This window comes from Bacillus sp. TL12, assembly GCF_022625245.1.
Classification (GTDB): domain Bacteria; phylum Bacillota; class Bacilli; order Bacillales; family Bacillaceae_G; genus Bacillus_A.
Genome location: NZ_JAJJBY010000024.1, coordinates 1 through 57,671, shown reverse-complemented (window position 1 = coordinate 57,671; position 57,671 = coordinate 1). Strand labels below are relative to the sequence as shown.

The window sequence follows — 57,671 nt, the reverse complement described above, 5'->3', positions numbered from 1 at the left end:
TGAGCGTGTATTCACACTTATTAAAGAAACAGGCTCACAAAAAGAAGGACTATCTAATATGCAAACGAGAAGTGAATTATATGAAACAATTTCGTATCATGATTTTGAAGAATTAGATAACGGAATTGCAAAAACAGTTTTATCTGAAGATCAATAAAACAAAGGGAAAAGGCGATGATGATACATCTTTGGCAAAAACAACTGCTTGATGTGAAGAGTCATCGCCTTTTCATATTTCCTAATTGCTTGCAAAAGAGGTGGAAACATATGAACTCTATAGAAGATTACTCTGTAGGAAGATGGCTGAATAAAGAGTTTCAGTTTGTGAAAATGAGTAATACGGTTGCAGAGGCAATCAATCTACTAATCGCAACAAAAACTGATGAACTGCCTGTACTAGAGGAAGAAAGAATGATAGGTATTGTGAAATTACTAGATTGTGTGCAGTGGGTGAAAGAAAATAGTGATGAAAGTACATTAGTTCATATGATTATAGATAAATCTTTTCACAAGGGAACAAGAGTGAATGCAATGGAAGTGGTTCAACATGTACCGTTTTATGTGATAAATGAAAAAAGCGGGGTGCTAGAAGGGGTTATTGGTCAAAATGAGCTTTTCGCTTTTCAGAAACATATAAAACAACAATTGGAAGAAGCAGGGCGTGTGATTGAATGGCTACGACTTTCTTTTGATACTGCATATGAAGGCATTGCAATTGTGGATGAAAACGGCGTTATTCAAATGTTTAATGACACGTATAGTCGCTTTGTTGGTGTGACGAAAGAAGAGGCAATTGGACAGCTTGCTGAAAATATAATTGAGAATACGCGCCTGCCAGTTGTATTAAAAACGGGAGTACCAGAAAGAAATCAAGTGCATCGTCTGCAAGGGCAGAATTTAGTTGTACACCGCATGCCAATTTGGAAGCAGGGAAGAGTAATTGGTGCAGTAGGGATGCTGATTCATGAAGGGATTTCAGATATTTACAAAATACTAGAGCGATTTGATCAAAAGGATAGGAAAATCCAACCAACGTTTTCTAAACCGAAAAAGAAGCAGATTCGATTTGAAGATATTCTTGGAGAAAGCCAAACAATTTCTGAAACGAAAAAAATGGCCCGAAAAGCAGCTGAATCGAAAGCATCGGTGTTAATTACTGGGGAAAGTGGTGTTGGTAAGGAGCAATTTGCAAGAGCTATACATGATGCAGGTATAACGAAAAATGGTCCATTTATTAGCGTGAACTGTGCTGCCATTCCTGATAATTTACTAGAATCTGAATTGTTTGGTTATGCAGAAGGGGCTTTTACGGGTGCGAAAAAGAACGGGAAGGCAGGAAAGTTTGAGCTTGCAAATCATGGAACGTTATTTTTAGACGAGATTGGCGATATGTCTCTATTAACGCAAGTGAAAATTTTACGCGTTTTGCAAGAAAGGGAAATAGAAAGAATAGGTGGTACACATCCAATACCTGTTGATTTCAGGCTGATCGCAGCGACAAATAAAGATTTAAAACAAATGGTTAGAGAAGGAACCTTTAGAGAGGATTTATATCATCGTCTTCATGTTATTCCGATTCATATTCCGCCGCTTCGCTTTCGAAAACAAGATATACCACTCATTGTCGAAGAACATTTACAAAAGTTATGTCAAATATACGGTGCCGAAGAAAAGACACTTGATAAAGAAGTATTGCGTCGTATGTTCCATTATAACTGGCCAGGTAATGTCAGGGAATTAATCAATGTGTTAGAAAGGCTATTCGCACTATCAGATGATGCACATATACGAGCGAAGGATTTACCAGAAGAATTTTATTATCGGGATATGGAGCAAAAGAAACTAGTACCTATGATTCAGTCCTTACCTGCAAAACAAGAAGCGATGAAAGTTGTGTGTGAAGAGGAAGAGAGAGGATTAATTGAACGCGTTTTAAAAGAAGCAAAAGGAAATAAGTCAAAAGCAGCGGCGTTGTTAGGGATTTCTAGGGCGACCCTGTATAACAAATTGTCCCGATTCAAAATCTAGACAATTTGTTATATCAAGTGTAAAACTGTCTAGACAGTTTTACGTTTTCTTGTCATTTCGCCCTTGTTCTATCAAGTTTTTAGTTTGGCATAGATTTTGCATATAAATAAAATGAAGACCGAAATGATAGGGGGATACAGATGGAGAAAACAAAGTTGCAATGGGACGAATTTTTTTCGCTGAATCAGGAGCTTCATACAACCTTTTTTACACCTGAGGATTTTTCAGGTGATGAAGATTTAATCGCAAAAACAACAGAACAATTTGTGAAGCAAGAAATTGTTCCGCAAATTGAACATATTGAGCAGCACAATTATCAAGTTTCTCGCCAGTTGTTTGAAAAAGCTGGAGAACTTGGATTACTAAGTATAGAAGTTCCAGAAGAATATGGAGGGTTTGAATTAGGAAAAGCAGTTTCTGGCTTGGTGGCAGAAAAGATGGGATATGCAGGCGCGTTTAGTGTTTCCTTTAACATTCATGCCGGAGTAGGAACACTGCCATATATATACTACGGAACTAAAGAGCAGAAGGAAAAGTATTTACCTAAAATTGCATCAGGCGAATGGATTGGAGCTTATGCATTAACAGAGCCAAATGCTGGATCTGATGCGTTAAGTGCAAAAACAAGTGCGGTCTTAAGTGAAGATGGCACAACATGGACATTAAACGGTGAAAAGCAGTGGATTACGAATGCTCATATGGCTGATGTATATGTTGTTTTTGCGAAGACAAATAAAGGAATGACAGCATTTATTGTCGAAAGAACATGTGAAGGCGTTTCTATTGGCCTAGAAGAAAAGAAGATGGGTATTAAGGGTTCTTCTACTGCAACGTTGATATTAGAGGATGTTGTAATTCCAGCTGAAAATGTATTAGGGGAAGTTGGAAAAGGGCATCATGTGGCTCTTAATATTCTCAATTTTGCGAGATTGAAACTTGCTTTCGGAAATATTGGGACAGCAAAGCAAGCAATTGGTCTATCTGTTCAATACGGAAAAGAACGAAAACAGTTTCAAACAGAATTAGTTGATTTCACGATGATCCAAGAGAAAATTGCAAATATGATTATTGATACATATGGTGCAGAGAGCGCAGCTTATCGAACAGCAGGCGTAATTGATGACGCGATTCATGAGAGTGATGAAAGCATTATGCAGAAAATGTCACAATTTGCAATGGAGTGTGCGATTAATAAAGTGAACGCTTCAGAAACACTTGGAAATATTGTAGATGAGGCGGTACAAATTCACGGTGGTTATGGTTATATGCAAGAATATGAAGTAGAAAGATTATATCGTGATGCTAGAATTAGCCGTATATTTGAAGGGACAAATGAAATTAATCGCTTAACAGTTGCGAAAATGTTAATGAAACAAACGAAGCTACTAGGGGACCAAGTAGATGAAGGCACATTTGAAAATGTGGAACGAAATCATCGCTATATTTTATTATCGAAACAATTATTGAAGCAATCTTTGAAAACGCTATCTCAAACTCCTGAACTAAAAATTGAACAAGAACAAGAATATTCACGCGTGCTAGCAGACATGTTGAAAGATGTGTATGTAATGGAATCAGCATTTTTACGTACAAAGAAAGCGGTAAGTAAAAATGGTGAAGAAAAAGAACGTACAAAACAGTCTATAACAGATGTTCTTTGTGAAGAAGGATATCGAAAAGTAGAATCATCGGCAATTGTTCTTCTTTCTGCAGCAGTACAAGAAGAGCAAAATAGAAATGCTATTCTAGATGAAATTCGTCAACTGTCAGTACCTCTATATACGAACGTATTTACGAAGAAGAGAGAAATCGCAAAAGCGATTATAAATCGCGGGAAATATATTGTTTAAATAGGAGGAGAACAGTATGAAAAAGATTGGTTTTATTGGTTTAGGTAATATGGGTCTTCCGATGTCTAAAAATTTAGTTGAATCAAATTACACAGTATATGGATTCGACTTAAATAAAGATGCGGAAGCTTCTTTTGAGAAAGAAGGAGGAATCATTGGCTTATCAATTGCAAATTTGGCAGAAACATGTGATTTGATTTTTACAAGTTTACCATCACCTCGAGCTGTTGAAGCTGTTTACTTTGGTGAAGAAGGTTTAATTGAGAATAGCCATTCGAATGTTGTTCTAATTGATACAAGCACAGTAGCACCAGAGCTAAATAAAAGATTGGCAGATGCTGCGAACGATAAAAAGGTAGACTTCTTAGCAGGGCCAGTTAGTGGTGGAGTGATTGGAGCGGAAAACCGCACATTAACTTTTATGGTTGGTGGATCAAAAGAAGTGTACGAAAAGGGCTTACCAGTGATGGAAGTATTAGGGGCAAATATTTTTCATGTGAGTGAGCGAATTGATAGTGGTACAACTGTAAAGCTTATTAATAACTTATTAATTGGTTTTTATACTGCAGGTGTTAGTGAAGCTTTGACTTTAGCAAAGAAAAACAATATGGATTTGGATAAAATGTTTGATATTTTAAATGTGAGTTATGGACAAAGTAGAATTTACGAGCGTAATTATAAAAGCTTTATTGCGCCGGAAAACTATGAACCAGGATTTACTGTAAATCTACTAAAGAAAGACTTAGGATTTGCAGTTGATCTAGCGAAAGAAAGCGAGCTTCACTTACCAGTAAGTGAAATGCTATTGAACTTGTATGATGAAGCTGGGAAAGCAGGATATGGTGAAAAAGACATGGCTGCTTTATATCAAAAGGTAAGTGAACAATTAATCTCTAATCAAAAATAATAATGATACTAGCAAATATAAAAAATAAAAAGGAGCGAATACAATGATTACAACAGAAATTAAACGCGTGAAAAATCATATTAATGGTGAATGGGTAGAATCTACTGGAACAGAAGTGGAAGCTGTTCCGAATCCTGCGACTGGGAAAATAATTGCTTATGTTCCGCTTTCTCCAAAAGAAGATGTGGATCGTGCTGTTGAAGCTGCAAAAGCTGCTTATGAAACATGGTCTAAAGTACCAGTTCCAAATCGCTCAAGACAGCTATATAAATATCTACAACTCTTACAAGAAAACAAGGATGAACTTGCAAAAATCATTACATTAGAAAATGGTAAAACGTTAAAAGATGCAACTGGCGAAGTTCAGCGCGGGATTGAAGCTGTAGAACTAGCAACATCAACACCAAATTTAATGATGGGGCAGGCACTTCCAAATATTGCGGGTGGGATTGATGGCTCGATTTGGCGTTACCCAATTGGAGTTGTTTCTGGAATTACACCATTTAACTTCCCAATGATGATTCCTTTATGGATGTTCCCACTTGCAATTGCTTGTGGTAATACATTCGTATTAAAAACGTCTGAAAGAACGCCACTTTTAGCTGAAAGACTAGTAGAATTATTCTATGAAGCAGGTTTTCCAAGAGGTGTCTTAAACTTAGTACAAGGCGGAAAAGATGTTGTAAATAGTATTCTAGAAAATAAAGATATTCAAGCTGTTTCATTTGTTGGATCTGAACCAGTTGCACGTTATGTGTATGAAACAGGAACAAAATATGGAAAACGCGTACAAGCACTTGCAGGAGCAAAAAACCATGCGATTGTTATGCCAGATTGCAACATGGAAAAGACGGTACAGGGTGTGATTGGATCGGCGTTTGCGAGTAGTGGAGAGCGCTGCATGGCATGTTCTGTTGTAGCTGTTGTGGATGAAATCGCTGATGAATTTATTGATGTTCTAGTAGCGGAAACACGTAAATTAAAAGTAGGTGATGGTTTCCACGAAGATAATTATGTAGGACCATTAATTCGTGAATCTCATAAAGAACGTGTACTAGGTTATATTAATAGCGGTGTAGCAGATGGAGCTACTTTATTAGTAGATGGTCGTAAAGTGAATGAAGAAGCTGGCGAAGGGTATTTTGTTGGGGCAACCATTTTTGATGGTGTAAACCAAGATATGAAAATTTGGCAAGATGAAATCTTTGCTCCAGTACTGAGCATTGTGAGAGTAAAAGATTTAGAAGAAGGAATTAAGCTGACAAACCAATCAAAATTTGCAAATGGAGCTGTTATTTATACATCTAGTGGTAAACATGCACAAACATTCCGTGATAATATCGATGCTGGAATGATTGGTGTAAACGTTAACGTTCCAGCTCCAATGGCATTCTTCGCATTTGCAGGAAATAAAGCGTCCTTCTACGGTGATCTTGGAACAAATGGAACAGATGGTGTTCAATTCTACACACGTAAAAAAGTGGTAACAGAGCGCTGGTTTTAATAGAGAGAACACGTATGTAACTTGTTACATGTACGAAAAATCCACCCCTCATTCATGAGCGGTGGATTTTTATTGTTAACTGTTTTTTTCGAACGCTAATTTTATACCAAATCCAATTAATATAATACCAGTAAGCCCTTGAATATATCTTTGTGTAGCAGGCTTTTTCATAAAGACACTTATTTTATCAATTAAAAATATATAAAAAGCAAACCATATTACAGTTAAAACAAGATAGGTAAGCGCCATAATCAAAAACTGAATAAGTGTATTATGATTAGGATTTAAAAATTGCGGTAAAAAGGTCAAAAAGAAAACAGCAACTTTAGGATTTAAAAGGTTAGTAAGAAAACCTTGGCGAAAACAAGAAGTGTTTCCATCAGTGTGTTTCATAGGCAAGTCATTCATATTTATGTTGTTTTTGTTTTTTAAGGATAAAAGTGCTTTTATGCCTAAATAGACGAGATAAAGTGCACCAACATATTTAAAAATAGAAAATAAGAAAGCTGATTTAACAATAATAGCAGAAAGACCAATTACAGCTGCTAAAGTATGAATTAAGAGTGCGATACATGTACCGAAAACCGTTTTCACACCTCCGATTTTCCCAGCAGTAAGAGTGTTTTTCGTAGCCATTGCAGTGTCAGGGCCCGGTAAAATGATAAGACAAATCGACATGATAATAAAAAGAAGATAGTTCTCCATAATCACTCCGCCTTTCTTTAATTATATTTTGAAAATTTAATTAAAATAAGTTTAACACAATTTAAGTTGTATGTTAAACTAAATTTAAGTATGTTAAAATATATTTAATTAAAGTCGTTAAAAGGGGTATAAAATGTGGAGAATATAAATATAGGGAAAAAGGTGGAAGAGCTACGAAAACAAAAAAATTTAAGTATGAGGGAGCTAGCAAAGTAAGCAGAAATAACACCCTCTATGCTAAGTCAAATTGAGAGGGGATTAGCCAACCCTTCTATTCAAACGTTGAAACTATTAGCGGGAGCATTAGAGGTTCCAACTTTTAGCTTTTTAATGGAAGATACGAATACGAATGACTTAGTTGTAAGAGCGAATGAACGTAAGAAAATGATTGTAGGAAATTTATCATATGAATTATTATCACCAGATTTAACGGGTTCTTTGGCTGTATCTTTAATGACCTTACCACCTAATGCTATTTCCTCAGAAAAACTTTTGGAACATAAAGGAGAAGAAATTGCACATGTTTTAGAAGGAGAGGTTGTTTTTCATTTACAACAAAATATATACACTTTACATCCAGGTGATAGCGTGAAAATTCCTTCGTACATGAAACATAAATGGGAAAATCCATTTGATCAGGATGCCATTATTTTATTCGCTGTAACACCTCCGTCATTTTAATCGTACGGTAATAAACTAGGCTAGATAGAGCAGAAAATAAACTGCTTTTATCTAGCCTGGTTGCTATTATGCATTAAGAAGGTTAAAGAAGCGATTTACCTCTTCATCTGAAACATCACTTAATTGTTTATATTTGTATTGTGGGTTTTGATCCTTATCGACTACGACAGAACGGACTCCTTCAAAGAAATCTTCGTGTCTCATGAAATTTTTAGCGAGTATGAGATCCGTTGCAAAGCATTCTTCTATCGATTTTTCTTTCCCATCAATCAGTTGCTTTAATGTTACTTTTAATGAGAATGGAGATTTTGAGAGTAACTTTTCTTTTGTTTTTAAAGCGAAAGAACTGTCAGTATTCTCTAATGAATGGATGATATCCTCGACTGTTTGGAATGAAAAGTGCTTATCAATTTCTTCTTGCACGGAAGCAAGTTCACCTTCTACACTAGGTGTTGTTTCATATTTATTTATGAGTTCTTTTAAAGTTATATGTACATTTTGATTGTGCCAATTTACTTTTTCGATTGCATCAAGAAAAGTAGGTAACGTTTCAGATGGCATATAATGATCGGCAGCATTTATATATAACACATCAGCAGCTTGTAAGACAGATGCTGATAATGCGACATAACGGCCAGCTTGTCCAGGAGCTTTATTTAAGAAATAAGCAGCGCCGACATCTGGGAAAAAACCAATGTTCATTTCAGGCATTGCCCATTTTGTACGCTCTGTGACAATTCTATGTTTGGCGCCATTCGTAAGGCCGACGCCACCACCCATTACAATTCCATCTAAACAAGCGATAATTGGCTTTGGATAATGATATAAATAAGTATCTATTTCATACTCTTCTTCAAAAAACTGTTCTGCATGTTGTAATGCAACTTCACTTGAACGCGCTTCATATAATGTTTTAATATCACCGCCAGCACAAAAGCCTTTTGTACCAGCGCCTTTTAAGACGATCATGGCGATGCGATCATCCTTTTCCCATTCTTTTAGTTTTTGCCCAATTGGTTGTAACATATCATAAGATAAAGAGTTAAGTGCTTTTGGACGGTTTAAAGTAATCGATGCAACACCATTTTCACTAATGGAAAATAAAACATTTTCAGTCATTTTAAATCCTCCTCTTATATATTTTCTCGTTCTTATTTCTCGATACAATCTGAAATGTCCTTTATAATTTACTTAATAAGCAAGTAACGTGCCAGTTTTAATGCCTTTCATAAAGAAGAAATACTAGCTAAAAAGTGTCTAACTGTCTAAACAAATAAACAATTAGACATAATATTAGACTTGTTGTAGAAAATTGCATATTTTGACGAGTTCTATTTGCAGGATTTCCACGGATGAAAAGGAATATTACAACAATCATGATTGATTATAGGTTAAAAATGGAGGATATACTATATATATGACTCTTATGCTTGGAAGGAAAGGGTTGAATATAGATAAGAATCATATTTTGTTATATTCGCTGAATTGTCAAACTTTTAACGAAGCTTGAGTTTGTATATAATAAGGAATAGAGAAAGGGGAGATCGGAATGCCAGGGCCTTTGCTATTATCGGTTATTATTTTGTCTTCTCTCATGATAGGAATTACACAGTATTTTCATCATACAGATACGACAGAAGAAGTGAAAGATAAAGTACGTCTCGTGTTTCCGGTTTTTATCATATCTATTTCACTTTGTTTTATATTAAATAAAGATGGGTATATCGTGGCCTTATTTTCATTTTTTATAGCGATTATTTTAATTACTGTATTGTACTATGTAATGAAAGATTATTTGCAAAAATAAAATTTGATTAAAGGTACCTCCACAAATTAGATTATTGCACATTATAAAAAAGAAACTGTTTTGAAAAAAGATGGATCAAAATGGTTTCTTTTCTTTTGGAAAGAACAAGCTCTGCATGCAAAATAATTGCGCAATGAAGCAATAGACATCATCATAGTATTTTCTAATTATAAAATTTCACATACTGTATTATAAAATGAAAAATAAACAAATCTGTAAGTAAATTCTTCATCATCTATTCACTTGTCAATCATGAGTAGCCACTATACTATTAAAGTATAGTGAATAGTAAAAGGAGTTGTGTTTATATGAAATTTGAGATGCACACAAAGATTATTTCAAATGAAAAAGAAACGAGATTACATATAGAAGAAAATGTATTTCAATTAATGTTAGATGGTCATCATTTATTTGCTATGAATGAAATGTTACCTTTATATAAATCAGATCAAGAAAGAATTGGTAGTGCAATTGTTCAAAAGATAGAGTGGGAAAATGGAAAGACCACACTTAAGTATCAACTTGTTTCATTACAATCAGTAAATTAAAAGAGAGAAAGGAAGGGAAAGATGAAGCTTTTTCATACAGCAGATTGGCATTTAGGAAAACTTGTTCACGGTGTATATATGACCGAAGATCAACGAACTGTTTTAGAGCAGTTCGTTCGAGCTGTACAAGAAGAAAAACCAGATGCCGTAATCATTGCAGGTGATTTATACGACCGAGCAATTCCACCGACAGAAGCAGTAGACTTATTAAATGAGGTATTACAAAAAATAGTGATTGATTTACAAACACCGGTAATCGCGGTAGCAGGGAATCATGATAGTCCAGACCGTATTCATTTTGGCAGTAGTTTAATGAAAAAACAAGGGTTACATATTGTGGGACAATTTCAATTTCCTTATGAACCAGTTGTTTTACATGATGCGTATGGAGAAGTCCATTTTCATTTAGTACCATATGCTGACCCAAGTATTGTTAGACATGTGATGCAAAATGAAGATATTCGCTCGCATGATGATGCGATGCGTATTTTTATGAATGAACTTTCGGAAACAATGAATCAAGAAGCAAGACATGTATTTGTGGGACATGCATTTGTTACTTCTTCAGGTGAAGCAGAAGAAAATACGAGTGATGCAGAACGTCCTCTTTCAATTGGTGGTGCTGAATATGTTAATAGTCACTATTTTGACAAGTTTCATTACACAGCGCTTGGTCATTTACATCAAGCGCATTTTGTACGTAATGAAACAATTCGATATTCAGGGTCACCACTTGCGTATTCCATTTCTGAAGAGCGACATAAAAAAGGGTATTATATTGTTGAATTAGATGAAACGGGACAAACGACAATAGAGAAGCGTTTATTTACACCTCGACGCCAAATGCGAACAGTAGAAACGAAAATAGATGATTTATTAAAGCATCCGACAAGTGAAGATTACGTTTTCGTCAAATTATTAGATGAAAATCCTGTACTGCAGCCAATGGAGAAAGTTCGTTCTGTCTATCCAAATGCAATGCATGTTGAACGTTCTATGAAAAGAAGAGAATTTACAGAAGCAGATGAAATTGTTGTTTCTAGGCATAAAATGGATGACGTATCTCTTTTAAAAGCTTTTTATAAAGAAATGAAGGGGTCAGATTTATCAGAAGAGAAAGAACGTCTTTTCTTAGAAGTATTACAAACAGTGCAGGAACGGGAAGGTGAACGAAGATGAGGCCACTGCAACTTATGATGACGGCGTTTGGTCCTTATAAACAGCGAGAGATTATTGATTTCAGTGATTTAGGGGATCATCGCATTTTTGCAATTTCAGGAAATACAGGAGCAGGAAAAACAACGATATTCGATGCGATTTGTTATGTGTTATATGGAGAAGCGAGCGGAGAGGAACGAAGTGATACGAGTATGCTTCGTAGCCAATTTGCTGATGATAATGTATATACGAGTGTAGAATTAACCTTTCAACTGAAAGGGAAACAATATGAAATAAAAAGGCAGCTTGGCCATAAAAAGCAAGGGAATAAAACCGTTACTGGGCATGCTGTTGAATTATATGAAGTAATAGGTGATGAGAAGATTCCATGTGTAGATCGTTTTCATGTGACAGATGTGAACAAAAAGGTTGAAGATTTAATTGGACTTAGTAAACATCAATTTAGTCAAATTGTCATGCTTCCGCAAGGAGAATTTCGAAAACTACTAACATCTGAAACAGAAAATAAAGAAGAAATTTTACGTCGCATTTTTAAAACAGATCGTTATAAATTAATGCGCGAATTACTAGATCAAAAACGGAAACAGTGGAAAGACGTTTTGCAAGAAAAGCAAAAAGAAAGAGAACTGTACTTCCGTAATGTTTTTAAGTTACCAGTTCGAGATGGTTCGTTGTTAGAAACATTGGTGCAGCAGGAACATGTTAATACGCATCAAGTAGTCGAAGCACTGGAACAAGAAACGGGTTATTATGAAGCAGAAGTTGAACAATTGCAAATGCAGCAAATAGGACAAGCGCAGCAATTAAAAGAAGTAGAAGTTCGTTTTCATGTAGCAAAATCTGTTAATGAAAAGTTCAAAGATTTTGAGCGGAAACAAGAGCAACAAGCAGCTTTACAAGCAAATCGTGAACAAATCGAAATAGAAGAAAAACGCTTTAAACTGGCGGAACAAGCAAAACGATTAGTACCATTTGAACAATGGTATGAAGAAGCAAAGCAAAGTGAACAGAACGCTGAACAATTACTGAAGCAAATGTTTGCTAAGAAAGAAAAGACTGTTGAATCTTTCCGATTGGCACAGGAGAAATATGAAGAATTAAAAGGTAAGGAATCTGTACGTGAAGAAGCTAAAAAAGACGTACAGAGACTAGAGGAATTAGAGTCGATTATTGCTTCATTAGCAGAGAAAAAATCCAATTTGCAAAAGGTAGAGATTCAGAGAGAGAAATTGAACGAAGGTATTCATAAGTTTGAGCACCAGCTAGAAGGGCAAACTTCTCAAAAACAACAATTAGCTGGAGAATTACAACAGTTAGAAGCAGCGCTTGAGCAATACGTAACAAAAGTGGAAGAACTGGCAAATATGCGAGAAGATGCAAAAATATTAAAGCAAGCATATGACGTTTGGAACGAAAAGCAAAAATATGAAAAAGAAAAAGAATCATCTTCTCAAAAAGTAGAAATAGTTGTGAAAGCGTATGAAGAGATGGAACAACGCTGGTTAAATGAACAAGCTGGGATGTTAGCACAGCATCTTCATGACGGAGAATCGTGTCCAGTATGCGGTAGCACGACGCATCCTAACAAAGCTACAGAGCGAGGAGATTCCATTGATGAGCAACAATTAAATGAACTGCGTGAAAAGAAAACAGTTGCCGAAAAACTACACATGCAAGTAGCTGAGAAATGGAATTTCTACAGAGCACAGTATGAGCAAGTAATAGAAGAAGTAGCCAACCGTGGATATCGTTCGGAAGAATTAGCAGAAACGTATCGCACATTGGTGCAAAAAGGAAAACAACTAGTTGCTGAAGTGAATGCATTAAAAGAGAGTGAAGAAAAGCGTAAACAATTAGCTTCCAGTCTAAAAGGGTTAGATCAGCAAGTAGAAGAGTTACAAAAACAAAAACGTGAAGCGGAAGCAATGCTGCATCGCACTGAGTTAGAGTGTATAGAACTGCGAACGTCTTATGAACATAATCAACAAAAAATCCCTGAAAGCTTACAAACGTTAGAAGCATGGAAACAGCAATTTGACAATGCTATTAAAGAACTTCGTTTGATGGAAGATGAGTGGAAGAAAGTACAAGAAGCTTATCAACATTGGCAAAATGAAAATATACGTGTACAAGCTGAATACGATGGGGCTATAAAGCAAGTAACCCAGACAAAAGAAAAGAAAGAAGAAACTTTACTTCGTTTTACGACAGAGCTACAGCAAGGTGGATTTATCGATCAACAAGCTTATAAAGAAGCAAAATTATCAGATATAGAAATGAAACATCTGCAAGATCAAATTCAAAAATACTATTCATCCCTTGAAGTATTAGCGAAACAAATTGAAGAACTAACAAATGAATTAGTCGGGAAAGAATGGACGGATATTACAGTTTTAGAAGAGCAAATGAAAGAACTAGAAATTCAGCTTGATATTACAAAAGAAAAGCGCCAGCGTGCTCAAAGTGCAGTTGCATACATTTCTGATTTACATGAAAATATTAGACGAATTGATGAACAAATTCATGAAGAAGAAAAAGCTTTCCAAGAACTTGTCGATTTATATGAAGTCATGAAAGGAGATAACGAGAGTCGTATTTCCTTTGAACGATACATTTTAATTGAGTATCTAGAACAAATCGTTCAAATTGCTAACGAAAGACTTCGTAAACTATCAAACGGACAATTTTACTTAAAACGAAGTGAACGAGTTGAAAAACGCAATCGTCAAAGTGGACTAGGATTAGATGTATATGACGCATACACTGGCCAAACACGTGATGTAAAAACATTATCCGGCGGTGAGAAATTTAATGCATCGCTGTGTCTAGCGCTTGGTATGGCAGATGTCATCCAAGCCTATGAAGGCGGTATTTCTATCGAAACAATGTTTATCGATGAAGGATTTGGTTCGCTAGATGAAGAGTCACTAACAAAAGCCGTTGATGCATTAATAGATTTGCAAAAATCCGGACGATTTATCGGTGTGATTTCGCACGTGCAAGAGTTAAAGAATGCTATGCCAGCAGTACTTGAAGTAACGAAGCAGAAGGATGGTTGTAGTCAGACTAGGTTTGTGGTGAAGTAAAGATTTTAACCTATCTGATTTGTCCATCGTTTCCAACGCTTTTTAGGTGAAGTCACACTAACGGTCACATTTTTCGAATACTTCGTCGAGCTTTTCAGCTACCGAATGTTGCGTATCGGATAATACGTGACTGTACGTGTTTAACATCGTATCAATAGCAGCATGACAACAAAGTAGCATGCGTATGTCGTAAATCATGGAATCAAATCTTCGATAATCCGAGTTTGTTGATTACATTATAAAACGACCTACGTATGCTGTGAAAATCCAATATTCTCTCCTAAATCACACCCACAGAACTAATTACAATGTGTTTACCTTAATTGGCGAATGCGTGTCTCGTGGATAGAAAGGGTTGATTGGTTGAGTAGGTTCTTGTATGGAAGTAATGTTTTTAGATTTATTAATGTAATCATAAAAGATGAATTAATCATCTTACAGTTTTTTGTGGATTTTAAGAACCACAGGGAGACGTTAAATTAAAAACCAAGTGAAATAAAATACGCTAGCCAAATGACTTCTTGTGGGGAAATTTGGTTGGTAGACTATGTACATGATAGCAGAAACGAATCTAAAAGTAGTATGTGAAGAAGAATTTTTAGATAGAGAGCCTAAAATATTAGAAACTTGTATTACAACTTTATTAGGACACTCCAACGCTTTTGCTACAAAAGAGGGGATGTTTATCAATCCTTTAGATAAAGATTCTAATGTGCTGTATTATAAAAACTTTGTTTTTGTAAAATCATTAGAGAAACCAAAATGTGCTTAATTAAAAGAAGTACTCATAAGACGGATTAAAAGTTCCTTTGATATGATGGAACTTTCAAAACCAACAAATACATTTGAAGAAACGGTTGTAAGAGTGTAAGAAAAAAGTCAGCGTAGGCTGGCTCTTTTTTTATACTTAGAAATGTAATGCTTTCTCGTATAAAGGGAAAGTATGTGAATGAAACTGATTATAAATGCATCTAATTCCAAAAAATTATAACAGAATAATATACATGACGTATAAATTTGCGAATGAAATGATATGATTTAGAAAAAAAGTAAGATTGTCATAAGTTAATAAAAAATAAAAGTATAATTTTTAGGGATTTTTCAGAAATTTATTGAGAAAAATACCATCTTATAAAATGGTATTTTTTGCATTAAAGGTTTATTTATAGAATGAACGTAAAAGTTTGGATGGTGTATAGAAAGTTTTAACATTTTATTTTAAACTTTTTTGAATTGTAATTTTTAAAGAGAAAACATTGAAAATACATTTTTTTAGGGATATTAGTATAGAGAAATAGTAAAAAAATTATCTGAAAAATAAAAAAAGATTGACAAGTTTATTGAGAAACATTATCATTTCGTTGTAACAAAAGAAAATGAAAATCATTATCAATTAATCGATTGTGATTATTATCTAGGATAGTGTGTAAAAAATTAAGATTTAAATACTCTTGACTGATAAGTTTACTAAGTGTATTATTTTTTGTGAAAACATCAATCGATAATGATTATCAGTATCGATTGATGTTTTCGATATAGGGTTCGTCTTTTGCAAGACAGAAGTATATAAGAATCTAATCGATTCTTGCAAAGAAAGGAATTGAGAATATGGACCTTAGAGAGTTTGATGGAAAAGTTGCTTTAGTTACTGGTGCAGCACAAGGAATTGGGGAGACTGTAGCAAATATGCTTGCGGAAAGAGGAGCAAAGGTTGCAGCGGTTGATAAAAATATTTTAGGTCTCAATAAACTTTCCGATTATCATGCAACAAGAGGCAGCTTGTTGAAAACATTCGCTTTAGACGTGAGTGATAGTTCCGCGGTGGAAGATACAGTAAATCAGATCGAGGATGCATTGGGACCGATTGATATATTAGTTAACGTTGCGGGTGTTTTGAAGATGAATGCAATTCACTCTTTAAGTGATGAAGATTGGGACAAGACTTTTTCTGTAAATGCTACAGGAGTATTTTATGTATCCAGATTGGTAAGTAAACGTATGATGTCACGTAAATCTGGTGCGATTGTAACTGTAGGATCAAACGCAGCAAGTGTTCCTAGGATGGAGATGGCTGCGTATGTAGCGTCGAAAGCTGCTGCAACGATGTTTACGAAATGTCTTGGTCTTGAACTTGCAGAATATAATATTCGCTGTAATTTAGTTTCTCCTGGTTCAACTGAGACAGAAATGCAGCGCCTACTTTGGAAAGATGGAAATGGAGCTGGAAAAATTATTGCAGGCTCACAAGATACGTATAGATTAGGAATTCCATTGAAAAAGATAGCAACGCCTTCTGAGATTGCTGAAGCAGTTTTATTTTTAGCCTCAGATAAAGCAAGTCATATTACAATGCATAATCTATGCATTGATGGCGGTGCTACTTTAGGAATCTAAATGAGATATAGGAGGTTTAAAAAATGAATCATACAACTGCTTTAAAGGAGTTAGCAACAAAATTACTAGATGACTATAAAGCTGGATCTTCATTCTTTTTTGCTTCACCGTACCGCACAATACTTGCCGAGGGAATATTCGCTACGGTGAAACATAGTCAGGCAGAAAATTTTCCTGAGCTGGTTCATGCGGTACTAAATAATGCGAAGCAAGCTGGGCATCATAATCCCATTGTTGTAGGGGCGCTACCTTTTGATCCCACCAAAGCGGTACAGCTCGTTGTACCTCAAGAGAGCAGGCTAGCAGAGCGTCTACAATTTGATTTTACAGATCGAATGCAGCAATCACCTGCACTTACATATGAAATGAATCCTATCCCGGCACCTGCAGAATATATGCGCGGTGTAGAGCAAGGAGTAGCGAAAATAAAGAGCGGTGACCTAAAGAAAATCGTTCTATCTAGATCACTGGATTTAAAATCTCTAGAAAAGGTTGATATTCAAAAACTGCTTCGTGATTTAGCACAGCACAATAAACACGGGTATACGTTTGCAGTAGATTTACCGAAGAGTGAAGAAGGAGAGAATTGTGATGTTTCATCAAAGCGTAGTCGTACACTTATAGGAGCGAGTCCAGAGTTACTTGTTTCACGGAGTGGAATGCAGGTCATTTCTAATCCGCTTGCAGGATCTAGGCCTCGTAGTGAAGATCCTGTAGAAGATAAAAGACGAGCAGATGAGTTGCTTTCTTCTGCTAAAGATTTACATGAACATGCTGTTGTTGTTGAAGCAGTAGCTGCGGCGCTTCGTCCGTACTGCCGTACATTACATGTTCCGGAAAAGCCATCATTAATAAATAGTGAAGCAATGTGGCATTTATCTACAGAGATAATAGGAGAATTACTTGATACATCAGTGTCTGCGTTAGAATTGGCACTTGCACTTCATCCTACACCAGCAGTTTGTGGAACTCCGACAGAAGAAGCTCGTGAAGCTATTAACGAAATTGAACCGTTTGATCGCGAGTTTTTCACGGGAATGCTTGGTTGGAGCGATCTGAATGGTGACGGTGAATGGATTGTGACGATTCGTTGTGCGGAAGTTGAAGAGAATTCTCTTCGCTTATTCGCAGGAGCTGGTATTGTTGCGGAGTCAAAACCTGAAGATGAGTTAGCTGAAACAGCAGCAAAGTTTCGTACGATGCTTCGTGCTATGGGATTAAATGATGAATCTTTGAAATAGAAGCTAGGGGGATAAATGATGTTAACAGGATGCCGGGAGTGGCCTAAGGAATTTGCAGATCGGTATAAAGAAGAAGGATGCTGGCGCGGAGAGACCTTTGGAGAGATGCTTCGAGAACGCGCGATGAAACATGGCGACCAGATTGCGGTGACAAGTGGTAAAAATCACTTGAGCTATAGTGAACTAGATAGAAGAGTGGATCGTTTAGCTGCAGGATTTCTAAGTTTGGGAATTAAACAAACGGATCGAGTGGTTCTTCAGTTACCAAATATTACGGAATTTTTCGAGGTCTGCTTTGCGCTTTTTCGAATTGGTGCACTTCCAGTTTTTGCTTTGCCGTCACACCGAAGTAGTGAAATAAGCTATTTTTGTGAATTTGCTGAAGCAACTGCTTATATTATTTCTGATAAACAGCTTGGATTCGACTATCGAAAGCTTGCAAGAGAAGTAAAAGGAAAAGTTTCAACGCTGCAACATGTCATTGTTGTAGGAGAGGAAGAAGAATTTGTAGGGATTCACGATCTTTACTTGGAGCCAGTTGATTTACCAGAGGTGAAATCTAGCGATGTAGCTTTCTTACAATTATCAGGCGGAACAACAGGGTTATCTAAATTAATCCCAAGAACACATGATGACTATATGTATAGTTTAAGAGTAAGTGCTAAAATTTGTAAATTGGATCAAGATAGTGTATATCTTGCTGTTCTTCCGGTTGCACATAACTATCCTCTTAGTTCGCCAGGGACACTTGGAACGTTATATGCCGGAGGACGAACTGTTCTCGCTTCTGGAGGAAGTCCGGATGAAGCGTTCTCTCTTATTGAGAAGGAACGTGTCACAATTACAGCGCTTGTGCCACCCCTTGCAATGGTATGGCTTGATGCAATAGCCTCACGTAATAATGATTTATCTAGCCTGCAAGTTTTACAGGTGGGCGGCGCAAAATTTAGCGCGGAAGTGGCGAAACGCATACGTCCAGCATTCGGTTGTACATTGCAACAAGTATTTGGTATGGCAGAAGGACTAGTAAATTACACAAGACTTGATGATCCAGAAGAAATCATTATTCATACGCAAGGAAGACCAATGTCAGAGTTTGATGAAATTCGTGTAGTTGATGAAGGTGATAATGATGTGGAGCCAGGACAAGTTGGAAGTTTATTAACTCGTGGGCCATATACAATCCGTGGATATTATAAAGCTGAAGAACATAATGCGAAATCTTTTACTTCGGATGGTTTTTACCGTACAGGTGATCTTGTCAAAATAAATGGGCAAGGATATTTAGTAGTTGAAGGACGCGATAAGGATCAGATTAATCGTGGTGGAGAGAAAGTTGCAGCTGAAGAAGTTGAAAATCATCTGTTAGCTCATGAAGCGGTACATGATGTAGCGATTGTATCTATGCCAGATGATTATTTAGGAGAGCGTACTTGTGCTTTTGTAATAGCTCGCGGGCAAGCATCTACTGTCGGGGAGTTGAAAATATTTTTAAGAAATCGAGGAATTGCAGCATATAAAATCCCAGATCGCATCGAATTTATCGAATCGTTCCCGCAAACCGGTGTTGGTAAAGTGAGCAAAAAAGAATTACGAAAAGCAATTGCTGAAAAATTAAAAACTACTATCAATTTGTAAAGTTTAAATATTAATTAACAATTCGGAAGGAAGTGATTAGATGGCGATTCCAGCTATCTCAGTATACCCAATGCCATTAGAAGCAGATTTACCAAACAATAAAGTAACGTGGAAGCCAGATCCAAAACGTGCAGTTCTTCTTATTCATGACATGCAGGAGTACTTTCTGGATGCATATCATGCTGAGGAATCACCAAGAGTAGAACTGATTTCAAATATTCAATCTATCAGAAAAACATGTAAGGACCTTGGGATTCCAGTTGTATATACTGCACAACCAGGCGGACAAACGTTAGAGCAAAGGGGATTATTGCAAGATTTCTGGGGACCAGGTATTCCTGAAGGGCCTCATAAGCAAAAAATTGTTGGTGAGCTTACTCCGGATGAGCATGATATTTTCCTAACAAAATGGAGATATAGCGCTTTTAAGAAAACAAATCTTTTAGAAATTTTACATGAACAAGGGCGAAATCAGCTTATTATATGCGGAGTGTATGCACATATCGGATGCCTCTTAACAGCATGTGAAGCATTTATGGATGGAATACAACCATTTTTCATTGCTGATGCAGTTGCTGATTTCTCACAAGAACATCATACACAAGCTCTGCAGTATGCATCTGATCGATGTGCAGTGACAATGATAACGAATAGGTTGTTAAAAGATTTGCAGAATGAAAAAGAAGATGGTGTGTTGGAAAGGCAGAGAAGATTCACATTACAATCAGTGCGCCAACAAGTTGCTGAATTACTTCGTGAATCGCCAACAGATATTGAAGATAATGAAGATTTATTAAATAGAGGGCTCGACTCAGTTAGAATAATGAGTTTAGTAGAGAAATGGCGCCAGATAGGTGTAGAAATTGCATTCGCAGATTTGGCTGAGCGCCCAACAATTAATGACTGGTTTCATTTAGTGTCCTCTCGAGAGGAAAAGGTGCTGTCAAATACAGATAGATAAAGGGGTAAATACGAATGTCTCATTGTCAAAAGGTTCGTCATTCATTGTCAGGTGCGCAAACGGGTATGTGGTTTGCGCAGCAACTTGATCCTGAAAATCCAATTTATAATACGGGTGAATACATAGAAATACATGGTTCAGTTGATGTAAAAACATTTGAATTAGCTGTGCGTAAGGTTGTAATGGAAGCTGAATCTTTACATGTCCACTTTGAAGAAGATGAGAAAGGGCCATGGCAAGTTATCGATGCTTCTCCTGAATTTCATATGCATATTATCGATGTTAGTAAAGAAGAGAACCCTCAGAAAGTAGCTGAAGCTTGGATGAAAGTGGATTTATCTACACCGGTTAATCTGAAAAAGGACAAGCTGTATACGGAGGCACTTTTTAAAATCGATGCTAATCGTTTCTTCTGGTATCAGCGCATTCACCACATTGTGATGGATGGCTACGGCTTTTCGTTACTTGCAGAACGAGTAGCAAAAGTATATACGGCATTGATGAATAATCAATTGTATGATGAGAGACCTTTTGGTTCTTTACATACCATTTTAGAGGAGGACGTTACATATCGAGCGTCAGAGCAGTTTGAGAAAGATCGTAGCTTTTGGTTAGAACGATTCCAAGATCAACCAGAGGTCGTCAGCTTAGCTGAACGTGCTCATAGAACATCGAAGGGGTTTCTTCGCCAAACAGCTCACTTGTCACGTTTACGTACAGAGTCGTTGCAAGAAGTTGCACATGGATGTAAGGCAAATTGGCCGGATCTTATCATCGCTGCAACTGCTATCTATATACAGAAGTTAACAAGTACGGAGGATGTAATTTTAGGTTTACCAATGATGGGACGTTTAGGATCGGCATCAATTAATACTCCTGGTATGGTTATGAATGTTGTTCCACTTAGATTGTCTATAAGCCCTAATATGAGTTTTGCTGAGGTTGTAAAGCAAGTTTCTAATGAAATTCGTGATATACGCCTTCATCATAAGTACCGTCATGAAGAACTACGCCGAGACCTTAAATTATTGGGAGAAAATCAAAGGTTATTTGGCCCAATAATTAATGTCATGCCATTTGGTTATAGTCTGAGTTTTGCAGGAAATCATGGTGTTAAACATAACCTTTCAGCAGGTCCGGTTGATGACCTTTCAATAAATGTGTCAAATGAATTTGGCGGAAATGGCTTCAGGATTAATTTTGATGCAAACCCTGGAGTATATAGCTTAGACGAGTTATTAACTCATAAAAAGAGATTTGTGAAGCTTCTGGAAAATATTTCGGATCTTCAGGTGGATTCGCCGATTAGCAAACTAGAACTCTTACTTCATGAGGAACGCAAACAAGTTTTAGTAGAATGGAACCAAACTATGAAAGAAAGTTCATTCGTAAGTGTAGCTGAACTCATTGAAAAACAAGTAAGTAAATCTCCTGATTCTATTGCTGTCGTATGTGATGAAATAGAACTTACTTATAAAGAATTAAATGAACAGGCAAATCAACTTGCTCACTTCTTGTTAGAACGGGGAGTTCAATCTAAACAATTTGTAGCGTTAGCATTTCCAAGATCTGTAGAGATGGTTATCGGTATGATTGCAGTTCTTAAGACAGGAGCAGCGTATTTACCAATTGACCCAGAATATCCAGAAGATCGAATTACATATATACTAGGCGATGCTCAGCCTACTTGTATCTTAACACATTCTTCTATTTTGGCTAATATACCGAATGAGGATCATATACAAAGAATTATATTAGATGATAAGGATATAAAAGAGGAGTTAAGAGGATATTCAAAAAATAATTTAGATTTATTTGATGGTGTATCACCTTTAAATCCTGCATACACAATTTATACTTCAGGTTCAACAGGAAGGCCAAAAGGTGTAGTTGTGCCGATGCAAAGTTTAAGTAACTTTTTATTGGCAATGCAAGATCAGTTTGCATTACATGTGAATGACCGCTTGTTAGCTGTTACAACTTTTGCATTTGATATTTCTGCTTTAGAAATTTATTTACCACTTATTAGTGGAGCGAGTGTTCAAGTTGCACAAAAAGAAACAGTTCAAGATTCTTCAGCTTTAACAGAGATCATCCAAAAGAAAAATATTACAATTATGCAAGCCACGCCAACACTTTGGCATGCGCTTGTAACAGATTATCCAGAAAAATTAATTGGACTTAAAGTTCTTGTTGGTGGTGAGGCGCTTCCATCGAATTTAGCGTCTCGGTTAAAAGAATTAAATTGTCATGTTACAAATCTTTATGGGCCAACCGAGACAACAATTTGGTCAACTTTCATGGATATGAATGAAGAAGAGAGTGATATACCTTCTATTGGAAGACCAATTTGGAATACAGAGGTGTATGTACTAGATGCTGGGTTACAACCAGTACCACCTGGAGTGGTAGGAGAACTGTATATTGCTGGTACGGGGCTTGCTAATGGATATTTAGGAAAACCAGAATTAACAGCTGAACGATTTGTTGCGAATCCATTTGGGAAACCTGGTACAAGGATGTATCGCACAGGTGACCTTGTTAAATGGCGTAAGGATGGTTCGTTAGATTATGTGAGCCGTGCTGACCATCAAATTAAGATTCGCGGATTCCGTATTGAGTTATCTGAAGTAGAAACTGTATTATCTCAGCACCCTCATGTGGAGCAAGTCGTTGTAATTGTTCGAGAAGATCAACCTGGCGATAAACGTTTAGTTGCTTACATTGTACCTGATGTTGAAGGAAATCTTGATATTGCAGAAATTCGAACATATGCAGCAGAGAGTTTACCAGGTTATATGATACCGACAGCAATTATGATGATGTCTGAATTGCCATTGACACCGAACGGAAAGATTAATCGGAAAGTGTTACCAGCACCTGACTTTAATTTACTTGTTAGTGAACGCGTAGCTAGAAATCCACAAGAAGAAATTTTATGTGATTTATTTGCGGAAGTGCTTAGCATAGCGCGGATTGGAATCGATGATAACTTCTTTGAAATAGGCGGACATTCTTTGTTAGCTGCCCAGTTAATGGGACGTATTCGTGAAACATTAGGTGTGGAATTAGGCATTGGAAAACTATTTGAATCACCTACAGTCGCTGAACTCGCTAAACAATTAGATAGCACGCAGAGTGCAAGGCCAGTTATTCAGAAGGTAGAGCGTCCAAAAGAAGTACCGCTTTCTTTTGCACAGCGTCGTTTATGGTTCTTGAACTGCTTAGAAGGTCCGAGCCCAACTTACAATATTCCAGTAGTCATTCGAATGTCTGGTGAATTGAATCGAGAAGCTTTACAAGCTGCATTTTATGATATCGTCGATCGACATGAGACACTTCGAACTATTTTTCCTAACACGCTAGGTACGTCATATCAGCAAATTTTGGAGACTAATGAGGCAAATCCTACTTTAATTGTTACGAAGACAACTGAGTCAGAATTACCTAAGGTACTTGCTGCAGCTGTAAGGTATAGCTTTAATCTTGCAGAAGAGCCAGCTATCCGTATGGAGCTTTTTGAAATAAATCCGGATGAACATGTGTTACTTGTATTGTTGCATCATATTGTAGGGGATGGATGGTCATTAAATCCATTGTCAAGAGACATAGCGGCTGCTTATCAAGCACATTGTAAAGGTGAATTAGTTCAGTGGAAGTCACTTCCAGTACAGTATGCCGATTATGCCCTTTGGCAACAAGAACTATTAGGAAATGAGAGTTTACAAGATAGTCTTATTTCACAACAAATTGAGTTTTGGAAAGAAGAGCTGAAGGGATTACCAGATCAACTGGAGTTACCTACAGATTATCAACGTCCTGTGGAAACGAGTTATCGTGGAGAAACGATAGATTTTCATATGAATCCAGAGTTACATGAACGACTATTAGAGCTTGCTCGTAAAAATGGTGTTAGCTTGTTTATGGTGTTGCAATCCGGACTTGCTGCACTGCTGACACGATTAGGAGCAGGAACGGATATTCCAATAGGAAGTCCAATTGCGGGACGCAGTGATGATGCGCTTGGAAATATTGTCGGATTGTTCGTAAATACACTTGTATTACGTACAGATACATCTGGAGATCCTAGCTTTAGTGAACTAGTAAGTAGGGTGCGTAAAGTTAACCTTTCGGCATATGAAAATCAAGATGTTCCGTTTGAAAGGCTTGTTGAAGTATTGAACCCTGTGCGTTCGAGAAATAGTCATCCGCTATTCCAAATTATGTTAGCCTTTCAAAACACACCAGAGGCTACACTTAATATACCGAATCTAGAAACGCATCTTGAGATTAAGAGTGTTGGTTCTTCGAAGTTTGATATGACGATAGAAATAAGTGAAAGTAGCACGTCTGAAGGTCAGCCAAATGGATTACATGGTTTACTTGAATTTAGTACAGATTTATTTAAGCGTGAGACAGCTGAAAAATTTGTGAGTCGTTTCATTCGTTTATTAGACGATGCAGCAAAGAATCCAGAACAATCTATTGGACGTTTGGAAATTTTGGAGGAAGAAGAGCGTCGAACAATACTTGAAAAATGGAATGGTGGCTTTCAAATTGCTCCTGAAATGACTTTGCCGGAATTATTTGAGAAACAAGTTCACTTAACGCCAGATGCAAACGCTATCGTATTTGAGGACACTACGCTAACTTATGAAGAGTTAAATAAGAGGTCGAATAAACTTGCACGTCTCTTAATTGAAAAAGGAGTAGGTCCAGAGCAAGTGGTTGCTTTGGCGATGCCAAGATCTCTTGATATGGTCGTAAGTTTGTTAGCAGTTTTAAAAGCGGGGGCGGGATATTTACCGCTAGATCCTGATTATCCAACAGACCGAATTTCATTCATGCTAAGCGATGCTAAGCCTGTTTGTATGATTACGAACACAAAAGTGACAATAGAGAGTGAAGAAATCGAAGCGATTGTAGTAGATGATCCCAAAACAATGGACACATTAAATAAATATGGTGAAGAGAATATAGAAAATGTAGAGCGAATACAGCCGTTATCACCTTTACACATTGCTTATGTAATTTATACATCCGGTTCAACAGGTAGACCAAAAGGTGTAATGATTCCTCATCAAAATGTTGTAAGACTATTAGGAGCAACTGATCATTGGTTCCAATTTGATTCAAATGATATTTGGACAATGTTTCATTCTTACGCGTTTGATTTCTCAGTTTGGGAAATTTGGGGACCGTTACTGTATGGAGGGCGTCTCGTTATTGTACCGCATACAGTGAGTCGTTCACCTAGGGAATTTTTAAATCTACTTGTTCAGGAAAAGGTAACAGTTTTAAATCAGACACCATCAGCGTTTTATCAACTTATGCAAGCAGATCTTGAAAATGCCCAATTAGGGCAGAAGCTTTCTTTACGATATGTCGTTTTTGGCGGAGAAGCACTGGAATTAAGTCGTCTAGAAGATTGGTATAGTCGTCATCCAGAAAACGCGCCTAAGCTTATTAATATGTATGGTATTACAGAAACGACTGTACACGTAAGCTATATTGAGCTGGATCAAAATATTGTATCTTTACGAGCAAACAGCTTAATTGGATGTAGTATACCAGACCTTAAAGTATACGTATTAGATAACTACTTACAACCTGTACCACCGGGAGTAGTGGGGGAAATGTATGTTGCAGGAGCAGGACTTGCCCGTGGATATTTAGGTCGTGCGGGTTTAACTGCAGAACGATTTATAGCAGATCCATACGGAAAACCTGGTACTCGAATGTACCGTACCGGAGATTTAGCACGTTGGTGTCAAGATGGCACGTTAGATTATATAGGACGTGCAGATCACCAAATTAAGATTCGTGGTTTCCGAATTGAACTTGGTGAGATTGAAGCTGTTATTATGCAGCATCCTCATGTTGAACAAGTGGCTGTCATTGTACGTGAAGATCAGCCTGGTGATAAGCGCTTAGTCGCCTATATTGTTCCGTCAGAACATGTACACATTGATACAGCTGAAATGCGCCAATATGTAGGACTTAGCCTACCTGATTATATGGTGCCGTATGCTTTCGTTATGATAAGTGAATTACCTTTAACTCCAAATGGTAAGTTAGATCGTAAAGCATTACCAGCACCTGAATTCACGGCATCTACTATAAGCCGAGGACCAAGAACACCAAAAGAGGAAATTTTATGCGAATTATTTACAGAAGTTTTGAATTTGCCTCGAATTGGTATTGATGATGGTTTCTTTGATCTTGGCGGTCATTCCTTACTTGCTGTGCAGTTAATGAGCCGGATCAGAGAAGCGCTAGGAGTTGAGTTAAGTATTGGTAGCTTATTTGCAGCGCCAACAATTGCAAGGCTTGCTGAAAGACTTGAGATGGGGACGAGCCAAAGTGCACTAGATGTAATCCTGCCATTACGAACAAGTGGTGATGAGTTACCTATGTTCTGTGTACATCCAGCAGGTGGACTTAGTTGGTGTTATGCAGGATTAATGAAGTCTTTAGGAAGCGATCATCCAATTTATGGTGTACAGGCACGCGGTATTGCAAAAAGTGAAGAACTTCCAAAATCATTAGACGAAATGGCTGCTGACTATCTTGAGCACATTCGTAAAATACAGCCACATGGACCGTACAGATTGTTAGGTTGGTCTCTTGGTGGAAATGTTGTTCATGCAATGGCAACTCATTTGCAAAATCAAGGAGAAGAAGTTGAACTGCTTGTCATGCTGGATTCTTATCCTGGTCACTTTTTACCAAATACAGAGGCACCTACTGAGGAAGAAGCGCTTATTGCACTACTTGCATTAGGAGGATATGATCCAGATAACATGGACGGGAAACCACATGATATGGCAAATGCTATTGATATACTTCGCAGGGATGGTAGTGCATTAGCGAGTCTGGAAGAGGAAACAATTTTGAACTTGAAAGAAACATACGTAAATTCTGTTGGTCTTTTAGGAAAGTATGTTCCAAAACAATTCCATGGCAACATTGTATTCTTTAGATCAACTATCATACCAGAATGGTTCGATCCGATTTCTCCAGATACATGGTTTAGCTATATCGATGGGGAAATTGAACAATATGATATTGATTGTCGACATAAAGATTTATGTCAGCCAGGACCACTTACAGAAATCGGACAAGTATTAGCTAGTAGACAGCAAAGGGTGAAAGGGGTAAGTAAAGTATGACGAATCCATTTGAGAACGATAACTTTATGTATAAGGTGTTAGTAAATAAGGAAGGCCAGCATTCTGTCTGGCCAGCCTTTCTCGATGTACCAGCCGGCTGGGATGTTGTTTGTGAACAAGATAGTAGACAGGCTTGTCTTGCGTATATCCAATTACATTGGAGTGATATGCAGCCAAAGAGTCTTCACTCACTTGAATATGTTTCAGTAGGGGAGTAGTAATGAATTTGAAGTTGAATCCGAAAATTGTTGTTAGTGTTGTATATGTAGCTGCGATGTTTATGGCTGCAATGGATGCAACGATTGTGAATGTAGCTCTGCAAACGATTAGTCATGAACTACAAGTTCCGCCTTCAGCAATGGGAACAGTCAATGTCGGATACTTAGTAAGTCTTGCTGTATTTTTACCTATTTCTGGATGGCTTGGAGATCGATTTGGTACGAAACGAGTATTCCTAATTGCCCTTTCTGTATTTACAGCAGCTTCTGCGCTATGCGGAATTGCGGATAATATTACTGCCTTAAATATATTCCGTATTATACAAGGTGTTGGCGGGGGATTATTGACTCCGGTAGGAATGGCAATGTTATTTCGAACATTTTCACCACAAGAAAGACCGAAGATTTCAAGGTTTATTGTTTTGCCTATTGCTGTTGCACCAGCGATAGGGCCAATTGTTAGTGGGTTCTTTGTAGATTATATGTCTTGGCGCTGGGCATTTTATATTAATTTACCGTTTGGAATAATAGCTTTACTAATTGGAGCGTTATTTTTAGTAGAGCATGTTGAAAAAACTGCTGGGCGGTTAGATTTACCTGGTTTTATGCTTTCTGCACCAGGATTTGCAATGTTGATATATGCAATGAGTCAAGGACCAACAAAGGGCTGGAGTTCCTTAGAAATAATAGGGACAGGATTGGGTGGACTTTCGCTTATTATTCTCTTTGTATTTGTTGAACTTCGTGTGAAGTAGCCAATGCTAGATTTACGTTTGCTGCAAGATCGATTATTTCGGAATATGAGCCTCATTTCTTTATTTTCAGCTGCTGGATTACTGGGCATGTTATTTATATTCCCGCTTATGTATCAAAATGTGTTACATGCATCAGCGCTGGAAACAGGGCTCACTACATTTCCAGAAGCGATTGGACTCATGATTTCTTCACAAATTGTGCCTTGGTCATATAAAAGGCTTGGACCACGTAAGTTAATCTCTCTTGGATTGTTGTGTTCAGCAATCATATTTGTTGTATTAAGCTTCGTGAATCAGGAGACAAATCCTTGGCTGGTCCGTGTGCTATTGTTTGGTATAGGAGTTTTCTTAGGTCATTCTGTAGGAGCTGTACAATTTTCAGCTTTTAATAATATTCATCCGTCTTCAATGGGGAGAGCGACAACCATTTTTAATGTGCAGAATCGTTTAGGTTCTGCCATCGGTGTTGCGGTTCTTGCGAGTCTTCTAGCTGCTTTTGGAAATCACAATGTAAGTGAAACTGGAAATGAGAGTACTGGTATTGTAGCCTATCAAATGGCTCTGCTTGGTGCAGCTATATTTCTATGCATTGCATTATTGTTTGCATTACGTATTCGTGATGCGGATGCAATAGCTACAGCAAAGAAAAAAACGGCAGTCCAATCAAATGAATCTCATTCAAAAGCAGTTGCAGGTGAATAACCGAGGAAGAATCTACCCAGGTGTAATAATAAATATGGATAGGTTTCTTTATTACAGTAGCAATGCAATGATAAAGTGAAGCTTTAATCAGCCCTCACGAATTGGGCCTTTACGGGCAGTTGACCACTTATCTAACTTCTTTGCTTTTACTGAATTTGGAAGTGAAGGTCGTACAGCCCGGTAATGCGGGATAAAAAGTTAGAAGAGAAATCGCTAGTAAAGATATTTGTTGAAAGACCGGAATAGATTTCATACTTTTTTTAGTATGAGTATTGGATACAAAAAGGGGAGAGTTTTTATGAAAAATTGGGAGATTGTAGATTCAGTACCAAAGCTAAGAAGCCATCATTGCCAAGTATGGTGGGCTCGAATTTCAGACTTGCAACCTTGGCACTATGATCTACTAAATGACACCGAGCGTGAGAAAGCAAATTTGTTCCATCAGTTTGAGGACCGAGCAAGATTTATGATTGGCTGCGCAATTAGTCGATTGGTACTAGGAGAACAACTCGCAATGTCCCCTCTTCAAGTACCCATTGATCGAACTTGTTCAGTTTGTAAGTTAGCACATGGACGCCCGCAATTACCTGTAGGTATGCCGCAGTTATCCGTGTCACATTCAGGAGAACGAATCGCTGTTGCGTTTACAACGTCCACAGCGGTCGGTATAGATGTAGAACAAATAAATTCTAATATTGATGTACTTAAAATGGCAGTAGGGGTATTAACAGATATAGAAATTACTCAGCTAGGAAAACTGCCGATTGAAAGGAAATTGGAAGGGTTTTTAACATATTGGACAAGGAAGGAAGCGATACTCAAGGCGACTGGAGAAGGATTAATGATATCACCTTCTCATCTGACTGTATCAACTCCAGACCATTTACCAGAACTACTTGTTTTTCAAGATAAGCCACAGCTTGCAGGAACTGCAAATTTGATGGATTTGCACCCTGGATCTGGCTATGTTGCTTCAATAGCTTTATTAAACAAAGATGTAACAGAAATAAGGCAGTTTGATGCAGGAGTACTTTTACAAAATAGTGAATCCCCCACATATTAATGGTGTTTATTGATGAAGGTATGAATTGATAGAGTTGATACCTAACGTAAAAGTGTTCTAGGAATATGTTTGCTTGAGTAGTGGGTACAAGATTATATAAATATAAGAAGAGGTGTTAGTCATGATTATAGTAGAAAATAGAGAAAGAGAATTGGCTGATGCTACAGCAGGAAAAACGGTTAAGGATCTATTATTTTCTAAAGAAATGCCATCTATTACAGCTTTAGAAAACATTGTGAAAGATACGGTTCAGTTTAATGTTGTGGAACAAGAAATGATAGATCGAAAATATATCCCAAAAGAAGCGAAAAGCTTTTTTGATAAAAATGGAACATTTCTTTACAGAGTTTCGTCTGTTAGTTATAAGGAGAAGGTGTTATCTGAAAATCTAATTTTTGCTGATACTTCACTTTTACCAATTGAAATTGTTAAAGAATTAGAAATTGGAGACGTACCAATTGAAAAACTAATCGAGGAAATGGACATAAGAAAAAATATGTTATACCAAGGGTATCAACCTTCTGGAAACATTATTGAACTGTTTGATGGGTGCTTATTACAATCTAGTATATACCCTACGAGAAAATATCAAATTGTAAGTAACTGTAGATGCATATTTTATATTTGTGAAGTATATCATGCAGACAATATATATGCGGTTATGAAATAAAATAATAAACCAGCCTAATTGGCTGGTTTATTATTATTTTACAGCTTCTTTTAACTCTTTTCCTGCTTTAAAGGCTGGGACCTTCCCAGCTGCAATTTGAATTTCTTCACCTGTTTGAGGATTGCGACCTGTACGCGCAGCTCTTTCACGTACCTCAAATGTTCCAAAACCAATAAGTTGTACTTTGTCACCAGTCTGTAAAGCGTTTGTAATTGCATCAAATACAGATTGGACAGCTACTGAAGCTTCTTTTTGTGAGATATCGGCTGTTTGAGCCACATTTTTAATTAATTCAGTTTTGTTCATTTTTTTCACCTCATATAAATATTTTTGTCTAGGTTTGTTTTTGTAATGAGTGATAGAATGTAGAAATATTGTTGAAAACATTGATAGAATCACATTGTTATCTTAATTTCGGTGAAAGAAGCGGAATCCCTGCAAAGTATTGATGAATTTATTTTCATCCCGCATTAACGGGCAGTAATACTCCCACTTTAAAATTCGGCGGGAGCAAAGAAGTTAGGTGGGAGATAAACTGCCCGTAAAAGCCCAATTCGTGAGGGCTGATAATCAGTGGGGATGAAGAAAACCCCCACTGATTAAAGTTTCACTTTATTGCCTCTTTAGAAAGAAGGATTTGTATAGAAAATAATAAATTTACTATATAAAATAGAAGAAAGGGGGAATGCAATTATGATTATTCGTACAAATCCAAACGAAATCGTATTAATTCGACAGCATGACCATGGGTTTTTGGCGGGAGAATTTGCAAAAAACCTTAGACAAGATGTATTTGAAGACAAAACATATTTAAAAGAGTGTATTGATGCGATTTATGAACATGATAGAGGATGGATTGGCTTAGATAAAACACCAATTTGGAATGATACAAAGAATGTTCCATATACGTTCATGGATTGTCCTAGCTCTTTGCGTTTTGTTTTTTATACGTTAGGCCTTAATGAAATCGAAACTTCAAATCCTTATGGTGCTATATTATGTAGTAAACATTTTATATCATTTCCTCTTAATCCAGAAGATGAGGAGATGGTGAATTTCTATAAGCAGGAATTAGATCGCCAAAAGCAATTTTTGAAAGCGTTAACAAAAGAGCGGCGCGCCATGTTTGATAAGCATTATAAACTTTTGAAGTTTTGTGATGAGTTATCTTTATATGCTTGTATGAATGAACCTGGTGTAACGAAAAAAGAAGAAATTGATTTATTTAAAAAAAGATTTGAAGGCACTGAAATTTTTAACACTGTTACAAATAAAGCGTTAACAGCTGAGTGGATAGATAAAGAAAAGATCCGAATTACGCCGTTTCTCTTCGAATCAGAATTTAAGACACATATAAGATATAAAACTATACAAAAGAATGTAATAGAGGAAATTGGTATTGTTAAAGCGGATGCGGAAGCCGAATTTCAAAGACAAGAATTACATTTTGTACGGTAATAATCTATGAATTAGTTATACTTTGATAATCCATACGCTGGAAGATTGGAAACATCTGTTTCCGAATTAGTGCAGCATGTTGTAAATCATGGAACATAACATCTATGTTGAGGCAGCTAGTTTATCCATCTACTATGACAGACTTTGTATTATATCTACATATAGAACTAAAATCTTAATGAAGAAAATGAGAGCTTAGTATTCAAATATATTGAGAATAGCAGGAGAGGAAAGAAATGTACAAAGCATGCAGTAGCGAACATTTTACAATTGAGAAATTAAAAGATGGTATTTACGCAGCGATTGCGAAAGAAGAGGAAGGTTCTTTAGCTAATGCGGGTTTTATAAATATGGAGGATTAAACCATCATTTTTGATACATTTAATACACAGCAAGTTGCTAGAGATTTAAAAGAGATAGCAGAAAAAATAACAGGTCATCCTATATCGTGGGTTATTAACAGTCATTGGCACGGAGAACATATTCGTGGAAATCAAGTTTTTGAAAATTGTAATTATCAATTTTGTAAAGGAATGTTACGAAATAAAAAGATTATATAAAAACTAATAAAGGGTACCCATATAAAAATGGGATACCCTTTACTTAAAAATTTTATTAACTTGCAATTTTTTTATTTGAGTTTTTTAATTTCTCTGCTTGTAAAAATCGATTTGTTTCTGCTACCACAACACCACTTAATCCAATTAGACCAATTAAGTTTGGAATTGCCATAAGTCCGTTTGCGATATCAGCAAATGTCCACACGATTCCGAGTTTTAAGTTGGCACCGATTGCAATCATTACAATAAAGATGGCTTTATAATATCGTACGGCACCTTGTCCGAATAAATAAGCTACACATTTTTCACCATAATAAGACCATCCTAAAATAGTGGAGTAGGCAAATAATATAATTGCAATACCAAGAATCATACTGCCAGCATTACCAAATACAGATTGGAAAGCGAGTGTCGTTGCTTCAACACCAGTTTTTCCAGATTTCCAGGCGCCTGTTGTAATTAATACTAAACCAGTAATTGTACAAACAATAAATGTATCAAGGAAAGTTCCTGTCATTGATACAAGCGCTTGTTTAGCAGGTGAATCTGTTTTTGCGGCAGCTGCAGCAATTGGGGCACTTCCTAAGCCTGCTTCATTAGCAAACACTCCGCGTGCCATCCCGATTTGAATAGCGGAAGCAACGGTTGCACCGATAAAACCACCAGCAGCTGCAGTACCTTGAAATGCACCAGAAAAAATAAGTGAAAATGCTTCTGGAACTTGGTCAAAGTGATAAAAAATAATAATGAGACCAGAAATTACATAAAAGAAAGCTTTAAGTGGAACGAAAAATCCAGTTACTTTCCCGATTTTTTTCACGCCACCTAAAATAACGATCGCAATTAAGAAAGCCATTAATATACCAGTTAAAGCAGGGGGAAACGAAAAGTTTATTCTCATAGCCTCTGCAACGGAATTCGATTGGACCATATTTCCGATTCCAAAAGAAGCGGTTGTCCCAAAAATAGCAAATAAAACAGCAAGCCATTTTTTCCCTAAGCCACGTTCTAAGTAATACATTGGACCGCCGGAATATTCGCCATTTTCATTACTAATACGATATTTTACCGCGAGGATTGCTTCTGCATATTTTGTGGCCATCCCAAATAAGGCAGTGATCCACATCCAAAATATTGCCCCCGGTCCACCGATTGTAACAGCTGTTGCGACACCAGCTATATTTCCCATACCAATGGTCGCGGCCATTGCTGTCATGAGTGCTTGGAAATGATTAATATCTCCCGAAGAAGATGTGTCTTCTGATTTTCGAAATGCTAGTTTGTGAGCGTATAATAGTTTACTAAACTGTAAACCTTTTAGACGCACTGTGAGAATGATTCCAGTCCCAACTAGAAGGAATAAGGTTGGTAATCCCCATACGTAGTGATTGATTTGTTCTAATACTTTACTTACTGTCTCCATCTTTATTCTCCTTTTAGAAAAAATAAAAAACCACTTCACATAAATGAAATGGTCTCTGGAGAAACAAGGAATAGAAAAATAAACCGATACAAATCGGTGTTTTCTTTCTCTTGTCTCTGTCCTTTTACCTGAGAGATTATCCGCTAGTATAAGCGGATTTGCTCCTTCGGTGCTCTGTTTCCTCTGCACTATATGATAGGCGAGAGGGAGTCTCTCCAGAGATTCGTCCCCATGCAGTTCTACTTGTAACCAAGACCTGAGAGTTTCAAAGTTGAATCATCAACTTTTTGCCCCGTCGGTAGATCAATTGATCTTCTCCTGAATGGTTCATCCGAATTATGTGATTAAAAGCTTAGTTATATTGATATGAAATGATTTTTACATAATCAATAAACAACATTATAGGTTCCTAATAAATGAATTGCAATCATTTTTTATTGGAAAATAATTTTGAACAAAAATTGTATCTCCTGAAAATTGAATTTATTTTTTTGTTATTTCTAATATGCCTTCTAGTTCAGCTAACGTAGATAAAGCTATGGCAAGATTTTGATCAGCAAGACCTAAAGATTGCGCAGCATTTTCTAAACTATCTTTTAAGGGTCTCTCATTGTTTAATCCTTGTGTAACAGATAATGCGGCATTTTTCATGAAATTTGAAGCGGCTATAAACGCGGTTTTAAAATGACTTATTTTCTGCTTCAGTTCAGGATCTTTTATTTTTTCTTCAGCTTTAAATATCTCCGTTTTTTTAGAAATCTTGTTGAATTGGTTTGCTATACTATTCATTTTATCTAGTAATCTATCTGTATTTATGTTATCTGGATTTGAATTTAGTTTAGTCCATGTTGGTAACCATTCCTGTTCTACAATATTATCGTACTTTGTAGTGAGTGAATCAATTTGAGATTTTAATTCTTGTTGATAGATTTTTTTATCGATAGGTTCTTTTATAGTTTGTATTTTTGTTTCTTTCGTGTAGTTCAAAAAAATAACGGTCCCAATGCTTGTGATAATCAGTATGCTAAAAAGCCAAAACCACCATTTTTTATAGAACGATTTTTCCATTTGGTATTTCCTCCTAATATACAAAAAATAAGATGTATCAATCTATAATAGCAAGTTACATAGTTGGAAGTTGTTGTATTTTGTCGAAAAAGTAATAATGGAATTGTACAGTAAGAATTAGTAAACTATTAAATGATATTACTTTTAATAATATATAAGGATGGAATTTTCGATGGAGAAAAAGAGACAGAAAGTATATTCTAATATTATTATGATAGGAGTTTTAGGAGGGCTATTCGCGTTAATATTCATGACGAAAGAATCAAAGATTAAAGATTTTCCAGTTCCTATGTCAGCTATTCATATTGAAGATGACAATCAAGCAGATTATCAATATATAAGTCTAATGCCTATTTCAAAAGTAAAGGGATGGGAGAATCTTGGAGAAGATGGACATACTGTAGTATTTCAAAAAGGAGATAGGGAGGTGATTGTATTGCATTATCCAGGGGAAAATACGTATTTCTTGTTTGAGAAATAGATTTAGATATTGAAAAGTGGAAAAAATAACCGTTATTAAACAAGAAGGAAGACATATATAATAAGTGACAATATTCACAAATAGGAGGAACTTGGAATGCGAAAAAAGTCACCCGTTTTTGGATTGATTGCGGGGATAGTATCAATATTATTGTGGATTATTTTAAACTTTTTTAATCCTTATTCAAATCAAGAGAATGATAGGACAGTTTTAATAACTTTAGTTATGTTGGTTCTTCCTGCTTGTATAGCGATGGTTTCTTTTTTTATTTCAAAAAAAATATTAATGTTAATAGCTTTCATTTGGTCCTTTCTTTTAAGTTTGTATCTACTAATGACTCCCAGTATATTTATCTTGTTTGGAATCACAAATTTTACTTATCTTTTTAGTTATATTCTAATGCGAAAAGAACTAGTTGCTAGGTAGCACCTTTTATGAAACTTTCCTTTTGTCAGTTAATTTGCAAATCGAGAAGAGTGCTTCTCACGTGTGCAAAAATAGTATCTATTAGGATAAACAAAAAAGGATAGAGAAGAGGATGGATCACATGAAACGGATTCTGACGTGTATAGTACCGATTTTTTTAATGTTGTTGGGAAGTTGCAGTATGTTTCATAAAGAAACAACCGATGTCAAGTACTTGATTCCTGAAGGCTATGAAGGAGATTTGGTCGTGCTATATAATGTACCAGACGCCAAACCGCTTGAAATAGAAGATGGGTTTCAGGTTGTTTCGTTTACAAGTGAAGGAATTGCTATCACATCTACCAAAGATATGAAATATGGCATGGTAAATGATCAGTATTTTACGGTTGATAAGAACGGAAATCGCAAAAAATTAGATCAATCTTGTATTCATATGATGTCAAACGGGGCTTCTACAAACCACGCAGGAGAACCTAATGAACATACGTTGCCTTTTAATAAACTAGAAATTACACAGTCACAGTGTGGTCCGCAATTCAATTCAGCTGGAAGAAAGGTACCTGATAATCAGGCACACCCCATTGAAGAGAAACTAGAAAAACTAATTCAAAGTGTATATGACAAAGGATTAATCCAACAAAAGTAACGTTCACAAAGTTATTTTTCTGAATTTTTTGTTTTATAATCGATTTGTACATAATACCTTTATATAGAAATGAGCTGATTAGTTGTCAATTATTAAGAAAATAGGTGTTTTTTGTCCTGTGGATGATACGGGATACATTATTAATGATTCACATATCAATAATATTCAGCCAGTCTTTTTGAAAGTTATACAACAAGTAAAGGATATATGTTTTCATTTGCTGCAGGATGACCTTCATAGCATTTATATAAGAGGATCTGTTCCAAGAGGGATTGGAATAGAGGGGAATGCAGATATAGATATGATTATATTAGTTCGAAAAGCGCCTGAAGAAATAGATTTGGAATGGAGTGAAAATATAGAGCAACAACTGCTCCAAAAATTTGGTTGTATATCTGGTGTGGAATTGAGTTTTTATGATGTTGAAGAAGTATTACATTCCAGTCGTTTTTCGTTTATAAGTTTTATGATTCAAACACATGGAGTATGTCTATTCGGTGAAGATATAAGGTCACAGCTACCTAAATATAAAGTAAGTCAAGAATTAGCTCGTGAACATCTTATACATTTACAGTCACAAATCGAACAAGCTTGTGGAGAGTTAATTCATAATAAAGGCAGTGATGATATAACCGATTGTTGTCGCTGGATTATGAAGATAGTAGTTAGAGCAGGATTAGCATTAACAATTGATAAAGAAGGGCTTTATTCTAGAGACCTTTATCCAGCGTATGAGTTGTTCAGTAAGCATTTTCCAGAGCAAGAACAAAATATGAGGAAAGCGCTGCAATATGCAGTTGATCCTATAGATGACATAATAGAAATTTTAGCGTTTTTAGATAACTTTGGAGATTGGATGTTAAAAGAAGCGAAACATTATTTAAATAATAGCGGATAGGATGAATCATAATTTTATTATGCAAACAAATAAATTTTGTTTTTTTAGATATAGGTGAGGGAGAAATGAGAAAGATGGATTTTTACATTGTTGATGCCTTTTCACAGGGGAAGTATACAGGTAATCAACTTGCAGTATTTGTAGATGCTCATCAAATTTCAAGTAAGGAAATGCAGTTAATAGCAAAGGAAATAAACTATGCTGAAACAACATTTATTCTTTCAAAAGAGCAGAAGAATGAAGGGTATGATGTACGCATTTTTACATCAAATGAAGAAATACCTTTTGCTGGACATCCTGCATTAGGAACTGCTTTTGTACTTAGAAAAGAAATTCTTCAAAATGATACGCTTGAAAATATTCTATTACGTTTTCAAGGTGGTTCTATACAGGTTACTTTTTATGATGAAAAAAATGTAGTATGGATGCATCAAAATGAACCTAGATTTGGAGGAGAATTGGATAGAGATATGATTGCAGAGGTACTAAATATTGAGATTTCTCAAATAGATCTTCGATATCCAATTCAAGAAGTATCAACAGGTTTACCAGTTATTCTTGTGCCATTAAAATCGTTAGCTGCTGTAAAAGAAGTTCAAATCAATAAAGAAAAATATTTTAAGCTAATCGAAAAAAGAGAAGCAAAAGGAATTATGGTATTTACCTCTGAAACGTATGAAGAAATAAATGATCTGAATGTCCGTGATTTTGCAGAGTATTATGGTATTCCGGAAGATGCAGCAACTGGTAGCTCGAATGGATGTTTAGCAGCATATGTAATAAAACATCGGTATTTTGGCAAAAAGAAAATAAATTTGCGTGTTGAACAAGGATATGAGATAAAACGATCTTCATTATTACATATTAGAGCAGAAGAAATAAAAGATGTAATTGAGGTTTTTGTAGGAGGACAAGTAACAAGCATCGCAAAAGGGATATGGAATGTATAGTAAGGGGGATCCGTATGTTAATAAAAACGATATTTTGTCAGGTAGAAAAAGAGAAAAAGGGTTTGTTTTCAGAGGCGCAAGAGAAATGGATAAGTATACAAAATCTAGAGGGATTTCATGGACAATTCGGAGGCTGGAATGAAGATGAGGCCTGTGTATTTACTGTATGGGAAAACATGCATACATATCAAAAATTTATGAATGAAATGCATGATCGAATTTTTCATAATAGCAATCAAAAAGATACATATTTATCTTGTGAAATAGAGTTATTTCAAACGTTATTTGATATGAAAGCTACTCCGTTTACGAATGTACTTGCAGAAAACCTATTTGTTAGAGCGGCAGTTTGTGATGTGAAAAGAGGAAGAGAACAGCACTTTTTGCATATACAAGAAACAGTTTGGAACAAAGGAATGGAAAAATCAGAAGGAATGTTAGGCGGCGTTGTGGGAAGATCTCTTAAAAACGCTAATCGCTATGTCGTCCTTTCTTTTTGGGAAAATGAAATGTCACATCAGCGTTATGTGAAAAATTTTTTCCCAGGATTATATGAGTTAGCTCATGTAACCGAGGATGTTGAAAATATTAATGGAAAGCAAGTTACGTGTATAAAAGAATGGTCTGTATATTAATTATAAAAAAAGTGAATAAATGATTTTAGTAGTTATGGTTGTATGAATTGTTAGTTTGAAAGTAGAAGGCGTGCAGTGAATGTATTATTGATATGTAGTTCAACAAGACGAATTCTTTTCTTTTAAACATGAAATTTATAGAAGACGCCATATACTCTTTCATGTTAATATATTTAAGTTATAATAGGAGGCTTACCCTTTTGTATTGTACGGTAGAAGCAGTGTGAGCTTGAAATTTTTAGGGAAAAGGATGTGCCTAACTTGCGTATAAATAAATTTATTAGTGAATCTGGAAAAGCATCTAGACGTGGAGCAGATAAGTTAATTAATGAAAGAAGAGTAATTATTAACGGAAAGGTTGCAAAAATAGGTGACCAAGTACAACCAGGTGATGACGTGCGAGTAAATGGAGAGCAGCTTCGAATTGCTCGAGACCATGTGTATATCGCTTTAAATAAACCAGTAGGTATTACATGTACAAGTGAAAAGGCAGTTAAAGGTAATATTATCGACTTAGTGAATCATCCTTTACGAATTAATCACGTTGGGCGTCTTGATAAAGATTCAGACGGTTTAATTTTGTTAACGAATGATGGCGATATTATTAATGAAATTTTACGTGCTGAAAATAAACATGAAAAAGAATATATTGTTTCAGTAGATAAACCGATTACACCTGAATTTTTAAAACAAATGGCAGCGGGTGTTAAAATTTTAGGAACAAAAACGCTTCCTTGTGAAATAACACAGTTATCAAAATATGAATTCCAAATTATTTTAACACAAGGATTGAATCGCCAAATTCGTCGTATGTGTGAAGCTTTAGGTTATCAAGTTTACACATTAAAACGTACGCGAATTATGAATATCCAATTGAATAATTTACCAGTTGGACAGTGGAGAGATTTAACGAAGAAAGAGAAAAAAAGATTATTTGCAGACTTAAACTACGAACCACAAGATTGGTAAAAAAGATAGAGGAAATCAAAAAACATGAAAATTGTTTTTGGTTTCCTTTTTTTATCCCGCATGAACTGTCCGTAAAAGCTCGATTGGTGAGGGCTAATAATCAGTGGGGATGAGGAAAACCCTTACTGATTAAAGTTTCACTTTATTGAACAAAAAATATTTTTTGACACTTGCAAAAATAAAATGAATAGGATATAGTAAATAACAATTAATGGATGTATTATAAAAGCAAAGAAAAGGACACGAGTTATTTTTAACGGTTATACAGAGAGGGAAGAAATGCTGAGAACTTCCTAACGCAGGGAAATAACTTACCACCTTAGAGCTGCACTAGGGAAATAAAAGTATCTAGTGCCGTGTAAGCGACGTTACCGCAAAAGAAGCCGTTGTACGATGAAGTATGATGGGAATCTGGGTGGAACCACGGATATAAGCATATTCGTCCCTTTTATTTAGGGATGGGTATGCTTTTTTATTTTATATATCAATAAGCGAAGAAAAGGACACGAGTTATTTTTACCGGTTGTACAGAGAGGGAAGGAATGCTGAGAACTTCCTAACGCAGAGAAATAACTTACCACCTTAGAGCTGCACTGGGGAAAATAAAAGTATCTAGTGCCGTGTAAGCGACGTTACCGCAAAAGAAGCCGTTGTACGATGAAGTATGATGGGAATCTGGGTGGAACCACGGGTAAAAGCACGCTCGTCCCTATTATTAGGGACGAGCGTGCTTTTTTATTATGAAATGGAGCGATAAAAATGAGAGAACAGATGATTGAAATTATTTTTCCAGATGGTAGTGCGAAAGATTTTGTAAAAGGGATTACTCTAGAAGAAATTGCAGACTCGATTAGTCCTAGTTTAAAAAAGAAAGCAGTAGCCGGAAAGGTGAATGACCAATTATTTGATTTACACCGAAATATTGAAGAAGATGCAGAAATTCAAATTATAACTATTGATTCAGAGGAAGGAATAGAAGTTGCAAGACATACTGCTGCACATATATTAGCTCAAGCTGTTAAGAGAATATATGGTGATGTGAAATTTGGTGTAGGACCTGTTATTGAAAATGGATTTTATTATGATGTGGACCTTTCAAGCAGTATAGGTGTTGAAGACTTACCTAAACTTGAAAACGAAATGCAGAATATTGTGAATGAAAATTTAAAAATAGAGAGAGTTGAAATTACTAGAAAAGAAGCAGAGGAGCTTTTTCAAGATGTAAATGATCATTTGAAGTTGGAACTTTTAGAAGCGATTCCTGAAGGTGAAGTTGTTACAATTTATAAACAAGGAGAATTTATTGATTTGTGTCGTGGTCCACATTTACCGTCAACTGGTTATTTGAAAGCATTTCAATTAACTCATGTTTCCGGTGCATATTGGCGTGGAGATAGTAATAATCAGGTGCTTCAGCGTATATATGGTGTTGCGTTTTCTTCGCAAAAAGAATTAGAAAGCTATTTGCAGTTTGTAGAAGAAGCAGCGAAGAGAAATCATCGTAAACTCGGAAACGAACTGGAACTATTTATGTTTTCAGAAGAAGCACCAGGAATGCCTTTTTATTTACCAAAAGGGCAAATCATTCGTAATGAACTAGAGTCCTTTTTAAGAGAAATACAGCAAAAATATGATTATCAAGAAGTTCGTACTCCTTTAATGATGAATCAAGGATTGTGGGAAGAATCGGGGCATTGGGATCATTATAAAGATAATATGTATTTTTCAGAGGTAGACAATAAAAGTTTTGCATTAAAGCCGATGAATTGTCCTGGACATATGTTGATATTTAAAAATAAACTACGTTCATATCGTGATTTACCAATTCGAATGTGTGAATTTGGTCAAGTGCATCGTCACGAATTCAGCGGTGCATTGAACGGACTACTAAGAGTTCGTACATTCTGTCAGGATGATGCACATTTATTTGTGACTCCTGAACAAATAGAAAGTGAAATAAAGTCAGTGTTAAAACAAATTGACTATGTCTATAGAACATTTGGTTTTGAATACGAAGTTGAGCTTTCAACAAGACCTGAAGACTCAATGGGTGATGATGAGCTATGGAATCAAGCTGAATCATCTCTCGAGAATGTGCTGAAATCATTAGATTATAATTACAGAGTAAATGAAGGAGATGGCGCATTTTACGGACCAAAAATCGATTTTCACATTAAAGATGCTTTACAAAGAAGTCATCAATGTGGAACAGTTCAGCTTGATTTCCAAATGCCAGAGAAATTTGATTTAAATTATATTGATGAAAGAAATGAGAAAAGAAGACCAGTTGTGATTCACCGCGCTGTATTAGGTTCTTTTGATCGATTCTTAGGAATATTAATAGAACATTTTGGAGGAGCATTCCCAACATGGTTAGCTCCAGTTCAAGTAAAAATAATTCCTGTTTCCACTCTAGTACATGAACAATATACAAAAGAAATTAAAGAAAAATTACAGAGCGTTGGTCTTCGCGTCGAACGGGATGTTCGTAATGAAAAACTAGGTTATAAAATAAGAGAAGCTCAGATTCAAAAGATACCATGCGTTCTTGTTATAGGAGATAAAGAAATGGAGAATGGGGCGGTAAATGTACGCAAGTATGGTGAAGAAAAATCTGAAGTGGTTTCGCTATCTGCATTTATAAAAGGTATACAGGAGGAGATTTATCATAAAAAATCTAGATAATTAACTATACATGTAAGAGCACACCACTTGATAAAGTGGTGTGTTTTTTTGAAGTTACATATGATTGTTGGCTTTATGAGAAGGTCATTATTGAGGAGGCAGGAGAAAAAAGACTTCTTTTGGACTTGCTCCGAATCGAGTTCGTGAATTAAATATACAAGAGGTATCAGTATTATGTATGATCGTAGTCCTTCTTATGTTGGCAAGGTGAAGAGACAGTGGAAGAAAGGGGATGGGTCTTGGAAGCTAAAATAAAGTTGTGAAAATACATGAATTAATACTAAATTTGAATTTTGTTAAGAAATGAAGAATAAATGTGAATGATTAGATGATAATGGGGAAAAACCAAAAGAATCCTTTATAAGGATTCTTTTGGTGAGTTAATCTAACAATCACATTCACAATCACAGTAATATTCATTACACGAATCCCTCTTATCATTGCAACAGATGCAAAATGTTTTTTTGATCAATACCTCAATAAAATCAAGAATTTCGGTATTATTTGTGAGAGTAAGACTTTGGAAATCTTCTACTTGAAATACTCTTGTTTCATTGGGGACAAGGTTGGCGGTAATTGGTCTGGGTGATCTTCTTGTTCGAATAGTTACTTCAATCGAGCTGACATCACTGGGAACAGATACTTGAATTAATGTTTTATTGTGGTTATTGGTGAAATCTTCAAAAACTCTTCTTGAAGCGCCAGGAGGTACGATAATAGTTAAAGGTATATTTTCAGTTGGGGCGGTGTTTGAACCAGCTATGGTATGAGTTTCGATAAAGCAGTTATCTTTTTGATAGTGAGAATACGATTGTTCTTTATAATACTTTTTACGATAATCTTTTTGATTATTGCAGCAGATACAAAATGTTTTTTGAATAAATATAGCAATGTTGCTAACGATATTAGTATTATTTGTGAGAGTGAGGCTTTGGAAATCCTCTACTTGGAATACCCTGGTTTCACCTGCAACTATTGTTACTGTAATGGGCATACGAGAACTTCTTGTTCGGATAGTTACTTCAATTGGTTGAGAAGTACCAGGAACGCGAAAATCAAGTAATGTTTTATTGTGATTATTAGTGAAATCTTCAAAAGCAGTTCTTGTAGTGTTAGCTGGTACGTTGAAATTTAAAGTTGTATTTGAACCAGTTATTGTATGGGTTTCGATAAAACAGTTATCTTTTTGATGGTGAGAATACGATTGTTTTTTATAATACTTTTTACCATATTTATAAAAATAATCAGCCATATGTCCCTCTCCTTGTATTTTTGTCCATATATTATTTGGAAGACAGAAGGTATGATTGGGCAAAATGGTATCAAGTTTTTCGGTATAAAAATTCTATTTTGTCGAGAGAATTTTGCAAGAACGACGTTGAAAAACAGATGAAAAGTGAAAGAAAAGATTTTTCTTTCCATCAAAAAGTATCTAAATAAAAAAGATAGATGAGAGTAATCTGCTCCCATCTATCTTTTTTCAATTTTACAAAGGTGGTAAATCAAGTTTTCCTTCTTCAAATAACTCCTTTAACATATGTTTCGTATAACCTGCTGCTTGCCCAAATGTAATTTTGGCAGGCATCGGTGCTTCATTTACATCTACCACTACATCAATAATGCAAGGTTTATCTTGCTTAACTGCATTTTCAAAAGCAGGAAGTAATTCATCGATATGTTCAACACGGTAACCCACTCCACCGCATATTTCGGCATATTTCGCAAAATTAGGGTTTGCTAAGTTTGTACCAAATTCAACATTTCCCATTACTTCTTGTTCGAATTTAATCATAGCGATTTTATTGTTATTTAAGACAACAACGATAATTGGTAATTTATATTTAACGGCAGTAACAAAATCATTCATCGTCATCCCAAATCCACCATCACCGCAAATTGCAAAGACTTGTTTATCTGGATAAGCAAGTTGCCCGGCAATTGCCCCAGGTAGACCACATCCGAGTGTAGCGAGCCAACTAGAGATGATGAATTGTTGATTTGTCATCCGAAAATGACGAGCAGCCCATACTGTAACATTCCCCACATCTACTGATAAAATGGCATCATCGTGCGCAACATGCTGCAGGGCATGCATAACCCTTTGTGGTTTAATTGGTGTAGAAGAGTCCTCTTCTTGATTATGCAATTTTTCTTCCCATTTTTTCATTAGTTCTTGATGATGCTCTAGGAATGAATGATCTTGATGCTTTTCTACATTTGCTAAAAACCAATTTAATGTTTTATCTGCATCACCAGCTAGGCCGATATCTGTCGCATAACGCTTTCCGATTTGCGCAGGATCTGTATCAATATGAAGTGTCTTTGCTTTTTCAGGTAAAAAGCCAGTGAAAGGATAAGAAGTACCGACCATGATTAATGTATCTGCATGCTTCATTGCTTCGTAAGACGGTTTTGTCCCAATTAACCCTAATCCGCCTATACAAAGAGGATGTTCATCTGGAATAATCCCTTTTGCCGGAAGTGTTAAAACGATTGGAGCGCCAATATGTTCTGCGAATGCAAGTAAAGATTCTTTCGCATGTTTTGCTCCTTTTCCAGCTAAAATAACAGGTTTTTTCGCTTCATTTAGTGCTAGTTTTGCCAGCTTTAGATCCTCTTCTTGCGGGAAGAGTTCGGGTAATGTAAAAGAAGAACTTGTTATACGCGCACCAGCTTCCACTTCAAACTTCGGAATATCATCTGGTATAGTAAGAACAGATACACCTTTCTTTGTATACGCCATACGAATGGCTTGGTTTACAACTGCAGGGAGTTGTTCAGCTGACATAATTCGTTGATTATAAACAGCCACATCATCAAACATTCTTTCTAAGTTTATTTCTTGGAAGAATCCAGTTCCGAGTAAATCTGATTCCACTTGCCCTGTAATTGCGAGAACGGGTGCTTGATCTAGTTTCGCGTCATATAATCCATTTAATAAATGAATCGCCCCAGGTCCAGCAATCGCCATACAAACGCCGAGTTTACCTGTTAATTTTGCATAGGAAGCGGCCGCTAAAGCACCGGCTTCTTCGTGGCGAACTTGAATAAATTTAATTTTGTCTTGTTTTTTCCGAAGAGGTTCAATAATAGAATTGATTGAATCTCCAGGCATGCCGTAAATGTGATCAACGCCCCATTCGATAAGCAAATCAACTAATGCTTCGCCCGCTGTTTTACGAAACATAATAGATCCTCCTTGTACATTGAGATACTATTATGTTTTGAAGAAATAGGTAAAATATACAAAAATGAATCCTTATTTTAATGATGACCAGTGAAAAGAGTAAAGACGGTTATGAGTAAAAACCCACTAAGAGACCAAGAAAGGAAAGGGAGAGGAGAAAGGTGTTTTTTCGCTTTCCATAACATCTCATGTATTGTGACATATCCTAAAGAACCAATCGCACTCCCCATTATTAATCCTTGCAAGTGAAGTGCATTCCCGTTCATCATCATTCCAAAGAGTGTACCAGTGCCGAGGATAATTGATAATAGCAAAATTGTTAATAGAAATGAAATATATTTATGTTGTGTAAAGAGAAAAGGAATGATTAAAGCTAATCCTTCTGGAATATGGTGTATAGCAATCGCAAATAAGAAGGGAATTGCAGTTTCGTTATGACTTGTAAAGGCAGCCCCTAATGCAAATCCGCTCGGCATGTTGTGAATAAAAATGGCGAAGGAAAGAAATAAAAAAGTTTGCCATGCATGCTTGACTTTTTTATGTATGATAGGGTGATGGCAATAACTATCTAGTAAACTCATAATTAATATACCAATGGTAATTCCGAGCATAGGACCAATGATTTCATAGCTCGAAAAAGTTTCTGGAATGATTTCTAATGATAATAACCCAAATAAGATGCCGCCACATAGCGCGTATAAACAGTGCATTTTTTCTTCAATCAGTTGACGTGTGGCAAGGCCAACAGCTCCGCCTAATAGTAACCCACCAAATGAAAAAAACGTAACGATCATCGGGATCCATAACCGTTCCATATTATCACACTCCATTTTTGTAACCTTCATTTTCAGCTTACTGTGATAGGAAAGAGATTAGTCCACATTATTAGGAAGTAATTCTAGAGAAAGTGAAAAAAGATATCTATTTATTTGTTGTAAAAAGAAACTATTGTTAAGTAACCTTGAAGCAGTCAGAAATGGGGTAATTCAAACGGGGAGTGTGATTACATCAGCAGGCTTAATCTTAGCAGGAGCGTTAGCTGTTTTAGCTACTTTACCAATTCAAGGGATTGTTCAATTTGGTATTGTTACAGCAATAGGTGTACTGCTGGCTACTTTTATTGTACGACCTCTTCTTGTACTTGCTATTACCGTTGTTCTAGGACATTTTGCTTTCTGACCAGGTAAGCTATGGAAGAAGGAAGAACAATCACAAAAATTAGATGCATGATAACATATTGAAAGTGAAAAAACCAAGGGTAAGTGAGTTTCCCTTGGTTTTTTATTGGATATTACGTATTTACTAGCAGGAGGAGAAAACACTGCTAGTAAATAACTTGAGAAAATGATTATTAAAGTCACTTCTATTCTTTTAATAGAAGTTTATTTAAAAGAAAGTATATTGGTAAAAAGACGCTTAAATAAATTCCAAAATTCAATATGAACAATAAGAAATCAAATTTATCAATAAACAAATTATAATTTAGATTGATCAGGAAATATATTAGGTCGGAAATCATATTTGATATTAAAATAGAGATGAAAATTACCATGAAGTGCTTCATCGGGATCACTTCTATAAAATAATAGCTCTTACTTAAAAAAGTATATGATAGTCAAGATTGAAAAGGAGAAGCAGGGAGATGTATGGGTAAAAGGTGGAATAAATGGTCTGGAATATCGGTGGTTAAAAAATGTTGACTCTGTACCGGTTTTTTTAAATAAAAAGTAAATGAAGCATCCTCAACTCCTATATTTTCTTATTCACCTAAAGTGGCGATTGCGCAATAACACTTAGACTTTAACGACTTTATTTTTTTTTTTAGGTGCAGTGAAAAATTAAATAACTGTATTATCACGTTATCAAAAAAGATTCCTTTTAAACTCCAGGAATCTTTTTTTGTTTGTAATGAAATGTATGTGTTTGTTTAATAAAAATATTATTACTTGTTATATTTTTTTTACATATTGAAAATAAGAATAGAGATCTTTAGTTATTAAGCTAAAGAAGGCGTTAATACGAATAAAATATGATTTATTTCATCACTTTTGTTCAAAAATCGGTGTTTCACATTTGGCGGAATACGTACTACATCACCTTCTTCTAAAAAATATTCAATTCCTTCTAGTTCAACATACGCTTGTCCTTTCATGACAACAGCGATTTCTTCTTTGTCTTCGTGCGAATAATGGCTTTCCGTAGTGATTGCGTGTGCATTTAAGTCCATCATTAAGAGTTCAATACGTGCTTTCATGAAATCCGGTGTTAACACATCATAGACAATATGATCGTTATTTTCACGATATACTTTCTTACGATCTTTTTTTCTCGAAATGAGTGAATCTGTATCAATATCATTAATAAAAAGTGTAAACAATGGTACATTTAATGCTTTAGCGATTAATTCTAGTACGTTTAACGACGGATTTGCTTGTCCTCTTTCGATTTGGCTAATAAGTGATGTACTGATGCCTGCATAATCAGCAAACTCACGAATTGTCATATTGTTTTTCTTACGATAGCTTAATAAGGTTTGGCCAAGACGATGATTGATCATAGTAAAAACTCCTTTCCATCATAATGTATGTTTTAATCTTTTTGTGCTGACATACTGAACATAAGTAATTTACACTGTCTTTCATTACAGAATCGTTTTATACTTACTCTTGTGCATTATAATGTATACATTATATTATTATAAACGAAGCATCGGAGGATTTAAAATTGAAATCACCAATTCTTTCTTACGCGATTTTATTTTTTGGGGTATTTGCATTGTCAACTTCAGCAATCTTTGTAAAGTTAGCAGAGGCACCAGCGGCAATCTCAGCATTTTATCGACTATTTTTTGCTACAATCATGCTTGTGCCATTTTTATTAATCAGTAAAAAAAATCGAAATGAATTATGTTCATTGTCAAAAAAGCAGTGGGGACTTGGTCTATTATTAGGATTATTTTTAGCAGCACATTATGTTTTGTGGTTTGAATCACTACATTACACTTCTGTAGCAAGTTCAACGGTTATCGTTACATTACAGCCACTGTTTTCGATGATTGGAGGCTATTTTCTATTTAAAGAAAGATTCAGTAAAGGTGCTGTAGTAGGTTGTCTCATAGCGATTGCTGGAAGTATTGTTATTGGATGGCAAGATTTTCAAATTAGTGGTCAGGCTTTATTTGGCGATATATTAGCTTTTATTGCTGCTGGAATCATAACTGCTTATTTTTTCGTAGGCCAGCATGTTCGTAAAAAGCTATCTCTAGTTCCATATTCAGTTATTAGTTATGGGAGTAGTAGTTTGTTTTTAGGGATATTTGCCTTCAGTCAAAAAACATCCTTTTTTAATTACTCTACACAAACATGGTGGTCTTTTATTGGATTAGCCCTGATTGCAACGATTTTAGGGCAAACCATTTTCAATTGGTTGTTGAAATGGTTAAGTACTTCAGTTATTTCAATGAGTATATTAGGAGAGACAATTGGAACTTGTATCCTCGCATATTACATTTTGGATGAAGTCATTTCTTTACAACAAGGTATAGGTATTGTACTCATTTTAATTGGTCTAGCGTTATTTCTGCTACAACCAAAGAAATAACGAATTATAGGATTTTAATTGATTGTGGTTATTAGTAATTGGATAATAATGTTAAAATTATAAATAGGAAATCAATAAATAGTAGATATATTTGATTCTGTATTATAGGAAGTTAAAACAGTAATCAAAAGTAATTTTTTAATCAAGGGGGATAAAAATAACTGGGAGGGGGTAGCGATGATTTATGTGATTAGACACGTGGAAACAAACTTGAACAAAGAAGGAAAACTGCAGGGGAGATTAGGGTTACCATTAAATACACATGGCATAGAGCAAGCAGAACATTTAAGGGATAAGCTTCAACATATAAAATTTGATTATGTATTTTCTTCTCCGCAAGAAAGAGCGATTCAAACAGCAGAGATCATAACAAGGATAGAAGCAATAACAGATATAAGACTTGATGTTTTTGATTTAGGGGAGGCAGACGGATTAAGAAAAGACGAAGTGAGAATGGCTGGAGGCGCCCCTGATTCTAGTATTTATAATGGAGTTGAAGATAGTAACAGTTATGTGCAAAGAATTTTTAGCTTTATGCGTGATCTTGAAGTGAAATATAGAAAAAGAGAGTTAAATATTTTGTTATCTGGACACAGGTGTACAACTGGCTGTATCGGTGCTTATTTTGAGGGGATTCCAGAAGACAGAAATATTTTAAAGTTTTCATCCAATAATGGAGAATATAAGGTATATAAATTTAAGTATACTGTATAGTAGGTAATAGATACTAGACTTTATGTTTTACAAAGCTTCATGAAGAGGTGAATAATTTGGTGAAAACAAGATAATTAGCCTTCTAAAATAAAAAGTATAATTTTAGGAGGCTAATGAGATGAAATTTCATATAATTGACAGAGAAAATTGGGACAGAAAGCTATATTTTGAACATTACTTAAAGTTAAAATGTACATTTAGCATGACGGCTAATATAGACATTACGAAGTTATTGAAACAACTTCGCAAAAAAGAAATAAAACTATATCCTGTTTTAATTTATATGGTCAGTAGGACAGTCAATGCTCATAAAGAATTTCGGACTTGCTTTAACGATGAAGGGGTTTTAGGATACTGGGATAAAATGATACCTAGTTATACAATATTTCATAATGATACGAAATCTTTTTCGAGTATATGGATCGAGTTCTCTAACGAATTCAGTATTTTTTATCAAAATTATCAAGATGATAGAAAGCAATATGGTGATGTTAAAGGGTTTTTCACAAAAGAAAATATCCCACCAAATTCTTTTCCCATATCTAGTATCCCTTGGGTTAGTTTCACGAGCTTTAATTTAAATATAAATAATGATAATAATTTCTTATTACCTATCATTACAGGTGGAAAATATTTTAATCAAGAAAATAAAATATTCTTACCTATCTCGTTACAAGTTCATCATGCTGTTTGTGATGGATATCATGCTAGTATGTTTATAGAAGAGCTGCAAGAATTAGTTAATAATTGTGATGATTGGCTTTATGAATGAGAGTGTTTACAGAAAAGTTAGTTTGTAAGAGGGGCTAGTATGTGTGAAAATTATAAAATTTAATAAACAAGATACCAAAGAGATTATTAATTTGTTCTATGAGACAGTCCATTCAGTGAATGCAAAAGATTATTCGAAAATCCAATTAGATGTGTGGGCACCTCAAGAAGAGAAATGTAATAAAATTGAAATTTGGCGAGAGTCTTTTATTCAAAATATCACGTATGTGGCCAAAATAAATGATACGATTGTGGGCTTTAGTGATATGACACATAAAGGTTATCTCGATCGACTTTATGTTCATAAAAATTATCAAGGAAAAGGAATAGCTTCGGCTTTAATTGATAAAATTGAAGCTGAAGCTAGAAAGTTAAAGTTACGAGAAATCATTACGAATGCAAGTATTACTGCTAAATCTTTTTTTCAACGACGTGGTTACAGTATAGTTTGTGTACAAGATGTAGAGCGTAAAGGTGTTACTCTGACCAATTATCATATGAGAAAAGCATTAGACTAAAACAGCAAGACAAGTAAGTAATTAAACAGCTCGTTTTCTATATGAAAAACTAAATTAGATTAATATACTTGAGCTATTTCAGTCAAGTAAAGATGGGGTTTCTTATGGGATAATTGGAAAAGATTTAAGCACTATATAAATAGTTGGTATCTCGTATTTGTAAATAACTAAAAAACAAAAAAGAAGACCTATAAAATAGGTCTTCTTTTTTGTTAGAATTTTAGTCTAAATGCACCGTGCAATTATATAATTCTGAATCCCATCCGTTCTCTAGCTTTCTAATTTTAGTAATGGATGTATTTTTTGGAGAATCATTCATGCTCAAATGCGGTACTAATTCTTTAAGAAGATGCTTAATAAATGCGCCATGGCTAACGATTAAGATATTTTTGTTAGGGTATTTATATGTAATTTCTTCAATAAAAGGTATAGCTCTGGCTATGACACTGTCGGTACTTTCTATTCCTAAATCGAGTTCTCTCCAATCCTTTCCCCATTTTGAAATTCGTTCTTCTTCAGTTGTTCCTTCAATTTGGCCACCACCTACTTCACGAAGTCTAGGGTCAAAATGGATTTCTATATTTTCAATGTTTTTTCCTATTGTTTCGGCGGTTTGTTTTGCCCTTAGTGAATCACTAGAATAAATGAAATCCCAATTTTCTGTGGCTAAACGTTCTGCTAGTTTAAAAGCATCATTGAATCCGTCTTGATCAAGTGGGATATTCGAATTTCCTTGTGCTCTACCTTCCTTATTCCAATGTGTGCTGCCATGGCGAATGATTCCTAGTGTTGTCATTTTATACTCCCCCTTAAAACAAACTATGAACTTAAGTATTATATACTAATTAAGGGAAAATAATCCATTATTATGAATATAATATGAATCAAAAAAAGGATGTATTTTTGAGGTTAGATTTTAGAAAATGAAGGGAGATGCAGATGAAAGAAAAATGTGAAGGTATTGTGGAATGGTTTAAAAAAGAAGAAGGATATGGGAGAATTTTATCATTTTAACCGAGAAGACCCCCTCCTCTAAACGAAGTGAAGGTGGGGGTCTTCTCGGTTTTTTCTTTTTAAAGAAAACGTCTCTTTTTTTGCAGAACATACGTTTGAATCGGTGTATAATGATCTTATCAAATAAAAGGAAGTGAGAACAGGTGAAGAAAGCGTATTTTTCGAAACGGATCTACAAGATAGATGTACCGCATGAAATGGTAGATACATTGGAAGAGACAATCGAAACATTTAATCAGGCGAAACGTTTTGCATTTCAAACGATTGTTCGTGAAAAACGTTGGAACCGTAAGTTGTATCCAGACAGTCTTCATCTCGTTCTCAAGTGGAACTATCAATTGAATGATTATTATGCAAACAGTGCGGCGCAAGAAGCAAAGGCATTGTTTACAGGTTTAATGGCGTTACAAAAACGATATGAGAAGCAAACGCAAGAGAAGCTTAAGAAGCTCAAGAAAAAGTTGAAACAAGAACGGACAAAACTAACAAACCTTCGCAAAATCAAACAAAGTTGTGTGAAAGGAACGCTGACGTTTCCGAAAAACACCCGCTTCGCGAAGCACAACAACCTCATCTCCTTATCTCGTAAAAAAGACACCTTAATTTGGCTGAGTGAATATCTGTTTGAACACCAATACTTAGATGTTCAAATTAAAAGAATTCAGGCGAAAATCGGTCATCTCACTCACAGACAATCCCGTTTAACGCAAAAACTTTTATCCGATCAAACGTATATTCCAAGCGCAGTATTTGGAAGCAAAAAACTGTTTCGCTCGCAATTTACCATCCGCGAGTTTGTACGTAACCATGACAAATGGAAAATATTATTTTCCCGTGCTCGAAATAAACAACTGATCCTATCTGGACGGAAAGATGCCAAACATGGCAATTTTGTATTTCAGTATGTGCCCGAGACAAAAGAATTATGGATGACGACAAGTTCCGGGAAAACACTTATGTTTCCAGCTGTTACGTTCCCGTATGGGCAAGAAATAATTGAAGAAGTAATCACAACCCAATTACAGTGTAAGAATAAGAAAAAGCATGGCAAACCGATTGCATGGTCTGTTGAAGACTATGGTTCCTATTATATTGTGAAATGTTTAGTCGATGTACCGGAAAATCCACACACGAATTACAGTACATCAGGTGGTGTGATCGGTGTAGATTGTAATCTTGAACATTTTGCTTGGGCAAATGTAACGAAGGATGGAAATTACAAAGGAAGTGGTTCTCTTCGTTTTTCTATCATGGGTAAATCCACCGGACAAATCACAAAAATCATCGAAGTGGAAGCGATTCGCTTAGTGGACTTAGCGGAGCGGTATAACAAACCAATTGTACTAGAGAAACTAGATACGACCCAATCGAAAACAGAAAATCGATATGGGAATAAGCGAACCAATCGAATGAAGAGTATGTTCGCGTATGAGAAGATGACCAGTGCAATTCTGAATCGTGCAAATAAAAAGGGCGTGGCTGTCTTTCAAGTGAATCCCGCGTACACTTCAATCTCCGGAAAGATGAAATATATGCGGAAATTCGGCATCTCTATTCATCAATCCGCGGCCTTTACAATTGGGCGTCGTGGATTAGGGTATAAAGAAAAAGTACCCCGGGTGCTTCAACCTTATATTCCAAAGAAAGACGCACATCACTGGAGTCATTGGCATCAATTAAACAATCAATTGGATATTCGCACGCATTATTTCTATCAGCTATACGATGTAGATCAACCGAAAGAAGTCTTACAAATCGAACGGTTACACTTATTTGAAAATGAAAAGAAAAAACTAGCAAAACGATTTGCAGGATAAAACAGAACACTTTGTCCCAGATTTTTACGCTTATTACCAGAGCAGATAATAAGTCTAGGAACTGGATGCATGACAAAGTGTTCTAGCCTCGATATAAGAAAAAGTAGCGGTACCTATTTTGTTTGCCTTTCGTCGGAAGATAGAATAGGTCGTCTTACATTCTATACAGACACTACCGAACTCTATATCGTTGTATCCTCTTTGTTGAACGAGAGGAACTGTTTTTGTGAGGATAGAGACAGGAGAATCCCCCACCTCAAGCTCTTTCTTGTAGAGGTAGGTGGGGGTAGTTCAATAGATAGAACTGAGGGAGAGCTTGTGTTTGTGCATTTTAGCTCAATTGCACCGGATTTGAGTAGGTTTCCAGATAATTTTAGATATTTATCAAAAGGGAAAAGGCTCTCATTTGATTCAATTGAAACATCAGGATTAAGTGAACAATCAAAAACTGCCAGAAATGTTGTCATTTTATCAAATTAACTATGTTCAAGTAGGATTTTTTTGTATGATAAAGAATCTTTATTGTATGAAGTGGGAGGAGAGAATATGATGGAAGTTATCATTCGAGCAGTAGAGGTACAAGATGCTAAAACAATTCATCGTATATGCGTACAAAATGAAGTGTTACCTTATATGGTTTTCTTACCTAGTATGCGGGTGGATGCAATGGAAAATAGAATTCGAAATTTAGCATCCAATCAATTTGAATTTGTTGCGGAGTTTGATGGAAAAGTCGTTGGGTTTGTCGGTTTAACGCAAGGACAAGGACGAAGATCACATTCGGGAGATTTATTCATTGGTGTAGATAGTTAATATCATAATAAGGGCATTGGGAAAGCTTTGCTAACGAAAATGCTTGACCTTGCAGACAACTGGTTAATGTTAGAGAGGATAGAACTTGGTGTTTTGGAAATAAATCCTGGGGCAAAAGTATTATATGAAAAAGTTGGATTTAGAGAAGAAGGTATAAAAAAGGGGAGTTTAAAAGCTCGTGGTAAGTTTATTGATGAAATTATGATGAGTCGCTTTCGGCCCAATGGTTTAATTGTACATAATTAACAGTTAGATGGTTTTAAGAAAGGTGTAGATATGGAATCTATAAAGAAGTTGTATAATAAAGAACAAAAAGTATGATATAAAATTGTCATGCTTTTTTGCTGTGGTAAGATTGTTAAGTAAAAACGATTGATGTAGATTAATAACAATTGTAAAAAGAGTAGGGATACATGGTTTAATATAAAATATATTGAGCGATGTATTCTAAGGAATTAAGAGCCTTAGTAGTAATAGAAAATTGAAACGTATGTTTTAAAAGGCGGGACCTATATGCAAAATATAAATACTTTGAAAAGTGGACTTTCAATAATATCTCGATGTAAAAAAGAAACAAATGATATTTGGCATGCGCATTTTGGAGTTGCAGCTATTGCTAGCTACTTTTTTAGTAAAGAGAACAATTTATCGTTAGATATAGTGAATAATATTAGCGCTCAAACTACTATGATGCTCAATAAACATGCTCTAGGACAGACAATTGGTGTTCTACCTGGAATTAATATTCGAGAAGCTGAAAATATGATTCTAATAGCTTTAGAAAAAAATATTAATGAGCTTCATTGGGTGGGGCATAATGTTATTTATGCTTCTTTAAGCTTATTAGCGATTTATGAACTTGGTAATTGGGGAACACAGGAAGATATTGAAGGTATAGCAAATCTCATTTGTTCTTTTGACAAAACAATTCCGGGGAGATCCTGGATTAATTATACAACTTCGGAAGTGAAGCGACTCAAAATAAATAATCATGATACAATTTCTTCTATTAATAATCCTAAGAAACTATCAGAATTCATTTTAAAGGAGCTCTCAAAATTTAAAGTTATTTATAGGGCGGAGGCGCATCATGATTTGATTGGACATATGCTTACTTTCTCGCACGCCTTAAATATTTTATATGATTTGGGGCATACTTCATTTTTTAAGAGAGGTTTAATACCGCTTTTAAAACTAGTTGAGGTTCTAAGAGGAACTCAAAATCTTAAAATAGATGAGCCTATTCAATTAAATTCTCCTGTCGATTGCTTACCTTTAGTTAGGAAAAAACAAGCGAAGGTGTTACCGACGGAAGAATTATTTTGGCTTAAAGATCATAGCTGCTCAGATTGGGATTTCGGGCATCAATTTAAATTTTCATATAGCTATTTTAATCATTTACAAAGGAGTTCTGAGCATAAAGATTCAACAATAGAGAATTTCCGCTACATTATAAGCTATTAAGCAAGGAAGTTATGCGTTGAAAACGAAACGTAATTCATAATTAAATCTATTATATGTAAAGGTTCTAATAACAAATTCTAAAGCGTATAAACTTTTTCATAAGCAAAAAATTGTATGGCGGATATATTCTGTTTGTAAGAGAGTAGAATATGCTTATATCTGTTAGTAAATTATGTTTCAAAAGATACTATTCTCAAACGAATCAAGTAAATAATTAGGAAGCGTTACGGATGTTTTCTTATCATATTAAAAAGAGACTTAGGATGGTCTTACCCTTGTCAAGTAGACAATGTTAAAAAGACTAAGCAGCCATCGAGATTCGATATTCTATCGGAGCTCGATGGTTGAGTCGTTTTTGGAACCGTTTATAGTTATAAAAATAGATATACTCTTCAATTGCTTGTATTAAAGCAGCTTCTGTTTTAAAATGATTCAAATACAACATTTCCGATTTAAAATGGGAGG

Annotated in this window: 44 protein-coding genes, 7 pseudogenes, 1 riboswitch and 2 other annotated features (1 of these 54 running past the window's edge); of the genes and pseudogenes, 39 read left to right on the top strand and 12 right to left on the bottom strand. The window is 35.6% G+C overall.

The window, feature by feature from the left end; translation table 11 throughout:
* The 5 genes from prpB to LOK41_RS19550 form a co-directional block, all read left to right on the top strand.
* Window positions 1–157, top strand: the 3' portion of a protein-coding gene (gene prpB, locus LOK41_RS19570) for a methylisocitrate lyase (RefSeq protein ID WP_174102055.1). It extends 752 nt beyond the left edge of the window; only the last 157 of its 909 coding nucleotides appear in the window; its start codon lies off the left edge, out of view; its stop codon occupies window positions 155–157.
* Between the two features lie 110 nt (window positions 158–267).
* Window positions 268–2,028: a sigma 54-interacting transcriptional regulator gene (locus tag LOK41_RS19565; protein ID WP_241817930.1), complete on the top strand. Its 1,761-nt coding sequence runs from the start codon at window positions 268–270 to the stop codon at window positions 2,026–2,028.
* A gap of 140 nt (window positions 2,029–2,168) precedes the next feature.
* The gene (locus LOK41_RS19560; RefSeq protein WP_241817929.1) at window positions 2,169–3,878 is read left to right on the top strand and encodes an acyl-CoA dehydrogenase family protein; all 1,710 of its coding nucleotides are present in this window, start codon (window positions 2,169–2,171) and stop codon (window positions 3,876–3,878) included.
* Window positions 3,879–3,894: 16 nt separating this feature from the next.
* On the top strand, window positions 3,895–4,785 hold the full coding sequence (locus LOK41_RS19555; protein ID WP_241817928.1) for an NAD(P)-dependent oxidoreductase: 891 nt from the start codon (window positions 3,895–3,897) through the stop codon (window positions 4,783–4,785).
* Window positions 4,786–4,828: 43 nt separating this feature from the next.
* Window positions 4,829–6,289, top strand: coding sequence for a CoA-acylating methylmalonate-semialdehyde dehydrogenase (locus tag LOK41_RS19550; RefSeq protein ID WP_241817927.1), 1,461 nt, complete (start codon window positions 4,829–4,831; stop codon window positions 6,287–6,289).
* 75 nt (window positions 6,290–6,364) lie between these two features.
* Here LOK41_RS19550 and LOK41_RS19545 read toward each other — a convergent pair whose 3' ends face one another.
* The gene (locus LOK41_RS19545) at window positions 6,365–6,994 is read right to left on the bottom strand and encodes a LysE family translocator (RefSeq protein ID WP_241817926.1); all 630 of its coding nucleotides are present in this window, start codon (window positions 6,992–6,994) and stop codon (window positions 6,365–6,367) included.
* A 135-nt stretch (window positions 6,995–7,129) separates the two neighbouring features.
* Between LOK41_RS19545 and LOK41_RS19540 the strand changes: the two are divergent.
* Window positions 7,130–7,675, top strand: a pseudogene (locus LOK41_RS19540) (helix-turn-helix domain-containing protein).
* A 66-nt stretch (window positions 7,676–7,741) separates the two neighbouring features.
* On the opposite strand, the gene LOK41_RS19535 reads toward LOK41_RS19540, so the two are convergent.
* Complete coding sequence (locus LOK41_RS19535; protein WP_241817925.1) at window positions 7,742–8,794, bottom strand: enoyl-CoA hydratase/isomerase family protein; 1,053 nt, start codon at window positions 8,792–8,794, stop codon at window positions 7,742–7,744.
* 430 nt (window positions 8,795–9,224) lie between these two features.
* On the opposite strand from LOK41_RS19535, the gene LOK41_RS19530 reads away from it, so the two are divergent.
* The 4 genes from LOK41_RS19530 (at window position 9,225) to LOK41_RS19515 (ending at window position 14,295) form a co-directional block, all read left to right on the top strand.
* Window positions 9,225–9,482: a hypothetical protein gene (locus LOK41_RS19530; protein WP_241817924.1), complete on the top strand. Its 258-nt coding sequence runs from the start codon at window positions 9,225–9,227 to the stop codon at window positions 9,480–9,482.
* Window positions 9,483–9,790: 308 nt separating this feature from the next.
* Complete coding sequence (locus tag LOK41_RS19525; protein ID WP_241817923.1) at window positions 9,791–10,030, top strand: DUF2584 family protein; 240 nt, start codon at window positions 9,791–9,793, stop codon at window positions 10,028–10,030.
* A 21-nt stretch (window positions 10,031–10,051) separates the two neighbouring features.
* A complete protein-coding gene (locus LOK41_RS19520) occupies window positions 10,052–11,209 on the top strand; it encodes an exonuclease SbcCD subunit D (protein ID WP_241817922.1) in 1,158 nt (385 codons plus the stop codon).
* Window positions 11,206–14,295 (top strand): AAA family ATPase, encoded by a 3,090-nt coding sequence (locus LOK41_RS19515; RefSeq protein ID WP_241817921.1) that lies wholly within the window; start codon window positions 11,206–11,208, stop codon window positions 14,293–14,295. Before LOK41_RS19520 ends, LOK41_RS19515 begins: the two co-directional genes overlap by 4 nt.
* Window positions 14,296–14,352: 57 nt before the next feature.
* Here the strand turns inward: LOK41_RS19515 and LOK41_RS29325 are convergent.
* Window positions 14,353–14,554 (bottom strand): annotated as a pseudogene (locus tag LOK41_RS29325) (site-specific integrase); the annotation flags it as partial.
* Between the two features lie 294 nt (window positions 14,555–14,848).
* On the opposite strand from LOK41_RS29325, the gene LOK41_RS19505 reads away from it, so the two are divergent.
* From LOK41_RS19505 to LOK41_RS19460, 10 genes and pseudogenes are all read left to right on the top strand, one after another.
* Window positions 14,849–15,067: a hypothetical protein gene (locus LOK41_RS19505; RefSeq protein ID WP_241817920.1), complete on the top strand. Its 219-nt coding sequence runs from the start codon at window positions 14,849–14,851 to the stop codon at window positions 15,065–15,067.
* 836 nt (window positions 15,068–15,903) lie between these two features.
* On the top strand, window positions 15,904–16,689 hold the full coding sequence (locus LOK41_RS19500; protein ID WP_241817919.1) for a 2,3-dihydro-2,3-dihydroxybenzoate dehydrogenase: 786 nt from the start codon (window positions 15,904–15,906) through the stop codon (window positions 16,687–16,689).
* A gap of 23 nt (window positions 16,690–16,712) precedes the next feature.
* A complete protein-coding gene (gene dhbC, locus LOK41_RS19495; protein WP_241817918.1) occupies window positions 16,713–17,930 on the top strand; it encodes an isochorismate synthase DhbC in 1,218 nt (405 codons plus the stop codon).
* 18 nt (window positions 17,931–17,948) lie between these two features.
* Entirely contained in the window at window positions 17,949–19,568 is a 1,620-nt protein-coding gene (locus LOK41_RS19490; protein ID WP_241817917.1) for a (2,3-dihydroxybenzoyl)adenylate synthase, read from the top strand.
* Window positions 19,569–19,608: 40 nt separating this feature from the next.
* Window positions 19,609–20,529, top strand: a complete 921-nt coding sequence (locus tag LOK41_RS19485; RefSeq protein ID WP_241817916.1) for an isochorismatase — start codon at window positions 19,609–19,611, stop codon at window positions 20,527–20,529.
* A 14-nt stretch (window positions 20,530–20,543) separates the two neighbouring features.
* Window positions 20,544–27,701, top strand: a complete 7,158-nt coding sequence (locus tag LOK41_RS19480; protein ID WP_241817915.1) for an amino acid adenylation domain-containing protein — start codon at window positions 20,544–20,546, stop codon at window positions 27,699–27,701.
* Window positions 27,698–27,919 carry an MbtH family protein gene (locus LOK41_RS19475; RefSeq protein ID WP_241817914.1) on the top strand — a complete coding sequence of 74 codons (222 nt, stop codon included), beginning with the start codon at window positions 27,698–27,700 and terminating at the stop codon, window positions 27,917–27,919. Before LOK41_RS19480 ends, LOK41_RS19475 begins: the two co-directional genes overlap by 4 nt.
* Before the next feature lie 2 nt (window positions 27,920–27,921).
* Window positions 27,922–29,376, top strand: a pseudogene (locus LOK41_RS19470) (MDR family MFS transporter).
* A 298-nt stretch (window positions 29,377–29,674) separates the two neighbouring features.
* Window positions 29,675–30,439, top strand: a complete 765-nt coding sequence (locus LOK41_RS19465; protein ID WP_241817913.1) for a 4'-phosphopantetheinyl transferase family protein — start codon at window positions 29,675–29,677, stop codon at window positions 30,437–30,439.
* A gap of 121 nt (window positions 30,440–30,560) precedes the next feature.
* The gene (locus LOK41_RS19460) at window positions 30,561–31,109 is read left to right on the top strand and encodes a cold-shock protein (RefSeq protein ID WP_241817912.1); all 549 of its coding nucleotides are present in this window, start codon (window positions 30,561–30,563) and stop codon (window positions 31,107–31,109) included.
* A 33-nt stretch (window positions 31,110–31,142) separates the two neighbouring features.
* Here the strand turns inward: LOK41_RS19460 and LOK41_RS19455 are convergent, their stop codons facing one another.
* Window positions 31,143–31,415 carry an HU family DNA-binding protein gene (locus LOK41_RS19455; protein ID WP_017149588.1) on the bottom strand — a complete coding sequence of 91 codons (273 nt, stop codon included), beginning with the start codon at window positions 31,413–31,415 and terminating at the stop codon, window positions 31,143–31,145.
* 387 nt (window positions 31,416–31,802) lie between these two features.
* Here LOK41_RS19455 and LOK41_RS19450 point away from each other — a divergent pair, with 387 nt between their 5' ends.
* From LOK41_RS19450 to LOK41_RS29145, 3 genes and pseudogenes are all read left to right on the top strand, one after another.
* Window positions 31,803–32,567, top strand: coding sequence for a DUF3891 family protein (locus LOK41_RS19450; protein ID WP_241817911.1), 765 nt, complete (start codon window positions 31,803–31,805; stop codon window positions 32,565–32,567).
* Window positions 32,568–32,591: 24 nt separating this feature from the next.
* Window positions 32,592–32,746, top strand: a pseudogene (locus LOK41_RS19445) (DinB family protein); the annotation flags it as partial.
* Window positions 32,747–32,803: 57 nt separating this feature from the next.
* A pseudogene (locus LOK41_RS29145) lies at window positions 32,804–33,082 on the top strand (MBL fold metallo-hydrolase); the annotation flags it as partial.
* A 100-nt stretch (window positions 33,083–33,182) separates the two neighbouring features.
* On the opposite strand, the gene LOK41_RS19435 reads toward LOK41_RS29145, so the two are convergent.
* The gene (locus LOK41_RS19435) at window positions 33,183–34,550 is read right to left on the bottom strand and encodes an alanine/glycine:cation symporter family protein (RefSeq protein WP_241817910.1); all 1,368 of its coding nucleotides are present in this window, start codon (window positions 34,548–34,550) and stop codon (window positions 33,183–33,185) included.
* A gap of 106 nt (window positions 34,551–34,656) precedes the next feature.
* Window positions 34,657–34,779, bottom strand: a riboswitch (glycine riboswitch).
* 254 nt (window positions 34,780–35,033) lie between these two features.
* The gene (locus LOK41_RS19430) at window positions 35,034–35,618 is read right to left on the bottom strand and encodes a hypothetical protein (protein ID WP_241817909.1); all 585 of its coding nucleotides are present in this window, start codon (window positions 35,616–35,618) and stop codon (window positions 35,034–35,036) included.
* A 172-nt stretch (window positions 35,619–35,790) separates the two neighbouring features.
* Here LOK41_RS19430 and LOK41_RS19425 point away from each other — a divergent pair, with 172 nt between their 5' ends.
* The 8 genes from LOK41_RS19425 to thrS all read left to right on the top strand — a co-directional run bounded on the left by LOK41_RS19425 (window position 35,791) and on the right by thrS (window position 43,308).
* Window positions 35,791–36,099: a hypothetical protein gene (locus LOK41_RS19425; RefSeq protein ID WP_241817908.1), complete on the top strand. Its 309-nt coding sequence runs from the start codon at window positions 35,791–35,793 to the stop codon at window positions 36,097–36,099.
* Window positions 36,100–36,195: 96 nt separating this feature from the next.
* Window positions 36,196–36,525 carry a hypothetical protein gene (locus tag LOK41_RS19420; protein ID WP_241817907.1) on the top strand — a complete coding sequence of 110 codons (330 nt, stop codon included), beginning with the start codon at window positions 36,196–36,198 and terminating at the stop codon, window positions 36,523–36,525.
* 121 nt (window positions 36,526–36,646) lie between these two features.
* On the top strand, window positions 36,647–37,171 hold the full coding sequence (locus LOK41_RS19415; RefSeq protein ID WP_241817906.1) for a DUF6843 domain-containing protein: 525 nt from the start codon (window positions 36,647–36,649) through the stop codon (window positions 37,169–37,171).
* Window positions 37,172–37,253: 82 nt separating this feature from the next.
* The gene (locus LOK41_RS19410; protein WP_241817905.1) at window positions 37,254–38,069 is read left to right on the top strand and encodes a nucleotidyltransferase family protein; all 816 of its coding nucleotides are present in this window, start codon (window positions 37,254–37,256) and stop codon (window positions 38,067–38,069) included.
* Between the two features lie 65 nt (window positions 38,070–38,134).
* Entirely contained in the window at window positions 38,135–39,019 is an 885-nt protein-coding gene (locus LOK41_RS19405; RefSeq protein ID WP_241817904.1) for a PhzF family phenazine biosynthesis protein, read from the top strand.
* A gap of 14 nt (window positions 39,020–39,033) precedes the next feature.
* Window positions 39,034–39,654, top strand: coding sequence for a DUF4937 domain-containing protein (locus tag LOK41_RS19400; protein WP_241817903.1), 621 nt, complete (start codon window positions 39,034–39,036; stop codon window positions 39,652–39,654).
* Window positions 39,655–39,915: 261 nt separating this feature from the next.
* A complete protein-coding gene (gene rluF / locus LOK41_RS19395; RefSeq protein WP_017149579.1) occupies window positions 39,916–40,623 on the top strand; it encodes a 23S rRNA pseudouridine(2604) synthase RluF in 708 nt (235 codons plus the stop codon).
* A gap of 222 nt (window positions 40,624–40,845) precedes the next feature.
* Window positions 40,846–41,073 (top strand) — a binding site (T-box leader).
* Between the two features lie 35 nt (window positions 41,074–41,108).
* Window positions 41,109–41,337: a binding site (T-box leader), on the top strand.
* Window positions 41,338–41,382: 45 nt separating this feature from the next.
* Window positions 41,383–43,308, top strand: a complete 1,926-nt coding sequence (gene thrS / locus LOK41_RS19390; RefSeq protein ID WP_241817902.1) for a threonine--tRNA ligase — start codon at window positions 41,383–41,385, stop codon at window positions 43,306–43,308.
* A gap of 385 nt (window positions 43,309–43,693) precedes the next feature.
* Here thrS and LOK41_RS19385 read toward each other — a convergent pair whose 3' ends face one another.
* From LOK41_RS19385 to LOK41_RS19375, 3 genes are all read right to left on the bottom strand, one after another.
* A complete protein-coding gene (locus tag LOK41_RS19385; RefSeq protein WP_241817901.1) occupies window positions 43,694–44,560 on the bottom strand; it encodes an exosporium protein D in 867 nt (288 codons plus the stop codon).
* A gap of 234 nt (window positions 44,561–44,794) precedes the next feature.
* Window positions 44,795–46,495, bottom strand: coding sequence for a pyruvate oxidase (locus LOK41_RS19380; protein ID WP_241817900.1), 1,701 nt, complete (start codon window positions 46,493–46,495; stop codon window positions 44,795–44,797).
* Window positions 46,496–46,572: 77 nt separating this feature from the next.
* Window positions 46,573–47,310, bottom strand: a complete 738-nt coding sequence (locus LOK41_RS19375) for a ZIP family metal transporter (RefSeq protein ID WP_241817899.1) — start codon at window positions 47,308–47,310, stop codon at window positions 46,573–46,575.
* Between the two features lie 145 nt (window positions 47,311–47,455).
* Here LOK41_RS19375 and LOK41_RS19370 point away from each other — a divergent pair.
* A pseudogene (locus LOK41_RS19370) lies at window positions 47,456–47,674 on the top strand (MMPL family transporter); the annotation flags it as partial.
* Between the two features lie 817 nt (window positions 47,675–48,491).
* Here LOK41_RS19370 and LOK41_RS19365 read toward each other — a convergent pair.
* Window positions 48,492–49,052 carry a helix-turn-helix domain-containing protein gene (locus LOK41_RS19365; protein WP_241817898.1) on the bottom strand — a complete coding sequence of 187 codons (561 nt, stop codon included), beginning with the start codon at window positions 49,050–49,052 and terminating at the stop codon, window positions 48,492–48,494.
* 167 nt (window positions 49,053–49,219) lie between these two features.
* Here LOK41_RS19365 and LOK41_RS19360 point away from each other — a divergent pair, with 167 nt between their 5' ends.
* From LOK41_RS19360 to LOK41_RS19345, 4 genes are all read left to right on the top strand, one after another.
* The gene (locus LOK41_RS19360) at window positions 49,220–50,095 is read left to right on the top strand and encodes a DMT family transporter (protein WP_241817897.1); all 876 of its coding nucleotides are present in this window, start codon (window positions 49,220–49,222) and stop codon (window positions 50,093–50,095) included.
* A gap of 177 nt (window positions 50,096–50,272) precedes the next feature.
* A complete protein-coding gene (locus tag LOK41_RS19355) occupies window positions 50,273–50,809 on the top strand; it encodes a histidine phosphatase family protein (protein ID WP_241817896.1) in 537 nt (178 codons plus the stop codon).
* Between the two features lie 118 nt (window positions 50,810–50,927).
* Window positions 50,928–51,581, top strand: a complete 654-nt coding sequence (catA, locus tag LOK41_RS19350) for a type A chloramphenicol O-acetyltransferase (protein ID WP_241817895.1) — start codon at window positions 50,928–50,930, stop codon at window positions 51,579–51,581.
* A gap of 43 nt (window positions 51,582–51,624) precedes the next feature.
* Complete coding sequence (locus LOK41_RS19345; protein WP_241817894.1) at window positions 51,625–52,098, top strand: GNAT family N-acetyltransferase; 474 nt, start codon at window positions 51,625–51,627, stop codon at window positions 52,096–52,098.
* Window positions 52,099–52,318: 220 nt separating this feature from the next.
* Here the strand turns inward: LOK41_RS19345 and LOK41_RS19340 are convergent, their stop codons facing one another.
* The gene (locus tag LOK41_RS19340) at window positions 52,319–52,894 is read right to left on the bottom strand and encodes a histidine phosphatase family protein (protein WP_241817893.1); all 576 of its coding nucleotides are present in this window, start codon (window positions 52,892–52,894) and stop codon (window positions 52,319–52,321) included.
* A 361-nt stretch (window positions 52,895–53,255) separates the two neighbouring features.
* Here LOK41_RS19340 and LOK41_RS19335 point away from each other — a divergent pair, with 361 nt between their 5' ends.
* The 3 genes and pseudogenes from LOK41_RS19335 (at window position 53,256) to LOK41_RS19325 (ending at window position 57,206) form a co-directional block, all read left to right on the top strand.
* Window positions 53,256–54,929 (top strand): IS200/IS605 family accessory protein TnpB-related protein, encoded by a 1,674-nt coding sequence (locus LOK41_RS19335; RefSeq protein ID WP_241817892.1) that lies wholly within the window; start codon window positions 53,256–53,258, stop codon window positions 54,927–54,929.
* Between the two features lie 549 nt (window positions 54,930–55,478).
* Window positions 55,479–55,988: pseudogene (locus LOK41_RS19330) on the top strand (GNAT family N-acetyltransferase).
* Window positions 55,989–56,255: 267 nt separating this feature from the next.
* Window positions 56,256–57,206, top strand: a complete 951-nt coding sequence (locus tag LOK41_RS19325; RefSeq protein ID WP_241817891.1) for a hypothetical protein — start codon at window positions 56,256–56,258, stop codon at window positions 57,204–57,206.
* Between the two features lie 301 nt (window positions 57,207–57,507).
* Here LOK41_RS19325 and LOK41_RS29320 read toward each other — a convergent pair.
* Window positions 57,508–57,671, bottom strand: a 164-nt coding sequence (locus LOK41_RS29320) for an IS3 family transposase (protein ID WP_481748825.1), incomplete at its 5' end; no start/stop codon positions are given.

What these genes read in the sequence shown, in the direction of transcription:
- LOK41_RS19535 (WP_241817925.1), bottom strand. Translation starts at nt 8,794, where the DNA reads ATGACTGAAAATGTTTTATTTTCCATTAGTGAAAATGGTGTTGCATCG.
- catA (WP_241817895.1), top strand. Translation starts at nt 50,928, where the DNA reads ATGAAATTTCATATAATTGACAGAGAAAATTGGGACAGAAAGCTATAT.
- LOK41_RS19425 (WP_241817908.1), top strand. Translation starts at nt 35,791, where the DNA reads ATGGAGAAAAAGAGACAGAAAGTATATTCTAATATTATTATGATAGGA.
- LOK41_RS19505 (WP_241817920.1), top strand. Translation starts at nt 14,849, where the DNA reads ATGATAGCAGAAACGAATCTAAAAGTAGTATGTGAAGAAGAATTTTTA.
- LOK41_RS19560 (WP_241817929.1), top strand. Translation starts at nt 2,169, where the DNA reads ATGGAGAAAACAAAGTTGCAATGGGACGAATTTTTTTCGCTGAATCAG.
- LOK41_RS19365 (WP_241817898.1), bottom strand. Translation starts at nt 49,052, where the DNA reads ATGATCAATCATCGTCTTGGCCAAACCTTATTAAGCTATCGTAAGAAA.
- LOK41_RS19525 (WP_241817923.1), top strand. Translation starts at nt 9,791, where the DNA reads ATGAAATTTGAGATGCACACAAAGATTATTTCAAATGAAAAAGAAACG.
- LOK41_RS19380 (WP_241817900.1), bottom strand. Translation starts at nt 46,495, where the DNA reads ATGTTTCGTAAAACAGCGGGCGAAGCATTAGTTGATTTGCTTATCGAA.
- LOK41_RS19405 (WP_241817904.1), top strand. Translation starts at nt 38,135, where the DNA reads ATGAGAAAGATGGATTTTTACATTGTTGATGCCTTTTCACAGGGGAAG.
- LOK41_RS19450 (WP_241817911.1), top strand. Translation starts at nt 31,803, where the DNA reads ATGATTATTCGTACAAATCCAAACGAAATCGTATTAATTCGACAGCAT.
- LOK41_RS19515 (WP_241817921.1), top strand. Translation starts at nt 11,206, where the DNA reads ATGAGGCCACTGCAACTTATGATGACGGCGTTTGGTCCTTATAAACAG.
- LOK41_RS19475 (WP_241817914.1), top strand. Translation starts at nt 27,698, where the DNA reads ATGACGAATCCATTTGAGAACGATAACTTTATGTATAAGGTGTTAGTA.
- LOK41_RS19520 (WP_241817922.1), top strand. Translation starts at nt 10,052, where the DNA reads ATGAAGCTTTTTCATACAGCAGATTGGCATTTAGGAAAACTTGTTCAC.
- LOK41_RS19530 (WP_241817924.1), top strand. Translation starts at nt 9,225, where the DNA reads ATGCCAGGGCCTTTGCTATTATCGGTTATTATTTTGTCTTCTCTCATG.
- LOK41_RS19375 (WP_241817899.1), bottom strand. Translation starts at nt 47,310, where the DNA reads ATGGAACGGTTATGGATCCCGATGATCGTTACGTTTTTTTCATTTGGT.
- LOK41_RS19400 (WP_241817903.1), top strand. Translation starts at nt 39,034, where the DNA reads ATGTTAATAAAAACGATATTTTGTCAGGTAGAAAAAGAGAAAAAGGGT.
- thrS (WP_241817902.1), top strand. Translation starts at nt 41,383, where the DNA reads ATGAGAGAACAGATGATTGAAATTATTTTTCCAGATGGTAGTGCGAAA.
- LOK41_RS19325 (WP_241817891.1), top strand. Translation starts at nt 56,256, where the DNA reads ATGCAAAATATAAATACTTTGAAAAGTGGACTTTCAATAATATCTCGA.
- LOK41_RS19420 (WP_241817907.1), top strand. Translation starts at nt 36,196, where the DNA reads ATGCGAAAAAAGTCACCCGTTTTTGGATTGATTGCGGGGATAGTATCA.
- LOK41_RS19565 (WP_241817930.1), top strand. Translation starts at nt 268, where the DNA reads ATGAACTCTATAGAAGATTACTCTGTAGGAAGATGGCTGAATAAAGAG.
- LOK41_RS19550 (WP_241817927.1), top strand. Translation starts at nt 4,829, where the DNA reads ATGATTACAACAGAAATTAAACGCGTGAAAAATCATATTAATGGTGAA.
- LOK41_RS19500 (WP_241817919.1), top strand. Translation starts at nt 15,904, where the DNA reads ATGGACCTTAGAGAGTTTGATGGAAAAGTTGCTTTAGTTACTGGTGCA.
- LOK41_RS19430 (WP_241817909.1), bottom strand. Translation starts at nt 35,618, where the DNA reads ATGGAAAAATCGTTCTATAAAAAATGGTGGTTTTGGCTTTTTAGCATA.
- LOK41_RS19465 (WP_241817913.1), top strand. Translation starts at nt 29,675, where the DNA reads ATGAAAAATTGGGAGATTGTAGATTCAGTACCAAAGCTAAGAAGCCAT.
- LOK41_RS19455 (WP_017149588.1), bottom strand. Translation starts at nt 31,415, where the DNA reads ATGAACAAAACTGAATTAATTAAAAATGTGGCTCAAACAGCCGATATC.
- LOK41_RS19555 (WP_241817928.1), top strand. Translation starts at nt 3,895, where the DNA reads ATGAAAAAGATTGGTTTTATTGGTTTAGGTAATATGGGTCTTCCGATG.
- LOK41_RS19415 (WP_241817906.1), top strand. Translation starts at nt 36,647, where the DNA reads ATGAAACGGATTCTGACGTGTATAGTACCGATTTTTTTAATGTTGTTG.
- LOK41_RS19480 (WP_241817915.1), top strand. Translation starts at nt 20,544, where the DNA reads ATGTCTCATTGTCAAAAGGTTCGTCATTCATTGTCAGGTGCGCAAACG.
- LOK41_RS19340 (WP_241817893.1), bottom strand. Translation starts at nt 52,894, where the DNA reads ATGACAACACTAGGAATCATTCGCCATGGCAGCACACATTGGAATAAG.
- LOK41_RS19355 (WP_241817896.1), top strand. Translation starts at nt 50,273, where the DNA reads ATGATTTATGTGATTAGACACGTGGAAACAAACTTGAACAAAGAAGGA.
- LOK41_RS19385 (WP_241817901.1), bottom strand. Translation starts at nt 44,560, where the DNA reads ATGGCTGATTATTTTTATAAATATGGTAAAAAGTATTATAAAAAACAA.
- LOK41_RS19545 (WP_241817926.1), bottom strand. Translation starts at nt 6,994, where the DNA reads ATGGAGAACTATCTTCTTTTTATTATCATGTCGATTTGTCTTATCATT.
- dhbC (WP_241817918.1), top strand. Translation starts at nt 16,713, where the DNA reads ATGAATCATACAACTGCTTTAAAGGAGTTAGCAACAAAATTACTAGAT.
- LOK41_RS19460 (WP_241817912.1), top strand. Translation starts at nt 30,561, where the DNA reads ATGATTATAGTAGAAAATAGAGAAAGAGAATTGGCTGATGCTACAGCA.
- LOK41_RS19490 (WP_241817917.1), top strand. Translation starts at nt 17,949, where the DNA reads ATGTTAACAGGATGCCGGGAGTGGCCTAAGGAATTTGCAGATCGGTAT.
- LOK41_RS19435 (WP_241817910.1), bottom strand. Translation starts at nt 34,550, where the DNA reads ATGGAGACAGTAAGTAAAGTATTAGAACAAATCAATCACTACGTATGG.
- LOK41_RS19485 (WP_241817916.1), top strand. Translation starts at nt 19,609, where the DNA reads ATGGCGATTCCAGCTATCTCAGTATACCCAATGCCATTAGAAGCAGAT.